The sequence below is a fragment of the Rhodopila globiformis genome, from assembly GCF_002937115.1.
In the GTDB taxonomy this organism is placed as follows: Bacteria; Pseudomonadota; Alphaproteobacteria; order Acetobacterales; family Acetobacteraceae; genus Rhodopila; species Rhodopila globiformis.
Window position 1 is genome coordinate 1 of record NZ_NHRY01000248.1, and the last position, 54,043, is coordinate 54,043.

The 54,043-nt window shown below is 66.7% G+C and carries 47 protein-coding genes, 1 tRNA gene and 1 pseudogene; 24 read left to right on the plus strand and 25 right to left on the minus strand.

The window, feature by feature from the left end:
* Positions 1-359: 359 nt before the first annotated feature.
* Together CCS01_RS25355 and CCS01_RS25360 are read left to right on the plus strand one after the other, a co-directional pair.
* Positions 360-2,855, plus strand: a complete 2,496-nt coding sequence (locus CCS01_RS25355; protein WP_104521554.1) for a DUF7467 domain-containing protein — start codon at positions 360-362, stop codon at positions 2,853-2,855.
* Between the two features lie 313 nt (positions 2,856-3,168).
* Positions 3,169-3,645 (plus strand): NUDIX hydrolase, encoded by a 477-nt coding sequence (locus CCS01_RS25360; RefSeq protein WP_104521555.1) that lies wholly within the window; start codon positions 3,169-3,171, stop codon positions 3,643-3,645.
* A 281-nt stretch (positions 3,646-3,926) separates the two neighbouring features.
* Here the strand turns inward: CCS01_RS25360 and CCS01_RS33950 are convergent, their stop codons facing one another.
* From CCS01_RS33950 to CCS01_RS25370, 3 genes are all read right to left on the minus strand, one after another.
* Entirely contained in the window at positions 3,927-4,094 is a 168-nt protein-coding gene (locus CCS01_RS33950; protein ID WP_158258592.1) for a hypothetical protein, read from the minus strand.
* Between the two features lie 284 nt (positions 4,095-4,378).
* Positions 4,379-4,454, minus strand: a tRNA-Glu gene (locus CCS01_RS25365).
* 56 nt (positions 4,455-4,510) lie between these two features.
* Complete coding sequence (locus CCS01_RS25370; protein WP_239992391.1) at positions 4,511-4,804, minus strand: DUF6476 family protein; 294 nt, start codon at positions 4,802-4,804, stop codon at positions 4,511-4,513.
* Positions 4,805-4,864: 60 nt separating this feature from the next.
* On the opposite strand from CCS01_RS25370, the gene CCS01_RS25375 reads away from it, so the two are divergent.
* A complete protein-coding gene (locus tag CCS01_RS25375) occupies positions 4,865-5,863 on the plus strand; it encodes an RluA family pseudouridine synthase (protein WP_104521557.1) in 999 nt (332 codons plus the stop codon).
* Between the two features lie 207 nt (positions 5,864-6,070).
* Entirely contained in the window at positions 6,071-7,006 is a 936-nt protein-coding gene (gene rpoH / locus CCS01_RS25380; protein WP_408887510.1) for an RNA polymerase sigma factor RpoH, read from the plus strand.
* A gap of 231 nt (positions 7,007-7,237) precedes the next feature.
* On the opposite strand, the gene CCS01_RS25385 is transcribed toward rpoH, so the two are convergent.
* The 4 genes from CCS01_RS25385 to CCS01_RS25400 form a co-directional block, all read right to left on the minus strand.
* Positions 7,238-8,119, minus strand: coding sequence for an N-formylglutamate amidohydrolase (locus CCS01_RS25385; RefSeq protein ID WP_104521558.1), 882 nt, complete (start codon positions 8,117-8,119; stop codon positions 7,238-7,240).
* 95 nt (positions 8,120-8,214) lie between these two features.
* Positions 8,215-8,685 carry a hypothetical protein gene (locus CCS01_RS25390; RefSeq protein ID WP_104521559.1) on the minus strand — a complete coding sequence of 157 codons (471 nt, stop codon included), beginning with the start codon at positions 8,683-8,685 and terminating at the stop codon, positions 8,215-8,217.
* Positions 8,682-10,652, minus strand: coding sequence for a hypothetical protein (locus CCS01_RS25395; RefSeq protein WP_104521560.1), 1,971 nt, complete (start codon positions 10,650-10,652; stop codon positions 8,682-8,684). Before CCS01_RS25395 ends, CCS01_RS25390 begins: the two co-directional genes overlap by 4 nt.
* Positions 10,653-10,755: 103 nt before the next feature.
* A complete protein-coding gene (locus CCS01_RS25400; RefSeq protein ID WP_104521561.1) occupies positions 10,756-11,013 on the minus strand; it encodes a GlsB/YeaQ/YmgE family stress response membrane protein in 258 nt (85 codons plus the stop codon).
* 155 nt (positions 11,014-11,168) lie between these two features.
* On the opposite strand from CCS01_RS25400, the gene CCS01_RS25405 reads away from it, so the two are divergent.
* Positions 11,169-11,627, plus strand: coding sequence for a YidB family protein (locus CCS01_RS25405; RefSeq protein WP_104521562.1), 459 nt, complete (start codon positions 11,169-11,171; stop codon positions 11,625-11,627).
* 301 nt (positions 11,628-11,928) lie between these two features.
* Positions 11,929-12,708, plus strand: coding sequence for a hypothetical protein (locus CCS01_RS25410; RefSeq protein WP_104521563.1), 780 nt, complete (start codon positions 11,929-11,931; stop codon positions 12,706-12,708).
* Positions 12,709-13,203: 495 nt separating this feature from the next.
* Here CCS01_RS25410 and CCS01_RS25415 read toward each other — a convergent pair whose 3' ends face one another.
* Positions 13,204-14,493, minus strand: a complete 1,290-nt coding sequence (locus CCS01_RS25415; RefSeq protein ID WP_104521564.1) for an adenylosuccinate synthase — start codon at positions 14,491-14,493, stop codon at positions 13,204-13,206.
* Positions 14,494-14,498: 5 nt separating this feature from the next.
* Positions 14,499-15,650 (minus strand): ATP phosphoribosyltransferase regulatory subunit, encoded by a 1,152-nt coding sequence (locus tag CCS01_RS25420; protein ID WP_104521565.1) that lies wholly within the window; start codon positions 15,648-15,650, stop codon positions 14,499-14,501.
* 309 nt (positions 15,651-15,959) lie between these two features.
* Here CCS01_RS25420 and parS point away from each other — a divergent pair, with 309 nt between their 5' ends.
* Both parS and CCS01_RS25430 read left to right on the plus strand, forming a co-directional pair.
* Positions 15,960-16,448 (plus strand): type II RES/Xre toxin-antitoxin system antitoxin, encoded by a 489-nt coding sequence (parS, locus tag CCS01_RS25425; RefSeq protein WP_104521566.1) that lies wholly within the window; start codon positions 15,960-15,962, stop codon positions 16,446-16,448.
* A complete protein-coding gene (locus CCS01_RS25430; protein WP_104521567.1) occupies positions 16,445-16,927 on the plus strand; it encodes an RES family NAD+ phosphorylase in 483 nt (160 codons plus the stop codon). Before parS ends, CCS01_RS25430 begins: the two co-directional genes overlap by 4 nt.
* A 305-nt stretch (positions 16,928-17,232) precedes the next feature.
* On the opposite strand, the pseudogene CCS01_RS35470 reads toward CCS01_RS25430, so the two are convergent.
* From CCS01_RS35470 to CCS01_RS25445, 3 genes and pseudogenes are all read right to left on the minus strand, one after another.
* Positions 17,233-17,445, minus strand: a pseudogene (locus CCS01_RS35470) (ATP phosphoribosyltransferase regulatory subunit); the annotation flags it as partial.
* 166 nt (positions 17,446-17,611) lie between these two features.
* Positions 17,612-19,078 carry a hypothetical protein gene (locus tag CCS01_RS25440; protein ID WP_104521569.1) on the minus strand — a complete coding sequence of 489 codons (1,467 nt, stop codon included), beginning with the start codon at positions 19,076-19,078 and terminating at the stop codon, positions 17,612-17,614.
* A complete protein-coding gene (locus CCS01_RS25445; protein ID WP_104521570.1) occupies positions 19,075-20,382 on the minus strand; it encodes a ParA family protein in 1,308 nt (435 codons plus the stop codon). The genes CCS01_RS25440 and CCS01_RS25445 overlap by 4 nt, the downstream gene beginning before the upstream one ends.
* A gap of 746 nt (positions 20,383-21,128) precedes the next feature.
* Here CCS01_RS25445 and CCS01_RS25455 point away from each other — a divergent pair.
* The 6 genes from CCS01_RS25455 to CCS01_RS25480 all read left to right on the plus strand — a co-directional run bounded on the left by CCS01_RS25455 (position 21,129) and on the right by CCS01_RS25480 (position 29,755).
* Positions 21,129-22,589: an MBOAT family O-acyltransferase gene (locus CCS01_RS25455; RefSeq protein ID WP_104521572.1), complete on the plus strand. Its 1,461-nt coding sequence runs from the start codon at positions 21,129-21,131 to the stop codon at positions 22,587-22,589.
* An 11-nt stretch (positions 22,590-22,600) separates the two neighbouring features.
* Positions 22,601-23,596 carry a hypothetical protein gene (locus CCS01_RS25460; protein ID WP_146101957.1) on the plus strand — a complete coding sequence of 332 codons (996 nt, stop codon included), beginning with the start codon at positions 22,601-22,603 and terminating at the stop codon, positions 23,594-23,596.
* A 46-nt stretch (positions 23,597-23,642) separates the two neighbouring features.
* Complete coding sequence (gene htpG / locus CCS01_RS25465; protein WP_104521598.1) at positions 23,643-25,463, plus strand: molecular chaperone HtpG; 1,821 nt, start codon at positions 23,643-23,645, stop codon at positions 25,461-25,463.
* 705 nt (positions 25,464-26,168) lie between these two features.
* Entirely contained in the window at positions 26,169-27,569 is a 1,401-nt protein-coding gene (locus CCS01_RS25470) for a leucyl aminopeptidase family protein (RefSeq protein WP_104521574.1), read from the plus strand.
* A 268-nt stretch (positions 27,570-27,837) separates the two neighbouring features.
* Positions 27,838-28,212: a MarR family transcriptional regulator gene (locus tag CCS01_RS25475; protein ID WP_104521575.1), complete on the plus strand. Its 375-nt coding sequence runs from the start codon at positions 27,838-27,840 to the stop codon at positions 28,210-28,212.
* 376 nt (positions 28,213-28,588) lie between these two features.
* Complete coding sequence (locus CCS01_RS25480) at positions 28,589-29,755, plus strand: M20 family metallopeptidase (protein WP_104521599.1); 1,167 nt, start codon at positions 28,589-28,591, stop codon at positions 29,753-29,755.
* Positions 29,756-29,768: 13 nt separating this feature from the next.
* Here CCS01_RS25480 and CCS01_RS25485 read toward each other — a convergent pair whose 3' ends face one another.
* Complete coding sequence (locus CCS01_RS25485) at positions 29,769-29,978, minus strand: hypothetical protein (protein ID WP_104521576.1); 210 nt, start codon at positions 29,976-29,978, stop codon at positions 29,769-29,771.
* Between the two features lie 183 nt (positions 29,979-30,161).
* On the opposite strand from CCS01_RS25485, the gene CCS01_RS25490 reads away from it, so the two are divergent.
* The 4 genes from CCS01_RS25490 to CCS01_RS25500 all read left to right on the plus strand — a co-directional run bounded on the left by CCS01_RS25490 (position 30,162) and on the right by CCS01_RS25500 (position 33,276).
* On the plus strand, positions 30,162-30,572 hold the full coding sequence (locus tag CCS01_RS25490; protein ID WP_104521577.1) for a hypothetical protein: 411 nt from the start codon (positions 30,162-30,164) through the stop codon (positions 30,570-30,572).
* Positions 30,573-30,865: 293 nt separating this feature from the next.
* On the plus strand, positions 30,866-31,156 hold the full coding sequence (locus CCS01_RS33190; RefSeq protein ID WP_146101958.1) for a hypothetical protein: 291 nt from the start codon (positions 30,866-30,868) through the stop codon (positions 31,154-31,156).
* A 633-nt stretch (positions 31,157-31,789) separates the two neighbouring features.
* Entirely contained in the window at positions 31,790-32,242 is a 453-nt protein-coding gene (gene aroQ / locus CCS01_RS25495; protein ID WP_104521578.1) for a type II 3-dehydroquinate dehydratase, read from the plus strand.
* Positions 32,239-33,276, plus strand: a complete 1,038-nt coding sequence (locus tag CCS01_RS25500; protein WP_104521579.1) for a Gfo/Idh/MocA family protein — start codon at positions 32,239-32,241, stop codon at positions 33,274-33,276. Before aroQ ends, CCS01_RS25500 begins: the two co-directional genes overlap by 4 nt.
* A 691-nt stretch (positions 33,277-33,967) precedes the next feature.
* Here the strand turns inward: CCS01_RS25500 and rpe are convergent.
* The 7 genes from rpe to CCS01_RS25535 form a co-directional block, all read right to left on the minus strand.
* Positions 33,968-34,612, minus strand: coding sequence for a ribulose-phosphate 3-epimerase (gene rpe / locus CCS01_RS25505; protein ID WP_104521580.1), 645 nt, complete (start codon positions 34,610-34,612; stop codon positions 33,968-33,970).
* Positions 34,609-35,514, minus strand: coding sequence for a CbbX protein (gene cbbX / locus CCS01_RS25510; RefSeq protein WP_104521600.1), 906 nt, complete (start codon positions 35,512-35,514; stop codon positions 34,609-34,611). The genes rpe and cbbX overlap by 4 nt, the downstream gene beginning before the upstream one ends.
* 363 nt (positions 35,515-35,877) lie before the next feature.
* Positions 35,878-36,303: a ribulose bisphosphate carboxylase small subunit gene (locus CCS01_RS25515; RefSeq protein WP_104521581.1), complete on the minus strand. Its 426-nt coding sequence runs from the start codon at positions 36,301-36,303 to the stop codon at positions 35,878-35,880.
* A gap of 18 nt (positions 36,304-36,321) precedes the next feature.
* Positions 36,322-37,770: a ribulose-bisphosphate carboxylase large subunit gene (locus tag CCS01_RS25520; protein ID WP_275112957.1), complete on the minus strand. Its 1,449-nt coding sequence runs from the start codon at positions 37,768-37,770 to the stop codon at positions 36,322-36,324.
* 29 nt (positions 37,771-37,799) lie between these two features.
* Positions 37,800-38,885 carry a class II fructose-bisphosphate aldolase gene (fba, locus tag CCS01_RS25525; protein ID WP_104521583.1) on the minus strand — a complete coding sequence of 362 codons (1,086 nt, stop codon included), beginning with the start codon at positions 38,883-38,885 and terminating at the stop codon, positions 37,800-37,802.
* Positions 38,886-38,919: 34 nt separating this feature from the next.
* The gene (locus CCS01_RS25530) at positions 38,920-39,795 is read right to left on the minus strand and encodes a phosphoribulokinase (RefSeq protein WP_104521584.1); all 876 of its coding nucleotides are present in this window, start codon (positions 39,793-39,795) and stop codon (positions 38,920-38,922) included.
* 18 nt (positions 39,796-39,813) lie between these two features.
* Entirely contained in the window at positions 39,814-40,842 is a 1,029-nt protein-coding gene (locus tag CCS01_RS25535; RefSeq protein WP_158258593.1) for a class 1 fructose-bisphosphatase, read from the minus strand.
* A 101-nt stretch (positions 40,843-40,943) separates the two neighbouring features.
* On the opposite strand from CCS01_RS25535, the gene CCS01_RS25540 reads away from it, so the two are divergent.
* From CCS01_RS25540 to CCS01_RS25560, 5 genes are all read left to right on the plus strand, one after another.
* Positions 40,944-41,909 carry a LysR family transcriptional regulator gene (locus CCS01_RS25540; protein WP_104521586.1) on the plus strand — a complete coding sequence of 322 codons (966 nt, stop codon included), beginning with the start codon at positions 40,944-40,946 and terminating at the stop codon, positions 41,907-41,909.
* 920 nt (positions 41,910-42,829) lie between these two features.
* Positions 42,830-43,423, plus strand: coding sequence for a J domain-containing protein (locus CCS01_RS25545; RefSeq protein ID WP_104521587.1), 594 nt, complete (start codon positions 42,830-42,832; stop codon positions 43,421-43,423).
* Between the two features lie 76 nt (positions 43,424-43,499).
* Entirely contained in the window at positions 43,500-44,516 is a 1,017-nt protein-coding gene (gene cobS / locus CCS01_RS25550) for a cobaltochelatase subunit CobS (protein WP_104521588.1), read from the plus strand.
* A gap of 213 nt (positions 44,517-44,729) precedes the next feature.
* A complete protein-coding gene (cobT, locus tag CCS01_RS25555; RefSeq protein WP_104521589.1) occupies positions 44,730-46,607 on the plus strand; it encodes a cobaltochelatase subunit CobT in 1,878 nt (625 codons plus the stop codon).
* A gap of 460 nt (positions 46,608-47,067) precedes the next feature.
* Positions 47,068-49,233, plus strand: coding sequence for an ATP-binding protein (locus tag CCS01_RS25560; protein ID WP_104521590.1), 2,166 nt, complete (start codon positions 47,068-47,070; stop codon positions 49,231-49,233).
* A gap of 18 nt (positions 49,234-49,251) precedes the next feature.
* Here the strand turns inward: CCS01_RS25560 and CCS01_RS25565 are convergent, their stop codons facing one another.
* The 5 genes from CCS01_RS25565 to CCS01_RS25585 form a co-directional block, all read right to left on the minus strand.
* On the minus strand, positions 49,252-49,677 hold the full coding sequence (locus CCS01_RS25565) for a VOC family protein (protein WP_104521591.1): 426 nt from the start codon (positions 49,675-49,677) through the stop codon (positions 49,252-49,254).
* Between the two features lie 321 nt (positions 49,678-49,998).
* Positions 49,999-50,376 carry a c-type cytochrome gene (locus tag CCS01_RS25570; RefSeq protein ID WP_104521592.1) on the minus strand — a complete coding sequence of 126 codons (378 nt, stop codon included), beginning with the start codon at positions 50,374-50,376 and terminating at the stop codon, positions 49,999-50,001.
* Between the two features lie 130 nt (positions 50,377-50,506).
* Positions 50,507-50,896: a c-type cytochrome gene (locus tag CCS01_RS25575; RefSeq protein ID WP_204848435.1), complete on the minus strand. Its 390-nt coding sequence runs from the start codon at positions 50,894-50,896 to the stop codon at positions 50,507-50,509.
* Positions 50,897-50,940: 44 nt separating this feature from the next.
* Entirely contained in the window at positions 50,941-51,447 is a 507-nt protein-coding gene (locus CCS01_RS25580; protein WP_104521594.1) for a hypothetical protein, read from the minus strand.
* Positions 51,448-51,642: 195 nt separating this feature from the next.
* On the minus strand, positions 51,643-53,145 hold the full coding sequence (locus CCS01_RS25585) for a cytochrome C (RefSeq protein WP_146101959.1): 1,503 nt from the start codon (positions 53,143-53,145) through the stop codon (positions 51,643-51,645).
* A gap of 554 nt (positions 53,146-53,699) precedes the next feature.
* On the opposite strand from CCS01_RS25585, the gene CCS01_RS25590 reads away from it, so the two are divergent.
* Positions 53,700-53,948 (plus strand): hypothetical protein, encoded by a 249-nt coding sequence (locus CCS01_RS25590; RefSeq protein WP_104521596.1) that lies wholly within the window; start codon positions 53,700-53,702, stop codon positions 53,946-53,948.
* Positions 53,949-54,043: the final 95 nt, after the last annotated feature.

Below are 54,043 nucleotides of genomic sequence, written 5' to 3' on the forward strand. Positions count from 1 at the left end.
AGCCATCGCTGCCTGAGATCCGCCGTGCCATCATCGCCAAGCTGTTCGCTCCGCCTGCGATTCCTTATCGTTGCCCCCACTGCCACAGGCGGATTCGGCAACACGCTTCCAAAGTGCCAAAGTAGTGCTAAGGATTCTTTGCGCCGAGTGGCAGGCGTTTGACCGTCTCCCTAGTAACGTACGATTTTGGACAGATCGTGCAGTGACCCCATGTTCACCGCCTCGGCCACCGAGGGCGTCTATCAGTCCGGCACGTTCACCACGCACGTCTATACCGACGCCTACGCCAACGGCACACAGGACGGCAGCGAAGCCGGCCCAACAAGGTCATCGTCAAGCTCGAGGACGCCAACGGCCAATTGCTGCAGACCACCACCACCACCAGCACCAGCAGCGCCACCAACCCCGGCACCATCACCTTCGCCGGCCTCGTCTTCGGCAGCCACCAGGTCGCCGTCGTCGCCCCGGCGGGCGGCGTGATGACCGAGCACACCAACACCAACACGGTGAACACCCTGCTCTCCGGCGGCACCGCCAGCGCCATCGAGGACGTTTACGCCTCGCCCGGCGACCTCACGGTCATCAAGCTGCCGAGCCAGGTCGAGGTCGGAACCTGTGGCCAGGTCACCTACACCTACGACGTCACCAACACCGGCACCACCGCGCTGGCCAACGTGCAGATCTCCGACAACATCGGCACGGCCGCCAGCCCGGACCTCATCACGCCGACCGCGGTCACCTCGTGCGGCTACAATGTCGGCGACACCAACCACAACGGCGTGCTCGACGCCGGCGAAACCTGGCAGTTCACCAACACGATCAACGAGGCCGGCTCGCTGACCGGCGGCAAGAGCGCGCAATGCAGGACGCTCAGCGGCGGCAACCTGGGCAGCGGCTGCACGGCCTGGCTGAACAGCAGCTTCACGCCGACATCGTGCGAGGATGGGACGAGCTACACGTTCCAGAACGTCACCTGCACGATCAGCGGTCCGGGTTGCTCCACCCAGACGATCCAGGTGCCCAACGCCGTCGTGACGTTCTCCAGCCGGTGCACGACGCCCACCACGACCTACGACTCGACGCAGAACTGCTGGGTGACGACGCTGCCGGCCGGCAGCAACCCCGGCAACGTGTTCCTGAGCGGGCTGCCGTTCGAAATTCCGTCCGGCTGCAACCTGTCGGGGGCCACGGTCACCTGGAACATCGGCCAGAGCTCCAACAACTGCGGCGCCGGCAGCGTGTCGTGGCAGACCGGCTGCTCGGGCTACAGCGGCTTCTCCTCGTCCTGCCTGTCCGACCTCAACCAGATTGCCGTCAAGGTCTGCGACGCCATCAACAGCTACGGCAACACCGGCTGCGGCAGCTGGAGCAGCGGCAACTGGACCTATGCCCTGGGCTTCGGTTGCGCCGGCACGCCGGGCACGCAGTATGATGGCTGGAACTGGTCGGGCGGCACGTGCGGCAACGGCAGCGGCAGCGGCTCGGCCTGCCAGGGCCAGCTGGCCGACAGCTCCGAGGCCGATACCGTGACGGTGACCGCCTCGGCGTTGGGCCAGGGCTTCTCGCTCGGCGACGCGGCCAACTACGGCATCATCGCGTTCGACCCGGGCAGCTTCCAGGCATCAGGCAACGACCCGATCACCGGCAATGTCGGCATCGGCAATACCGCCTCCTTCTGGTCATGGTGGTCGTGGTGGGGGTCAACGGTCTCGCTCGGCGGCGACAAGATCACCGGCCAGCTGGTGACCACCGGCAGCGCACCGTGCGCCACCGGCGGCAGCGTGACCGGCGGCGTCAGCGGCAACAGCAGCACGCTGTCCGCCGACATCGCGGCGCTGGCCAGACTGTCCAGCACCCTGGGCCAGGAGACAGGGGCGAAGATCGCGCTGACCTCCGGCATGACGATCAATGCCACGTCCGGCAAGCTCGACAGTTCCGGGAACTATGTCTTCACAGTAACGCAGTGGGCGAACAACATCACCATCGCCGGTGACGGCACCCACAACGTCGTGCTGAACGTTGCCTCCGGCGTGACGCCGGTGCTGGACAACGTGACGCTGACCGGGGGACTGACCGCCAACGAGGTGCTGTTTAACGACCAGAACTGCAGCACGATCAAGGGCGCCGCCGGCACGACGTTCAATGCGACGATGCTGGCGCCGAACGCGACGTTCGCCGTCAATGGCGTGACGGTGAACGGGCACCTGTACGGCGGAGCCGACGGGCAGACCTTTGCGCTGTCCTGCGGCGCCACGGTCAACACGCCGGCCAGCACCACGACCACGACGCCGGCGGCCGCCACGGTCAGCGTTACCGACTCGAAAGAGGTGCAGGTGCCGGGGTCGAACAGCTGCATCTCGGTCAATGGCTGCGCGCCGACGGGCAGCCTCTCCGCGCTGTATGGAACCGCGGAGAAGCTGGAGTCCACCTACAGCGCCGGCAACACGGTGTCGCTCAAGCAGATCCAGGCCGGGATGGCGAGCGTCAGCGGCAGCAACGGCAACCAGATGGCGTTCATCGAGATCAGCAACAGCGCCAACCCGTTCGCGTCGAACGCCAGCATCTACTTCGAGGGGGACGTCACCAGCGGCGAGAAGATCTTTGCCGACGCGACGCTCAACCAGCTGACCAACACACCGGTGGCGGCGCGCAACAATCACTTCAGCATGACGGCGGGCGCCGACATCTATGCCTACGTGTTCAACAGCCAGAGCGACTTCCTCGCCCACGCATCGCCACTGCAGACGATGGTCTATAACACCAGCGGCAGCCAAGCCATGCATCTGGGGGACCGGATCGGCAGCCTCACGCTGGCTGGGTATGTCGGCACCACGGGAGGATACCTCGTGTCGTAACCGCTGAAGCGATGCCGGGCTGGCCCGGACGCTGCGTTCATCACACTGAACGGGGCTCTGGGCCGGTCGCGGAACAGACCCGTTTTCCTGTGGAATCGCGGTATTGCGTTGGTCTTGCGCCGCCGCCCGCCAACCCGGTGGGCGGCCTGCGTTAACAGCATCCCGGATGACCCGGGCAGAGGTTTCGCCCGGTGGGGCAGCTGGCGGCCGGGGTGGCGGAGACGCTTTCATGACCCCGTTGAACCGGCGGCTGGTTACAGTCCGGACTGGACAGCATGTGACTATCAATGCATGAGTCGCTACATTGGCGGCCATGACGAAGAAGTTCCGCGACGCAAAGCAGTTTGCCGCCTTGCCCTGGTGCATCGGGGACGGCGGCCTTCGGCAGGTCATGCTGCTGACCTCTCGCGAGACCGGACGGTGGGTCATTCCAAAAGGCTGGCCAATGAAAGGCCGCAAGCCAGCCGAGGTTGCCAGCCAGGAAGCCTATGAAGAGGCGGGCCTGGTCGGGCACGTCATCGGCAAGCAGCCGATTGGCAGCTACCATTACGACAAGCAGCTCGCCAAGGCTTCGGTGCTGTGCGAGGTGCGGGTCTTCCTGTTCCGCGTTGAACGGCTGCTTGACGACTGGCCGGAGAAGGGCCAGCGCGAGCGGCAATGGTTCAATGCCGGCGAGGCAGCGAAACTTGTCCATGAAGGCGGCCTGGCGGAGATCATTCATCGCTTTGCCGGCGCCTCGGTGCGTTTTGTCAGGCTGTCGGGATCAAGGGCGAAGCCGCATCTGCCATGACCCGCCGCCCTGTGGCCAGGATGGCGCAAGCCCCGGCCCGTGGTGGTGAAGGCTTGCCGCCGCCGACCGCTGACCCTCCGCCACCGCCGGGCGCCTCGTACCGATCCTCCACAGACGGTCGCGAGCACTCCGGTGCAGATCCCGGGAGGGCACCGGCGGCCCGGCGGACAGCAGCGCCCCGATGTTCCGCCGCCCCCGGCATGCCCGGCCCGGTGAATGAACTGCCAACGGGCTCCGCACGCCGCAGCCCAGGGATCAGTGGAAACGCCCTGCTCGTGCGCCTATTGAGTTCTAGAGCTGCTGCCGCTGTCTGTACCCATCGCGCCCATGCCCCCCGCGCCGGTGCCGACGCCGGTCGGGTTCATGCCGGCGGCCGAGGTGCCGCCGTGCGAACCAACCGCCGCGCACGCGGAAAGCAGCAGCAACGCGACCAGGGCGAGTGCCTTCATGACCATATCCTTCGCTTTCGTGACGCCGCGAGAACGGCGGAGTCCGCGACGGGTTTCGCCCTCCGCCGGTGCGGCGGCATCACAGCACTGCCAGATTATTAAAGGGTAGGCACGATAAAGTCCGCGACGTTGCGTGACGGCCCACGCCGACACTGCCAGTACCGAGACGACGTGGCCGGATGGGCTCGGCTCACGACGGAATGAGAACCCGTCGGCGAGGGCGGCGGATCCTGCCGGCGCAGCAAGATGGCGATTCCGTTGCGGGGGGCGCTGTTATGGGCGTATGGCGTCCCGTAGGGGATTCGAACCCCTGTTGGTGCCGTGAGAGGGCACTGTCCTGGGCCTCTAGACGAACGGGACATCGGCCAAGGCGCGCCTTCTAACCCGGAACCGCGCGAACCTCAAGCACCTGAATGCTAATGCGCGAGAGAAATCCGTCCCCGCACCGCCCCCGTATTCGGATCGACCAGCAGCACCCGATCAGCCCCACCCCCCTGCACCTGCACCGCCAGCCGATCGGCCAGGGCGGCGATGCCGGCGATGCGCGAGCCCGGCGGCTCCGCCAGCACCGCGGTGACCACCGCCGGCACTGTGGCGCTGCCGGTGTGGCCCCCGCGCAGCGCCAGCAAGGTGACCAGCGCCGCCGTGCCGCCGACGATCAGCACGCCCATGACCACGACCGCGACTTTCAAAAAACCCAGACCCGGCACCCTGACCTCCACGCAACCCGCGTTCCCAAGCACGACGATCGGCGGTATCCCACGCGCCGCATGACAGCCAGCAGCCAACCGGCATCCGGGCCGTTCCGCGTCACCGCCACCGCGGCGCACGCCGGCCAGCGAGTCGACCGCTTCATCGCCGAGGCCATCGGCACGATGTCCCGCTCCCGCGTCAAGACGCTGATTGACGAATCGCGCCTGCGCAGCGACCAGGGCCTGGTGACCCAGCCGGCCGAGCCGGTGCGGGCGGGCGGCATCTATATCCTGGACATCCCGCCACCGCTGCCGGCAACGCCGCAACCGCAGGACATTCCGTTCACCGTCCTCTACGAAGACGACGACCTGATCGTGCTCGACAAGCCGGCCGGGCTGGTGGTGCACCCGGCGCCCGGCAACCAGGACGGCACGCTGGTCAACGCGCTGCTGGCGCATTGCGGCCCCGGCTTCATCGGCATCGGCGCCGAGCGGCGGCCCGGCATCGTGCACCGGCTCGACAAGGACACCTCCGGCGTCATGGTCGTCGCCAAGACCCAGCTGGCCAACGACGTGCTGACCAACGCCTTCGCGACCCGTGACCTCGAGCGGTCCTATGTCGCGCTGTGCTGGGGCTTGCCCATCCCACCCGGCGGCGAGATCGAGGGCGCGATTGGCCGGGACAAGCGGGACCGCAAGCGGATGGCGCTCGTCGCGCACGGCGGCAAGCCGGCACTGACCCGCTACCGCACGCTGCGCGCCTGGGGGACAAGCCTGGCGTTGCTGGAATGCCGGCTGGCGACCGGGCGGACGCACCAGATCCGCGTTCACCTTTCCGCGAGCGGCCATCCGGTCGTCGGCGACCCGCTCTATATCCGCCGGGTGCCGGCGGCGGCGAAGACCGTGCCGCAACCGCTCCGCGGGGAGCTTCTCGACTTTCCGCGACAGGCGTTGCATGCCGCAAGCCTGGGATTTGCGCACCCGCGGACAGGCGCGACGCTCAGCTTCCAGGCGGCGATTCCCGATGACATGGCAGCGTTGATCAACCACATCGATCGCGACCTAACCGCCTGTTAACCTGCGATTAATATTGACAGGACCATTTCAGTCCTGTATACGACGAACATCAGAGCGGGTGGATGCCCTGCCCTGCCGGGAACGTCCGGTCTCCTTGCTGCCGCCATGGGGCAGGTCTCCGGGACGTGAAAGTCCCTTCCTGCATCCGCCCTGTCACACAGACATTCATACCGTCATCCTTGCGCCGCCAGCGGGCAAGTCAAGCGGTTGACGAAAGGAACCTACAGCGTGGCCTCTGCCGTCCTCAATATCGCCCCCGAGGGCAACCTGTCGCGGTATCTCCAGGAGATCCGCAAATTCCCCATGCTGACACCCGAGGAGGAGCTGGCGCTCGCCCACAAGTGGCGCGACACCCAGGATATGGATGCGGCGCATAAGCTTGTCACCTCCCATCTGCGCCTGGTCGCGAAAATAGCCATGGGCTACCGCGGATACGGCCTGCCGGTGGGCGAGCTGATCAGCGAAGGCAATGTCGGCATGATGCAGGCGGTCAAGCGCTTCGACCCCGACCGCGGCTTCCGGCTGGCGACCTACGCCATGTGGTGGATCCGCGCGGCGATCCAGGAATACATCCTGCACTCCTGGTCGCTGGTAAAGATGGGCACCACCGCCGCCCAGAAGAAGCTGTTCTTCAACCTGCGCCGCCTGAAGGGCCAGATGCAGGCGATCGACGACGGCGACCTCCAGCCCGAGCAGGTGGCGAAGATCGCCCGCGTGCTCGACGTGCCGGAGCAGGACGTCGTCAGCATGAACCGCCGCCTCGCCGCGCCGGACCACAGCCTGAACGCGCCGGTCCGCCAGGACAGCGAAGGCGAATGGCAGGACTGGCTGGTCGACGAATCGGACAGCCAGGAAAGCGCGATCGCCGAGCGCGAGGAACTGACCGGCCGCAAGGCCCTGCTCAGCGGCGCGTTGAAGTCGCTGAACGAGCGCGAGCGGCACATCCTGATCGAGCGCCGGCTGAAGGACAACCCGACCACGCTCGAGGATCTCTCGCAACAGTACAACATCTCCCGCGAGCGGGTGCGGCAGATCGAGGTGCGGGCGTTCGAAAAGCTGCAGAAGGCGATGAAGGCCCAGATCGCCGAGCGCCGCCTCAACGCCGGCAAGACCCAGGGCGCGCTGGAACCCCAGAACGCCTGATCCGAACGCCGCGGTCCCTGCGACCCAGCGCCGTCCTCACCGGGACGGCGTTTCTGTTTGTGCCAGACCGAACGGCGCCGGGTCCGTTGCTTCTCCGTCATGGCCGGGCGTGTCCCCATACGCGTCAGGATGAAGCGACTGGTGGAGAGAGAAGACCTTGCTCCGCCCGTCGTCCTATTCTGATACGCATTGGGACACGTCCGGCCATGACGGAGAGAGAACGGCCGCCCCCTACCCGATCAGCCCGGGCGCCTGCTGCGTGATCGCGCCGATCAGCCCGGCAATCGCCTGTTCGATCCGGGCAAAATCGGCCGATCGCTCGATCAGCGTTTCATCCATGTACAGCCGCCGCGCCACCTCGACCTGCAGGGCGTGCACGCCATGCCCCGGACGGCCGTAATGCTTGGTGATATAGCCGCCGGCATAGGGGTCGTTGCGGCGCACCTGGAAGCCACGGGCTGACAGGAATGCCTCCACCGCCCGTGTCACCCGCGGGCTGCACGCCACGCCATGAAGGTCGCCCAGCACGAAATCCACCGCGCGCCCGCCAATCCGGCTGCCCGGCCCGCCCGACGGCATCGAGTGGCAGTCGATCAGCAGGCAGTAGCCGAAGCGCGCCTTGATGTCCGCGATGATCCGCCGCAGCGCGTCATGGAACGGCAGCCAGTAGGTCTGGATGCGGCGCTCCGCCTCGGCGAAGGACAGCTTGGCGCCATAGATGGGCTCGCCCGACGCCACGACCTTGGCGATGGTGCCAAGCCCGGCGGTCACCCGCGGGCTCGTGGTGTTGACCCATTCGGGCAGCGTATCGGCGAACATGCCGGGGTCGAGTTCCCACGGCTCGCGGTTGGCGTCGCAGAAGGCGCGCGGAAAATGCGCCGCCAGCAGCGTCGCGCCGTGCGCCGGCGCCGCGGCGAACAGTTCGTCGACGAAGCTGTCCTCGCTGCGGCGCAGGTTGGGCGAGCGCAGCCGCACGCCGGCCAGCAATTCAGCGGTATAACCGCGTCCCGAATGGGCCGAGGCAAACACGACGGGTGCGAACGGTGGTTCCGGCAGGGCGATGCGGAAAGGCCTGGGATCGAGAATTTCCGGCTGGGCTTCAAATCCGTCCATCCCGCCATCAAAGGCGGAGTGCCGACAAAAGTCACTACCTTTCACGGCCTTAGCGAACGCCGATACGATATTTAACGTTCACGTCGTGGCCGGTTTCATGATCGCCGCGGAGTCTCGTCCAGCCCCCACTCCGCGATCAGCCGATCCCGCCGCGCCTCCAGCGTGGCACGCCGCACGCGCACCCGATAGTCCGACAGGAGTTTCAGGCCAATCGGCAGGATCTGGGTCAGCAGCCACGCCAGCGCCGCCATGATCCAGACCAGCAGCACCTGCCGCGGCTGCGCCAGGGTGCCCATGCAGGCATGCAGCCCCTCGCAACGGAACCAGGCCTGGTCCAGCGGGCGCAGCGCCGCCGCCGCCTGGAACAGCAGCATGGCGCGCGCCAGGGCGTGGCCGGGGGTGGGGTCGAGCATGAAGGCGACCAGCCCCGGGGCCAGCAGGATTCCCGCCGGCACGGCGATATCCGGCGCCAGCGCGATCAGCCCGCCGCCGATGAGCCCGAGCAGCAGCACGACCAGCCCGCCGGCGAGGCGGCCAAGCCTTGTGCCGCCCCCGCCCGCGCTCATGGGAACAGCACGCCCAGCGCCGCCATGACCAGCGCCACCAGGCCGATTGCGGCGGTCACCGCCTGGCCAAGGTGTCCGGCCTCGGCCAGGCGCATGCCGTCGCTGACGACGATGGCGGCCAGCTCGGCATCGATCACCGCCCGTTCCGTCGCCGCCTGCTCGGCGCCCAGCCGATCGGCGGCGCGGCCGGCGGGATCATCCAGCAGCGCCAGCAGCCGCCCCAGATAGCCGTCCTCCGCCAGCGCCTCGAGCCGCGTCATCAGCGCGGCGCGCTGCGGCCGGTTGCGCCATTGCTCCACCGCCGGCCGCAGCCGTTCCACCGCCCATTTCGCCAGCCCCGGCATCGGCTGGGGGTAGTACCGGCTTTGCAGGTCCCTCAGCAATGCCAGCTCCCGGTCGCGGATCGCGGCGTCGTCGACCTTCGCCAGCAGCGCATTCACCTCCACCTCGGTCCGCCGATCGGCGCGGGCGGCGATGAAGGAGGCGAGCTCGACATCGACCAGCCGGCCCCGGGTGCTCTCCGCCGTGCGTTCCAGGAAGCGTATCAGATCGGCCATGGTGACGATCCAGGCGGCGGCCATGCCGGCGCCGCGGCACGGCAGCAGCGGATTCAGCGTGTAGAACACGCGCAGGAACCCGCCCGCTCCGTCGGATTGCAGGTATTGCTGCGCGGCCGCCACCTCGAAGGACATGGCAACCGTCTCGACGCGGCTGGCGCGGTGGGTGGCGAGCGTCCAGTCGTGGATGATGGCATCGACCAGCAGTTCCTCGGCCAGCGCCATCAGGGCGCCCCGGGTCGCGACCGCCTCCGCCACCAGGGTGGCCAGCGCGTCGGGCCACAGGGCGATCCCGCGCCAGCACAGCGGCATGCGCGGATTGATCGTGCCGATGGCCCGCATCAGCATGATCGCGTCAGCCTGCAGCGCCAGCGCGGGATCCGTCACCCGGTTGCGCACCACCTCCTCGACATCAGCCGCCAGGGTGGCGTCGCCCATGCCGCGGCGGAGCCAGTGCGTCACCGTGCCGGCGCGCAGCGCCTGGATCGCCTTCTTGTCGTCCCTGAGCAGCGCATAGCCCAGGGTGCGGGCGTCATAGACCGCGATGTCGCCCAGCATCAGCGGCCGCTGGCTGCGGCGGGCCGGCCGGGCGGCCACGCGCCGCGCCCGGGCATTGGCGGGGTCCAGCAGCAGGCTCGGCGGCGGCCGGTGATCGGGGTCTTCGGCCAGCATCCCGCGCACCAGGTCGGTGATGAACCCGGACATAGCGGTGTCACGCGCCAGGGCAGTGAAGCTGCCCAGGTCCAGCTTCCAGCGGATCAGCGCGGCATCATCCAGGTTGGCCAGCGGAATGCGCCCGCCGGCGAGGACCAGCAGCAGCACGCCGAGCGAATACACGTCCTCGGCGATCGAGCCGTCGCCGCGCCCGGCCGGCTGGCACATCGCCTGGTAGGGCGACTCGAACAACACCGGCTGGTGCAGCGCCGGCGGCGCCGCCCAGGCCGCGCCCAGCGTCACCGGCTGTCCCGGCGCGGCCTGGAACACGTTGTTCAGCCGGATCGCCCGGTGCGTCAGCCCGCGGCCCTGCAGCGTGTCCAGCACCCGCGCCACCGGCCGCAGCACGAGATCGAGCAGCGCGGCTTCCGGCCAGGCGGTCAGCGCGGCCGACAGCGGCGGCCCCGGCGGCGGGGTGCAGATGATGTAGTAGCCCTCGCCCTTCCCGCCCGGCGCGGACGCCACGCCGTGCGCCAGCGGCGTCATGAGGTTGTCAATCGGCTCGTCCAGCGCCAGCAGCGGCTTGACCCGCGGCGGCGCATCCCGCGACACCGCCAGCGCCACCCGCCTGAGCGCGACCGCCTGCCGATCGGCCGCGAGGAAGGCGGGCACGCCACCGCCGGCGTCCGGCAGGGGATGAGCGGCATCGACGGCGAACCGGCCGGCAATCAACGCACTTTCGGAGTCATCAGCCATCAGGGCGAACCGTTCGGTCGGATCGCGTCAGTCTACCGGCGGAAAAGTTGATCGAAGGTTAACGCCCCGGCGCCTCATCAGGCGCGGGTTGCAGGCATCCCCGTCAGTACGATCGGCGACGGGCCATCGCGTGGTAGAGCCAGAGCACGACCACCGAGCCGATGACGGCGACGATCAGGCTGTAGATGTTCAGGCCGGTGACTCCGGCGGCGCCGAAGAAGCTGAATATCACGCCGCCGACGATGGCGCCGACAATGCCCAGCACGATGTCCAGGACCATGCCCTGGCCGGTCTTGTTGACGATCTTGCTGCCGATGAATCCGGCGATCAGGCCGAGAATGATCCACCCCAGGACTGACATGGTTCTGGTCCTTATACGGAATGTACTCGCAGCGAACATAGCAGATTGAATTGCATTACAGTGTCAGTCGAATTCTCATATTCCGGTGATGCTATTTCTATTGCCGGGAGAACTCTCTAATCGAGTGGCGACTTTTCAGGAACAAGGAGGCATCGATGGGACTGTTTGACGACGCCGTTCCTGGCGGCAACATCACCAAGCCCCTGCTGGTTGCTCTCGGCGCGCTGCTGGTCGGCAAGATGATGAGCGGCGGAAGCAGCGCCGAGGCGCCGGCGCCTCAGCCCGGGCCGGCGCCCGGCGCGTCCCCGGGGGCGCCGCAGGGTGGCCTGTTCGGCGGACTCGGCGGCCTGCTGGACCGGTTGTCCAATGCCGGGCTCGGACCGACGGTCAATTCCTGGGTGGGTACCGGGCAGAACGCGCCGATCCAGCCGGACCAGCTGCAGACTGCGCTCGGCCAGACGACGATCTCCGACCTTGCGCGCAACGCCGGCATGACCGAGCAGGAATTGCTGGCCCAGTTGTCGCGCGCCCTTCCCGGGGTGGTCGACCGGCTGACGCCGGGCGGACGCATGCCGAGCCAGTCGGAAGTCCACTCGGTGTGGAACCAGGCGTAGCAGGACGCCGGCGGCGCGCCTTACCCGGATGATCCGCCGGTGGCGCTGCCGGTTGTCATGTGGGAGTTTCCCGATGCGGAACGCCATCAGGTTCCGGGCGTGGATTTTCGTATAACGCCGCAACGGATAACAGCGAGTTAATGTGACCCGGACCGCGCGGTGCGCAACCATGGCCGTGGTTGCGCACCTGACTTGTCGTCGAGTCGAAACCGCAGAAACCGGCTGATACCAACTTTCACCGAACCCCATGACGCGGTTCGGTCCAATCGGCGACCCGGACCCAACACATGAGGTTCGAGCGATGCTGTCCGCATTCGATGCCGACTTGGCCGGCAAGATCAAGGACGTACTGAAGCTGGAACATCCGTCGATCCGCTCGCAGCACAGCGACGAGGCGATCGCGGCAGGACTTGGATTCCGGACCTATAACGGCCTGCGGGCGGCTCTCGACACCGCCGCCGTGGCCTGCGATCCCGTTCCCAACATCCCCGGAACGGTTTGTCGTCGTATTGATGACGATGCGTTCAGGCGCCGCGTCCAGACGCTGGCGGGCATCGACCTCCCGCCGGGCGCTTTCCTCGAGGCCGTACTTCGTGCCTGCCCTGCCGTGGCCTGCGGAGAGGATGCCCACGAGCGCATGCTTGTCGCCATCGCCCATGGTGTGTCCGCGAACTACATTCGCAGAATCCTGGGCGGCCGTTATCATCCGGTCATCGGCGTGATCGAGTTCATCCGCTTTCATCATGACGCCGATTGCCCCGTGAGCTGGAACAACGGCGTCGCCGCGAACCTTGTCTTCCACAATACCGACAACAAGCTCTTCAGCCCGATATCAGGTTCTTCCGAGAAACATGTCAACCAGATGCGGATTGACGACAAGGACCTGCTGCTTCCGCTGTATCGTCGCGAGCTTGCCGCCATGTCCCGCCTGGCTCGTGAAGCCGCGCATGCGATTGCAGGCGATCTGTCGCGGCTGCCTGAGTGCGGGCGACTGCTCGAGACGTCATGGGGCACACGGTATGCCGTTGAGGTCGCGATGCCGTGCTGTGACGTCAAGCGACGGGCGTATGGCGCCAGATAGCGAGGCGTAGACATGACGTTTCTGTGCCGTCATGGCGGGCGCGTGTCCATACGCATCAGGATACGCATCTGGATAAGACGGACCTGAAGCAGGACCTGCCGCCGCGGCCTTTCTCTCACCGTCATGGCCGGGCGTCTCCCTACGGGATGCACACATCCCGGAAACGAGTCGGAAATGACCGTAAAATCAAGTGCTTGCCTCACGGCCGAGAGCGTTCCCCCATCGTCATGGCCCGGCTTGTCCGGGCCACCTATTCCAGCACGTGTGCCGCGACAGGTGGCCCGGACAAGCCGGGCCATGACGATGGGGGAACGCAGCGGCGGACCGTTTCCGAGATGTGTGCATTGCGTAGGGCGTCTCCCGGCCATCTGCGCTGCGACGGCGGGGGGTGGATGGCCGGGACACGCCCGGCCATGACGGTGGGCGACGCCCCCGCTCCGCCAGCCCCTCGTCCTGGCAGCTTGGGGGCGTGTCCGGACGAGACCGGGCGCCAGATTATCCCTCGAACGGGTCCTTCACCATGATGGTGTCGTCGCGTTCCGGGCTGGTGGACAGCAGCGTCACCGGCGCCTCCACCAATTCCTCGATCCGCCGCACATACTTCACCGCCTGCGCCGGCAGATCGGCCCAGGAGCGGGCGCCGCGGGACGAGCCGGACCAGCCTTCCATCACCTCGTATTCCGGCACCGCCGCCGCCTGCGCGCCCGGCGCGGCCGGCAGATGCCGGAACAACTGGCCGTTGATACGATAGCCGGTGCAGATCTTCAGCTCGGGCAGCCCGTCCAGCACGTCCAGCTTGGTCAGCGCCAGGCCCTGCACGCCGCCCACCTTGATCGCCTGCCGCACCAGCGCGGCGTCGAACCAGCCGCAGCGGCGCGGCCGCCCGGTGACGGTGCCGAACTCGAACCCGCGCTCGCCCAGCGCGCGGCCGGTGGCGTCATGCAGTTCGGTCGGGAACGGACCGGAGCCGACGCGGGTGGTGTAGGCCTTGGCGATGCCCAGCACGAATCCCACCGCCCCGGGCCCGACGCCGGAGCCGGACGCCGCGGTGGCGGCGACGGTATTCGACGACGTAACGAACGGATAGGTACCGTGATCGACGTCCAGCATCACCGCCTGCGCGCCCTCGAACAGGATGCGCGAGCCACCGCGGCGCAGTTCGTCCAGCCGCTCCCACACCGGTTCGGCGTACGGCAGGATCTGCGGCGCCAGCTTCAGCAGGCCGTCGAACAGTTCTTCCTTGTTGAAGGTGGCGACGCCGAAGCCTTGCAGCAGCGTGTTGTGGTGCAGCAGCAGCTCGTCCAGCTTGGCCGACAGCGTGGCCGGCTCGGCGAGGTCGCCGACGCGGATGGCGCGGCGGGCGACCTTGTCCTCATAGGCCGGGCCGATGCCGCGGCCGGTGGTGCCGATCTTCGTGGCGCCGCGGGCTTCCTCGCGGGCTTTGTCCAGCGCGGGGTGCAGCGGCAGGATCAGCACCGCGTTCTCGGCGATGCGCAGCGTCTCCGGCGTGACGGTCAGGCCCTGCGCCCGCACGCGGCCGATCTCGGCCAGCAGGGCGTTGGGATCGACCACCACACCGTTGCCGATGATTCCCAGCTTGCCGCGCACCAGCCCGGACGGCAGCAGCGACAGCTTGTAGGTCTGGCCGCCGACGACCAGGGTGTGGCCGGCGTTGTGCCCCCCCTGGAACCGCACGACCACGTCGGCCCGGCTGGCCAGCCAGTCAACGACTTTCCCTTTGCCTTCGTCGCCCCATTGGGCGCCGATAACGGCGACATTGGCCATGATGTTCAGCCCTCGGTGAGAAGCGCCGCTTGTCCGGCGCGCAGGATATGGGTGCAGTCAAGCCGCCTGGCTTCGGCGGCATCGTCGGGAACCGGCGCCAGGGCGGCGACGGTGGCATAGCCGGCGACGCGCATCCCGGCCGCCACGCCGCGATCGGTGCCGAACGGCACGAACAGGCGCGGCCTTGCCTGGCGCGGCGGCGCCGCCCGCAGGATCGCGTCCGGGTACAGGGTCAGGCCGGTGGCGGGCTCGCTGTCGCCGCAGATATAGCGGCCGCCGCGGCCTAGTTCCTCGTGCCGGCCGGGCGCATAGACGGTGACCGAGACGCCGGTTTCGTAGCGGAAGCCGCGGAATTCCACCGGATCGATGGTCAGGCGCAGCGCCGGGGCGGCGGCGCGGATGGCGGCGACGGTGTCGGACACGCGCCGGGCCAGCACGCCGGCATGGTTGGGCAGCTTGGCCGCCGCCAGCGCCTCCAGCGCGCGGTCCGCCGCGCCGGCGGCCAGCAGCAGGTCGGTCAGCACCGGCGCCAGCGCGCCGCCATGCCGGGCGACCGCGGCGGCATCCTTGCGATCCAGCGCCCGGGCCAGCGCCGCCCGATCGGCCGCGCCGAGGCCCGACTCGTCCAGCAGCGAGGGCACCAGCGTCGGCAGCGTCAGGTCGAAACTGGCGCGGGTCAGGCCGACGGCATCCAGCGCCTCGGCGGCAACCAGGATGGTTTCGGCGTCGGCTCCCGGGCTGTCGTAGCCGATGAGCTCCACCCCCGCCTGCGCCACCTGGCGATGCGGCGCGAGCTGGGTGCCGCGCACGCGCAGGCACTGGCCGGCATAGGACAGGCGCAGCGGGCGCGGCGCGGCGCCGAGCCGCGTGGTGGCGATGCGCGCCACCTGCGGCGTGGTGTCGGCGCGCAGCCCCATCATGCGGTGGCTGTCCGGGTCCATGATGCGGAAGGTCTGATCCGCCACCGCGGCGCCGGACTTGGCGAGCAAGCTGTCCTCGAACTCCAGCAGCGGCGGCTTGACGCGCTGATAGCCGTGCGCGGCGAACACGGTCATCAGGGCTTCGACGGCGGAGGCTTCCGTCTCCGCGTCGGGGGGCAGCAGGTCGCGCAGGCCGGCGGGCAGCAGCGCCGGGTTGGGCGGAAGGTCATCGGTCATGGCGGGCGTCAGCTACCAGCAAATGGGCGGAGGGGAAACACCTGTTCGATTGCAGGTGGGGTTGATGCCGACGGCATGAACCGAACCGGGGCCCGGCGGTTCCAGGCCAGCGCCGGGACGGAGCCGATTGGCGTCGATGAAGCCCGGAAGCAGCGGCCAATTGCGCCCCGGGGCGTGAACCGATCCGCATCGGCGGGGTCCGAGTGCGGGCAGCGGAAGTCGGGCAATGGCGACAGCCGGTTTCATGCTCCACTGCCTCTTGTCATTTTGCTCCTTTGCGCATATAAATTGCTCAAAGGAGCAATTACAATGACTCACCCGCGATTATCGGCGCGAGAGGTATCCCATGCGGCCAAACGCCAGCCTGCCGAACTCTCCTATCTTGGGGTGTACCGCGCGTCGCCCCTCGAGCGCATCGCCATGATCAAGCACGGCGTCCCTGCTGCCGAGGCGAAGCGGATCATCGCCGATCTGGCGATCGGACAGGGTGCCGCGCTCAAGGCGCTGAACCTTTCCACGGCCACTGTCAACAAGAAGGCCAAGCAGGCGCACACCCTTTCCCCCGCCGAAAGCGAGCGCGTCATCGGCATCGCCCGGCTGGTGGGGCAACTGGAAGCGATGATCGGGGAGTCCGGCAATCCGGAAGGCTTCGACGCGGCATCCTGGATGTCGCGCTGGCTGCAGGAACCTCTGCCGTCGCTCGGCGGCACGCGGCCCATCGACCTGATGGACACCATGGAGGGGCAGGCGCTTGTGTCCACCGCGCTCGCGCAGATGCAGGGTGGAGCCTACGCTTGAGCCATACCGTCTGGCGCATCGCCACCGATACGCCGGATTTCGAGGCGGATGACCTCTCGGGGGAAGGCGCGAAGCGGACGGGGGGACGCTGGAACAGGAAGGGCGTCCCGGTGGTCTATGCATCGGAAACCCGCGCCATGGCCTGCCTGGAGACAGTCGTTCACCTGAACGCGGGAGGCCTTCCGCTCAATCGCTATCTCGTGGCCGTGACGATCCCGGACGATGTCTGGGGCGACGCGCAACGCGAAAGCGCCGCCAGCCTGCCCGTTGGATGGGACGCGGAACCCCCGGGACGGGCCAGCATCGGGTTCGGCACGGATTGGATCCGGTCCGGGCGGTCGGCGGTTCTTGTCATTCCTTCGGTGATTGTCCTGGAAGAATTCAATGTCCTTGTCAATCCTCAGCATCCTGCCAGTTCGGCCATCACGGCTGCGAAGGTTCGCAGGTGGCTGTACGATCCGCGGCTGAAGGCTGTGTGAAGGCCGGAGGCAGGGTCACGAATGTCGATCCACGATAGGGTCAGTCAGCCTGCCGATCCGGAACGGAACAGGGCAGCCGCTTCCGGCGGCTTGCACTATTGGTTTGCGATCAGTAACGGCAGAGCACCGTGTGTCTCCTTCGACGGCTGCGCCGCAGGAGTGCCGTGTTCTTCCGTCGCGGCGTCCACGACAATCGGACGAGTCCCGGCGATGGTGGGCATGCGGCTGGCCGCATCCTTGTGATCAAGTGCCGCCCGATCGACCGGGGTGGCCCGGTTCGTCCAGTAGCGAGGGCACCAGCGTCGGCGGAAGGTCTGGTCCGCCACCGCGGCGCCGGACCTGGCCAGCAGGCTGTCCTCGAACGCCAGCAGCGGCGGCTTGACGCGCTGGTAGCCATGCGCGGCGAACACAGTCATCAGGGCTTCGACGGCGGAGGCTTCCGTCTCCGCGTCGAGGGGCAGCAGGTCGCGCAGGCCGGCGGGCAGCAGCGCCGGGTTGGGCGGACGGTCATCGGTCATGGCTGGCGTCAGCTACCAGCAAATGGGCCGGGGGGGGAAACACCTGTTCGATTGCAGGGCATCGCAGACGAACGATCGCGGCAGGGTGTTGAGAGGAGGTAGCCATACCTATCGAAACCCTCAGCCGGTTGATGCCCTTGCTGCTCCTGGCGGTGTCAAAGTTCGATCATGAAGCGGTGTCTCTGGCCATCGGCTTTACGCCGCCCCTGCGCCCCAAACCGAACCCTACACGATAAAGGTCAGGCATATTAATACGGCCATCCTTCATCGTCTCAAAAATGCCGAGGGTGATTAGGTCGCGCCGTACTCCTTCCCATCCATCACCAACGTGCTCGGGCGGGAGCTTTCCATACTCATAGAGCTTCGGGCTCTCGCCGAACCTTGAATGCCATCGTTCGTCTATGAAATCAGCTTCACATGGCACATTCAGGCCGCTTAAAGGATCTAGCAGTCCCTTTACCCAGGGGTAGTCCTCGGCCATCTCACTAACTCGGATGGCTGAGGCGGCCTGAACACCTCGCTTGATGCTTTCGTAATGCAATGGGTACAGGTGATCGGGATAGCGATCCAGTGAGTCCACAGCTGCGGCTCGAATAGCGGCAATGAAAGACCGTGGTGAAGTCCGCCGCCTAGCGTCAGCCAAATGGCCCACTACCCACGTATAAGTAACGCCGCGACGGCGATCTTTACCCATAAATGCGCCGGCCAGGGCCGCAAAAAGGCCTTCCTGCAACGCACCTTCACGCTTCGCCTTCTCCGGCAGTTGCCATATTCCATCAACTGGGGGAGCAAGAGATGAATAAGCGGTGTTCTGGTACAGTTTCCGTAACAAATCACCGTGTTGGATTTCGGCATTCAATAGGTACTGCCAGAGCAACCCATGCAGATCGTGAGGTGCCCACGTCAGCTCGACACGGCTGCTTTGAAGTTTCGATGAATCTGGGAAGTTCGTTACCAGACGGTTGTAGAACTGATCCTCGCGCAGAAAGACTTTGGCATGCAAGCGCGAGAAAGGCTTCAGCGCCAGCGCTACACGCAAAAGATCTCGCACAATAGTATCCATCGTCGTCCAGTCGCTGCTGGTTCGATCGAGAGCATCAAAAATGATCAAACCGTGCCTTCCGCTTTCGAGCAGCGTATGGTTGGCTCGTTCCAGCAGACGGGCAAACGATTCGGGATCTGCTGTCACACGGGTTACAATTTGCTTCCAGGTTTCTGCGGCACTGTGATAATCTGCACCGACAATCGTCGAAGCCCACCGCCAAACCACAGCCCTCCAAACGTGAAACGGTTCAAATCGTTCTGCAATTAAGTTAGAAAAAATCTCTGCGTCGGGATACAACGCAACTTCTGGCTGCTCTCCAAACCCGCTTTGCACTTTAATTTCCGGAAGATCCGGAACCGACTCACCCAGCATTCTTCTGATAGCAGCCTCGCGCAAAGCTGCGCCCCAAAAAGTCTTTCCAACTCCACGACCACCTATAACCAAGTCATTTTCGAGCCGCAGCGCCTTGATATGCGAAGGGGGCACATATACGTGGCGCGGTTCGGGAGCCCGATCCTGCAAGGACGTATCTGCCGGAAGTGCGGCTATGATTGCGCGGCGAACATCCTGCGTTGATACGCTGTTCATAGGGGACTCGGTTCGATCACTGCTAGATTTGCCATTCCGCTAACCAGGGGACCAAACACCACGGTTAGTTCGGAGGGATCGACGGCCTGGAGCCCTCCGTATAGGCTCGTCAAAGCAGCTAGGCCGCGATGCCAGCGAACTGGCCAGGGCGCGTGAGGTGCCGTTTCGTCTGAGCGGTCAAAACTCCAGGCTTCATCCAGCCCAGGTTCGGCGCCGGCAGGGATTTCATCATAAAGTTCAGCCGAAAATACGTTCCAGGCGCTTTCTCTGAGCTCATCGAGGTATTCGGCGCCCCTGATTTCCGGAATCATCGAACCCACGACTTGCAAGCGGGTCCGCACGTACGGAGCGACACCGATCTTCCGCCAATGTTGGAAGATGATCCGATAACCAGACCAAGTTTGATCCCCATCGAGCGCGAAAAGCAGTATCAAGGAAGCGCCAAGGGTGGTTAGGCAGGCAGACGCTACTTCGTCGATGCCAGACCGTGAGTCAACTAATACTATGTCAGGCTTCAACTGCGCCTCCAACATGTCAAGGAGACGACTGAGGCGCTGAGGCCAGGATTCACGTTCCCCAGTTGGACTGACCTTCGGCATCCAAACCCTGCCCAGCTTGGCCAAATATTCACCCGGATCTCGGCCATGCGCGGGGACAACATTGATATCGCCATCGCGAGACAGATCGCTGCTCGCAATCATCCCATCAAGTATGGCTTCACCATTGTTGACCAGATCCTCAACAAGCCAATCCGCTATGCCGTAACTCGGTCGCCGATCATCAGGAAGCAGCGACGAGGACAAGCCAGGAGATTCGAGGTCAAGATCAAGCACTAAGACGCGTCTTCCTTGCTCGGCCAGTTTCCATGCAGTAGCAGCCAATGCGGTCGATCGTCCAACTCCGCCCTTTATAGAGAAGAATACAATCCGAGGGGGCCCCAGCGACATTGGAGCAATTGTCGACCAATTACCCTCCACTGCCAAACGATCGATAACGCGAACGTGAGGGCAACCTTCGATTTCGAAACTCGACTGGTTGCCAAAGAGAGACTTAGTGTCAGCTTCCCACAGCAACGCCTGTTCCGGAGGATAGGCGTGCGCCCCAAGTCGAGCATGCATCTCGCGAGCAATATCATGCAACGCGGCCCCTACGGACGGCATACTCTGAATCGCATCGTCTACGATTAGCCGAACGCGAGCGTTTAGGTCCCGATTAATATATATAGTTGGACCGGAACTGAACGCTGCGGCATGGGAGGAGAAAATTTCCCCAAGGACCGGCAGAATGTCATCGAAAACGGTCATACAAGCAATCCATCGGCTTGGGCCTGGGCAATCAAAGTGCGAACAGCAAGAGCACCACGTCGATGGGCCTCAACGCGAGGGGCATCGAACAGTAGCTGATTTGCATACCGCTGGCTGGCGTTCCAGTCATTAAACGGGTTAGCATCAGGAAGAGGATATGACGCTCCATTGTGGTACCCACTCCTGTATGCGTCGTAGCGACTCCAGATTTGATCGGCATGAGTTCGATCCGCCGCTATAGCCGGGCTTCCATCGGCACGAAGTGCCATACCAAACTCGCACATGAGCTGCTTCAGGCCGCATTCGACAGCCAACCCGTATAGGTGATCGGCATTAGCCCATCGGCTATCGGTATATAGTTTCTCTGCGTCATGCCAATGCCGATTGTGGGCATCGTGAAAGTCCGCTTGCATCAAGATTAACGTCCATCCGCTACACGCTTGATATAACCTCGTGCGCACGATTCCGTGAAGCTTGAAGGATTATTTCGCTGCTCAACGGGATGAGACGATACCTATCAGCCAAGTGGATAAATTAGCGATGTTCTGGGCAGGTATTACGGTGACGATTTTATGAGACAAATTTATATTACTTGCTATAATTCCCGAATAGTGCGCCGATGGTTTCGAAGTTAATTATTTTTGCGTCAACGCTAATAAATTGATACGGCCAGCCCGTTTCCCAGGAATTCTGGGAAACGTTAACCATTCCTTACCGATTTCCCCCTACCGTGGCGCCACCACGCCATGATGTTCCACTCACCCCTGTTCATCCTGGGCTTCCTCCCGCTGTGCCTGACGGGCTTCTTCACCGTCGGCGCCGTCGCCGGAGGCCGCCTTGCGCTCGGCTGGCTGATCGCCGCCAGCCTGGTGTTCTACGGCTGGTGGAACCCGGTCTACGTGCCTCTGCTCATCGGCTCGGTCCTGACGAACCACGCGATTGTCCAGATGATCCGCCGCAGCCCCCGCCCCCGCGCCTGGATGATCGTCGGCGTGACGCTGAACCTGGCGGTGCTGGGCTGGTTCAAGTACGCCGACTTCCTGCTGCACAGCATCGCCCCGTCCGCCCCGCCCCTCCACATCACCCTGCCGCTGGCGATCAGCTTCTTCACCTTCCAGCAGATCATGATGGTGGTGGACACCGCGCGCGGCGGCGAGGCCGCCCGCGCCGAGGCCGCCGGCTTCCTCCCCTATGCCGCCTTCGTCACCTTCTTCCCGCACCTGATCGCCGGCCCCATCGTCCGGCCGGCCGAGATCATCCCGCAGCTCACGGTCCGCGACCTGGCCAGGCCACGCATGCAGAACCTGAGCGACGGGCTGCTGATTTTCCTGCTCGGGCTGGCCAAGAAGTGCGTGCTGGCGGACACATTCGGCAGCTTCGCCGACACCGGCTTCGGCGCCGTTGCGCACGGCGCGACGCTGACGTTCTTCGAGGCGTGGTACGCCACGCTGTCCTACGCCCTGCAAATCTATTTCGACTTCTCCGGCTACTCCGACATGGCCATCGGCCTGGCGCGGATGCTGAACGTGCGGTTCCCGCTGAACTTCGACAGTCCTTACCAGGCGCCCGACATCGCCGCGTTCTGGCGGCGCTGGCACATCACGCTGGGCGCGTTCCTGCGCGCCTACGTCTACATCCCGCTGGGCGGCAACCGAGCCAGGCCACGCCGGCAGGCGGCCAACCTGATGGTGACGATGCTGCTGGCCGGGCTGTGGCACGGCGCGGGCTGGAACTTCGTCGCCTGGGGCGGGCTGCACGGGCTGTACCTGGTGATCCACGCCCAGTACCGGCGATGGTTCCCGCCGATGCCGGCGCTGCTCGGCCAGGCGCTGACGCTGGCGGCGGTCGTCCTGGCCTGGGTGCCGTTCCGCGCCGCCTCGTTCGCCGACACGCTGGCCATGTTCCGCGGCCTGGCCGGGCTGAACGGCATCGCCCTGCCGCGGATGATCGTCTCCGCCCTGCCCCCACTTGCGGCTGTCGCCACGCCGGTGCCGCTGCTGCCGTCGCTGGCCGAGGCCCGGACCCTGAGCTTCCCGGAGGTCTCGGCCTGCCTGCTGCTGGGCTGGATGATCGTGCTGGCGCTGCCGAACGTGCACCGCATGTCGGAGCGCGCCCGCACCGCCACGCTGACCGCGGGTTTCGCGTTCTCGGTGCAGGCGGTGTTCTTCGCGCCGCACATCGCGCCGTTCCTGTACTTCCAGTTCTGATGCGCCGGATCATGGCCGCCTGCGCCGCCTCGCTTCTACTATATAACGTACTGTTCGCCTGTGTTTTGGACCGCCCGCTGACGCTCGGCGCCCTGCGCGCCCGCATCGAAGCGAACCTGGCCTACGGCGCCGCCATCGCCGGACCGAAGCTGGTCATCCTCGCCGGCTCGAACGGCCCCTATTCGCATCGCTGCCAGATCATCGCGCCGCTCATCGGCCGCCCCTGCGTCAATGCCGGCGTCGCCGTCGGCGTCGGGCTGGACTACCTGTTCGCCCGCTGGCAACCGCTGCTGCATCCCGGCGACATCGTCTACCTGCCGCTGGAGGAGGCACAGTACGCCCGCCCATGGGCCACGGCGGCGCTCGGGCCCGACGCCGCAATCATGCTGCGGCACGATCGCGCCACGCTGGCCACCATGCCCCTGCACCGGCAGGTCGCCGCGCTGTTCGTCTTCGACCTGCGCGGCGCGATCATGAGCCTGATCGAAACGGCGCTGGCCGACACCCACTTCCACGACCCACGGCAGGCCGTGACCGGATCGACCAACGCCATGGGCGACCATGTCGGGCACACCGCGGCGCTGGGCGCGGCAAACCGGGCGGTACTGGCCGCTGCGGTACCGTATCATCCCACCGCGGACGAGGTCCGTGCCGGCTACGGCACGCGCGTCGTGCGGGATTTCCTGCGCTGGGCCGGCAGCCACGGCGTGCGGGTCATCGGCGGCCTGCCGACGGGCTTCATTGATTCGCCGATTGATCCGGGCGCCCTCACGGCGATCCGCGCGCTGTACCGCTACGAGGGCGCCGGGTTCCTGGACCTGCCGAACCATAGCCGCTATCCGCGCAGCGCCTTCTTCGATACCCCGGACCACCTGAACGAAGCGGCGCAGATCCGCCACTCGGTGGCGGTGGCGCGGGCGCTCGTGCGCCTGACGGAACGGCCCGCCATGGCGGACTGCCGCCAATGTGCCCACGACGGCGGCGTTTCAGATGCGCGGGCGCATTGAAATCGCCGCCGTCCGACCGCATATGGCGCGGCGCAAGGAGGTGGACATGAACGACACCGTTTTGGAACAACATGCCTTTGGCGCCGAGGTCGGCCGCCTGCTCGACCTGGTCGTGCACTCGCTCTATTCCGAGCGCGAGATCTTCCTGCGCGAACTGGTCGCCAACGCCGCTGACGCGGTCGATCGCCGGCGCTTCGAATCGCTGACCGACTCCAACCTCGCGCCGCCGGCCGAGGCGAAGATCCGCATCGTGCCGGACAAGCAGGCCAGCACCCTGCTGATCGCCGACGACGGCATCGGCATGACCCGGCAGGAGATGATCGACAACCTGGGCACCATCGCCCGCTCCGGCACCCGCGCCTTCGCCCAGAGCCTGGCCGACAGCAAGCCCGAGGACCGTCCCAGCCTGATCGGCCAGTTTGGCGTCGGCTTCTACTCGGCCTTCATGGTCGCGGACCGGGTGGAGGTGACGTCGCGCAAGGCCGGATCGGAGGAAGCCTTCACCTGGGCCTCCGACGGCGCCGGCGAATTCACCCTGGCGCACGCCACGCGTGAGAGCCCCGGCACCGACGTGGTGCTGCACATCAAGTCCGACGCCACGGAATACCTGGAGCCGATGCGGCTGGAGACGGTGATCCGCAAGTGGGCCGACCACATCACCCTGCCGATCACTGTGGCGCAGGACGGCAAGGACCAGCCGGCGAACGAAGGCACGGCGCTGTGGCGCAAGTCGAAGTCCGACGTGACCGAGCAGTCGTACAAGGAGTTCTACCGCCACCTCGGCCATTTCTTCGACGATCCCTGGGCGACGCTGCACTGGCGGGCGGAAGGCACGCTGGAATATTTCTGCCTGCTGTTCATCCCGGGCATGAAGCCGTTCGACGTGCTGGACAACGACCGCGACTCCCACGTCCGCCTGCACGTCCGGCGCATGTTCATCACCGACAAGGCCGATCTGCTGCCGCACTGGCTGCGCTTCGTCAGCGGCGTGGTCGATACCGAGGACCTGCCGCTGAACGTCTCGCGCGAGATGCTGCAGACCACGCCCGTGCTCGCCCGCATCCGCAAGGCGCTGATCGGCCGCGTGCTGTCGGAACTGAAGAACCGCGCCGGTGACGCCGCCGACTACGACAAGTTCTGGGAGAACTTCGGCGCCATCCTGAAGGAAGGGATCTGGGAGGATTCCGAGCACCGCGCCGAGATCGCGCCGCTGCTGCGCTTCCGGTCCTCGTCGCAGGACGGCTGGACCTCGCTGCCGGACTACGTCTCGCGCATGCAGCCTGGGCAGGAGGCGATCTACTACCTGACCGGCGATTCGCCTGAGGCGCTGAAGACCTCGCCGCAGCTCGAAGGCTTCCGCGCCAAGGGCATCGAGGTGCTGCTGATGTCCGACTCGATCGACTCGTTCTGGCCGGAACGGCTGGACAGTTTCGAGGACAAGAAGCTGCGCAGCGTCACCCAGGCGGCGGAAGACCTGGGCAAGGGCGAGGACCTGCCGGACATCTCGCCGCTGCTGGCAGCGTTGAAGACGGCGCTGGGCGACAGCGTCGCCGACGTGCGGGCGACGGCGCGGCTGACCGACAGCGCGGTGGTGCTGGCCTCCGGCGCGCACGGCCCCGACCTGACGATGCAGCGCCTGCTGCGCCGCGCCGGGCGGGCGACGATGCCGGCGAAACCGGTGCTGGAAGTCAACCCGCGCCACAAGCTGATCGAGACGCTGTCGGCGAAGCTGGCGGACACCGGCCTGATCACCGAGGCCGCGGCGACGCTACTGGACCTGGCGCAGGTGCAGGAAGGCGACCTGCCGGCGGACGCGACCGCCTTCGCGCGGCGTGTAACGACCCTGCTGGCCGGCAGCCTGGGGTAGTATCGGCGCCAACCTGGCAGTAACGGCGGCCGGGACGCCGGCGGGTGGAAGCGCCCGCCGGCGTTGTTGTTGTTGTTGTTGTTTGCCGACCTCGTTGTTTGTATGTCACGGTCCGGCACGCCGGCACGCTTCGACGGCAGAATAACAAGCACGTAATACCATCCAGCGTTGAGAGTGGCCGTTGCCACCTCGTCATGGCGGGCGCAGGCCCGGCATCCACGCCTTATGCTGGTATCAGCCCTGCAAGGCGTGGATGGCGGCCCTGCGCCCGCCATGACGGCAGAGCAGCCGCACCGCCTGTGCCCCTGTTTTAACGCCAATGAGACCTTCGCCCACCATAACGCGGAAGGGCCGGTGCGCCGGCTCCGGCGGATCGGTTACTTTTCCCAAGGCCCAAAAGTATCGTTTCACCGTATCGAGCCGATGCGGGGGCACCGGCCATGAAATGAGGCTGTGCTGCCGCAATGGGCGGCGCAATCCGCGCGGCGGCCCTGCGGGGGACGGCGGAACAGCCGGGCAACAGTGGAGATTTCGCATAGACACCCGCGGCCTGTTCCATGATCTTCTTCATCGGATCACGCCCGGCCGGTGCGCGACTCTCGCCGGATTCGGTCATCCGGTCTAGCCTGACACTTTGTTGGGACGCCACCGGATGACAAATCCGGTCGCGCCCCTATCTCTTCTGTCTGACGAGGACATGCGTGCATGCTCGAACAGCGATTTGATTGCATAACCGGTTCGGCGACGGACACGCGCCCGGTCCATGCGGTGCGGCCGGGCGGACTGGCCGCGTTCCTGCAAACGCTGGCGCCCGCCGCGGCGGCCTTCCTGCGGGACGCGGATTTCTCAGCCAAGGCCGGCGAGCTGGCGCTGCTGCCGGGTCCCGACGGCGTTGCCGCCGCAGTGCTGGGCCTGGGGACCGATTCGGCGCCGTTCGCATTCGGCGTGTTGCCGGCGCGCCTGCCGCAGGCCGGGGCATGGCGGCTGGAGCCGGGTGACTACGATCCGGCCGCCGCGACGCTCGGCTACCTGCTGGGCGCCTACCGCTATGACCGGTTTCGTTCCTCGGCCGCACGGTCCGTCGCCACCCTGCTGGTTCCCTCCGGTCACGAGGCCAGCCTGTCGCAGGCTGCCGCAACCTGGATGGTGCGCGACCTGATCAATACCCCGGCGAACTGTCTCGGCCCCGTCGAACTGGCGGACTTCGCCGTCTCGCTGGCGCAGCGGCACGGTGCCCGGCACGCGGTTTCGGCCGGCGAGGCGCTCGAGGAAGCCTACCCGACCGTCGCCGCCGTCGGCCGCGGCGCGGCCCGTCCGCCGCGGGTGGTGGTGTTCCATTGGCAGGGCCGCGAAGCAACGGACGAGTCGCCGCTGGTATCGCTGTGCGGCAAGGGCGTCTGTTTCGATACCGGCGGCTACGACCTGAAGCCCTCGGCCGCCATGCTGCGGATGAAGAAGGACATGGGCGGCGCCGCAACCGTTCTTGGACTGGCGCGACTTGTCATGGAGGCCGATCTGCCTATCCGCCTGGCGGTGCGGGTGGGATGCGTGGAAAACGCCGTGTCCGGCACTGCCATGCGGCCATCCGACATCCTGCACACCCGGTCCGGCCTGACGGTCGAGGTCGGCAACACCGACGCCGAGGGGCGGCTGGTGCTGTGCGACCTGCTGGACGAAGCCTGCGAGGAGGAACCGGCGCTGCTGGTCGATTGCGCCACGCTGACGGGCGCCGCGCGGGTGGCGCTCGGCCCGGACCTGCCGGCACTGTTCTGCAACGATGACAGCCTGGCGGAGGCAGCCTTACGGTTAGGTAATGTTGTCCATGACCCGCTTTGGCGGTTGCCGCTGTGGTCAGGCTACAATGACTGGTTGAAGAGCACAGTTGCCGACGTCAACAACGTCGCTTCGAAGCCAATGGCCGGCGCGATCGTCGCCGGGCTGTACCTGCAACGGTTCGTCAGGCCGGGCACGCCGTGGATGCACGTCGATCTCTACGCCTGGAACGACCAGTCGCAGCCCGGACGGCCGGAAGGCGGCGAGGCCATGGCCATGCGCGCGCTGTTCGCGCTGATCCAGGAGCGGTTCCCGCAACGGGTGGCAAAATAATCACAGAATTGAAGCGTGAGGTGCGCTGGCTTTGTAACACACAAAGACGTGATCAACGGCCGGAAACCCACCAAAGGGTTGGGACGTCTGAAAAAGCAGCCGAGTGTGCTGCTGGCGGGGTCGCGCCGCGGTTATACGGCTGGGTGGGGGAGCGGAAAGTGCTCACGCTGGCGTGAAAGTAATAAGGTTGACCCCGATCTGTATTTTGTTTAGACAACGAAACCGTGGACGTTGCGAATCGGTGCGACGCCAAAGAAAGGAATCAGACATGGCAGCTCCTCCCAATCCGGTCTCCGACGCCCAGGTCGGCCTGCTGCGCGACACCGTGGTCGCGTTGGTTCGCCGTGACGGCGCAGATCTCTCGGCCCGTCAGCTTGGGGTCTTCCTGACCTGCTACCTGAACGAAGGCGGCCATACCGTCCGCGGCCTCGCCGCCGAGCTGAACGTTTCGAAGCCCGCCATCACCCGCGCCCTGGACCGCCTGGGCGAACTCGACCTGGCGCGCCGCAAGGTGGATCCGATGGACCGCCGCAGCGTGCTGGTGCAGCGCACCGCAAAGGGCTCTGCCTTCCTGCGCGACCTCCGCGCCATCATGACCGAGGCCTCCGGCGACGGAAAGCGGACGACGCGAAAGGCCGCCTGAGGTTTTTCATCCGGACTGGCTGAAAACGCGCGTCCATGGACCTTGCGTCGTGACCCTCGCCTGGCTTGCCGGGCGAGGGTCACGCCGTTCTGGGAGGAGGCAGCAACCGTTCTCTCACCGTTATGGCCGGGCGTGTCCCGGCTATCCACCCCCCGCCGTCGAAGCGCAGATGGCCGGGACACGCTTGGCCATAACGGTGAGAGAACGGCCGGCGTCCTGTCCTGGTGAGCACAGGGACAGCCGACCACCCCGGCCGTTGCGGATGAAATAGCCAGCCGGGACGGAACGGTTGCCGGCTGGCGCCCGGCCTCTTGTGCGGACCGATGGCTTCATGGACGCTCGGGCGGCGGGGCGAACCCCGCGGGAGACGGTGATCATGTCGGAAGCCGAAATAGGCGCCTGGCTGGCAACCCAGCGTGACGCGATGGTCGATCTGCTGCGGGAGATCGTAAACATCGACAGCGGCAGCGCCAACAAGCCGGGCATCGACGCAGTGGGCGCGGCGATCAGCCGTTTCCTGCAAGGGCACGGCCTGGCGATCGAGACGCTGCCGCAGCCCCGCCACGGCGACTGCCTGCGCGCCACCATCCCGGGCCAGGCCCGGGGCAACGCCGGCGGCGCCATCGTGCTGATGGGCCACCGCGACACCGTGTTCCCCGACGGCGAGGCGGCGCGCCGCCCGTTCAGCATCCGCGACGGCCTTGCCCACGGCCCGGGCGTGGCCGACATGAAGGCGGGCCTGGTGATGAACTGCTTCATCCTCGCCGCCTTCGCCCGCTGCGGCGGCGCTCCCGGACCGCTGGTCGGCCTGTTCACCGGCGACGAGGAAATCGGCTCCCCCGAAGGCCGCGCGGTGATCGAGGCGGAGGCGCGGGGCGCCCGCGTGGTGTTCAATGCCGAGCCGGGGCGGGTGTCCGGCAACGTGGTGACCGGGCGCAAGGGCGGCGTGTTCCTGTCGTTCCGCATCACCGGCAAGGCGGCGCATGCCGGCGGCAATTTCACCGCCGGCGTCAGCGCCATCGAGGAACTGGCGCGCAAGGTGCAGGCGTTGCACGCGCTGACCGACCTCGGCCGTGGCATCACCCTGAACGTCGGGCTGGTCAGCGGCGGGCAGAGCGTCAACACCGTCGCGCCCTGGGCGGCGGGGGAGATCGACTGCCGCTATGCCGATCCGGCGGACAAGGACGACCTCGTGGCGCGCATTGCCGCGATCGTCGGCCGCAGCTACGTCCCCGGCACCAGCGCCGAGCTGTCGGTCCGGGGCGCGTTCCTGCCGCTGACCCAGACCCCGGCGGCGCGGCGCCTGTTCGAGCTGTATGCCGATGCCGCCGCGGCCAGCGGCTTCCACGCCGGCGGCGAGTTCACCGGCGGCTGTGCCGATTCAGGCTTCACCGCCGCGATCGGCGTTCCGACGCTGTGCGGCGTCGGCCCGGTGGGCGGGCATGCGCACACGCCTGAAGAGTTCCTGCGCCTCGACAGCCTGGTGCCGCGCGCCCAGGCTTGCGCCCGGGCGATCCTGCGGCTGGAGGCGGCGGGGCTGTAGCGCCGTGGCGGCGTCACCAGCCACGATGCCAGCCGCCGCCCCAGCCGCCGCCACGGTACCAACCGCCGCCGACGCCGACATAGGAGCCGCCGTAGTAGGGTCCGGGATAGCCGTAGTAGCCATATCCCGGATAGGCCGGGTACATGACACACCCGCCCAGCGTTGCCGCCAGGGCCAGGGCGGCCAGCGTCAGGATGAATCGGCTGCCAAACGGATGGGCCATCGGTCTGTTCCTTCCATCGCACGGTTGATCCATGGCCGGTCTTCAAGGCGTTTTCGCGGCCAGGATACGTCAATCCCGTGCCGTCTCGTCGGGTCCGCGTGTCCGCGCGCCACGCGGCCGGCGGATTTAGTTGGCGATCCGCTTCAATCGCGCCCTGATCAGCCATGGTGCGTGCCGATTGGCATGATGCATCGCAATCCGCAACTTTTCCGCCTCGCCGCCATGGTCGCCCTGGCCGCCCTGCTGGATGGCATGACGCTGCCGGTGGTCGCGGCCCCCGCCCCCGCCGGCCCGTTGGCACCGGCCACGCCTCAGGTCGAGCATGCGGCCAGGCCGCAGCCGCCGGTGGTGCGTCCGGTGCCGCCGATCGGCGGCATCCGGCACCCGTTGGCGCCCCGGGCGCCGCACGTCGTCCCGGCTCCGGGGATGCGCCCGCCCGTGGCGCAGCCGCCGACCCGCGCGCCCGTGGCGCCGCCCGCGGCGATGCGCGCCGCGGCGCCACCGGTTGCGCATGTGGTGCCGCCGGGCGCGCAGGCCGCCGTCCACCCGGTGCTGGCGGCAACACAGCATGGACACAAGCCCGGCGAGCGGTAAGCCGCCATTGCCGCATGGCGAGCGTGTCTGCGACTGAGCGTGGGTCCCGGGCGCAGCCTGATGCGGGCGTGACGCCGGGGTTTTGCCATGGAAGCCAGCCCGCCTCACAGGGTGAGTTGCAGACGCGCAAAGGCGGTCGCGATCATATTACTGTGGAAATACAATCTTAACTGTCACGTCTGTCGCCTTCGGGATTTCCGGTTTATTTCACCTTGATGATAACCAGCAGTGGTTGCTGAGTTTCATCAGATACAAGCCTTTTGGGGTCCTCTTTCATGTTGAGCGCCTGGCGGATGTTGCCGCTGCTCGCCGGCGAAGCGGCGCGGGCGAATCCAATCGGTATTCAAACGGAACCTTACCGGCTGCCGGGCCCGTCGCAGCGGATCAGCACCCTGGCGATCCCGCAGGGCGATGTCGGGCAAACCCAATTCATGCTGAATGGCGGCTCGTCAAACCCGGTTGCGGTCAGCATCCAGACCAGTACGAACGAGGGCGTGGTCGCCGGCTCGCAAGCAGGATTATACGCCGCGCCACCGACTGGACGGCACCCTGTCTTTCCACCGGGATCGGCACGATCACCCTGACGTTCTCGGAGGCGCAACGCCATTTCGGACTGCTCTGGGGTCGGTTGACCGCAAATCCACCGCCAACACCGTCGACGGCACGACGGTAACGCCGATCGCGGCCATCAGCGGAGACGACATCCTGGTCGCCACCGGCCAAGAAGGCCCGAGCGGCGCGCAAGGCCATGGCGGCATCGTTCCGGCGTGAGCCGGTCGGATCGTTTGCAACCGGACTTTTTCCGGCAGCGGCTCGCCGGCAGGCTGGGGCGATTTGTTTCACCCTGTGACAAACGGGACCGCTGCAGCGCGCGGGGTAGGAGACCGGGCGCCGCCCTTGCCATGCGATGGACAATTCCACATATATAATAAGTACGGAGACACCAGCATGAGCCACCCGGCGCGTCCGGGGCGTAACGGCATGCCGGCAGGCGGCACGCCGCCGCCGGCAGAACCAGGGCAACGGGCAGCCGGCGCGCATCCGCCGGCAACCGATGGGGCTTGCGCCACCGGTATGCCCACCGGCCGGGACAGGGACTTGCCAATATCGCGGTCTCTTCCAACCTCTCCCTGGCCAAAGCCGGGGACGGAGACAGGCCGCAGGCAGGCTCGCGTGGCGCCGGGGCAACGGCCCGCTGAACCGGAAAGGAACAATCGATGAGCCACCTTGTCTATGTACTGAACGGCCCGAACCTCAACCTGCTGGGCAAGCGGCAGCCGCACATCTACGGCCATGAGACCCTGGCCGACGTCGAGCGCGACTGCCGCGCCCTGGCGACGGAACTCGGGCTGGACCTGCGCTTCCACCAGAGCAACCGGGAATACGAGCTCATCGACTGGATCCACGAGGCGCGCGAGACGGCCGGCGGCATCGTCATCAACCCGGCCGCCTTCACCCACACCTCGGTCGCCATCCTGGATGCGCTGAACGCATTCGATGCGCCGGTGATCGAGGTGCACATCTCCAACGTGCACAAGCGCGAGGAATTCCGCCATCACTCCTTCGTCTCCCGCCGGGCGGACGGCGTGATCGCCGGCTTCGGCACCCAGGGCTACCTGCTGGCGCTGCGCCGGGTCGCCAGGCTGATCGCGGAGAAGAACACCGAATGACCGAGCACCCTGTCCGGCTGGCGGTCATCGGCGCCGGGGCCATCGGCAGGCGCCACATCGCGCACGTGCTGGCCGAGGACTGCGCTGAGCTGATCGCCATCGTCGATCCGGCGCCCGAGGCGCAGGCGCTGGCGGCCGGCATGTCCGTGGCGTGGTATCCGGACTTCGCGGCCATGATGACGCATGAGCCGCCGGACGGCGTCATCATCGCCACCCCCAACCGGACGCACGTCGCCCTCGGGCTGGAAGCGGTGCAGGCCGGGCTGCCGGCGCTGATCGAGAAGCCGATCGGCGACGACGTCGCGCCGGCGGCCCGCCTGGTGGAAGCCGCGGAGAAAGCCGGCGTCGACCTGCTGGTCGGCCATCACCGCCGGCACAATCCGCTGGTCCGGGCGGCGAAGGGCACCATCGAGGCCGGACGGCTCGGGCGGCTCGTGGCGGCGCATGCGACGTACTGGGTGCACAAGCCGGACGCATATTTCACCGTCGCCTGGCGGCGGGAGGCGGGCGCCGGGCCGGTGCTGCTTAATCTGATCCACGACGTGGACCTGCTGCGCTACCTGTGCGGCGAGGTGGTCTCGGTGCAGGCGATGGAAAGCAACGCGCGGCGTGGCCATCCGGTTGAGGACACGGCGGTGATCCTGCTGCGGTTCGCCAGCGGCGTGCTCGGCACGATGACGGTGTCCGACACGATTGTCTCGCCCTGGGGCTGGGATGTGACCGCCGGCGAGAATGCCGCGTTTCCCCGCACGGCGGAGAGCTGCCATTTCATTGGCGGGACGCAGGGATCGCTGACCATCCCACACCTGGACGTGTGGCACAGCAAGACCCGGCCGGACTGGCTGGAGCCGGTGGAGGCGGAATGCCTGGCCGTCGTGGCGGCGGATCCGCTGGCGCTGCAGGTGCGCAACCTGTGCGACGTGGTGCGCGGGGCGGCCCAGCCGGTGGTGTCCGGGCGGGAGGGCCTGGCCACGCTGAAGGTCGTCGCCGGGATCAAGCAGGCCGCCGCGACGGGACAGGTCGTGACTGTCTGACTTCGGGAGGGGGCGTGGCGGCCGGTGCCTGCTGCACGGGCCGATTTTCAACACGGAGAAGACGGAGGGCCACGAAGGTTTCCGGGGGCCAGCGGCCTGGTCGCCCCAACGGCCCCTACGCCATTTCATGCGCTTCGCGCGAAGCACATTATACCAGTGGCCCGGACCGATGATTGATCTTGCATGGCGCCGTCACGGTCATTTTCTGCCGGCCGGCATGGGTGATCGGACAGAGCCACAGAACAAGAACATCTGCGTTCATCTGCGTTTCCTCTTATTCCGTAGAATGCACAAACACGCTGCATCCCGGCCTGGGCACCGCCGATCGGTCCGTGCGGTGCTGAGAGTGCCCGGTTGGGGAACCGCAGATGAACGCAGATAAACACAGATGATGGCGGTGCGGACAAGCGGATGTCTGTGCCATCCGGCCCGCTTCCACCCAGCAAGGCATTGATTGCGGATGTCACCCCGGCGCGATTCCTTGGTGCGTATTCGCCGGCAGGAACCGGTCATTGGACCAGGCCGCTGGTATGACTGCTCTTCTCCGTGGCGCTCCCCGTGGGTCTTCGTCATCTCCGTGTTGAAAATGCGAAGCCGAAGCCGCCCCGGCCCCATCCTGCATGGCACCCTGCCCGGCCCTGGCGATGCGGGAAACCGCCAGATCCGGGCCGTACGTCAACCGATGCAGACCCTACCCCCGCAGCGCCGCAATGGCCCGGTCATACGGTGGGCGGCCGAACACCGCGGAACCGGCGACCAGCGCCGTCGCGCCGGCCTCGATCACCACCGGCGCGGTCTCCGGCGTCACCCCGCCATCGACCTCGATCTGGATCGGCCGGTCGCCGATCATCCGGCGCAGGCGGCGAATTTTGTCCACGGCGGCGGCGATGAACTTCTGCCCGCCGAAGCCCGGGTTCACCGTCATCACCAGCACCAGGTCGATGCGATCGAGCACATACTCGACCACGCTCTCCGGCGTCGCCGGGTTCAGCGCCACGCCGGCCTTCTTGCCCAGCGCGCCGATGGCCTGCAGGGTGCGGTCGAGGTGCGTGGTCGCCTCGGCGTGCACGATGATGCGGTCGGCGCCGGCGGCGGCGAAGGCTTCCAGGTAGGAATCCACCGGGCTGATCATCAGGTGGGTGTCGAAGCACTTGTCGGTGTAGCGGCGGATCGCCTTCACCACGTCCGGCCCGAAAGTAATGTTGGGAACGTAATGGCCGTCCATGACGTCCAGGTGGATCCAGTCGGCGCCGGCCTCATCAACCGCACGCACTTCATCGCCCAGGCGGGAGAAATCAGCGGACAGAATCGACGGGGCGATGAGGACCTTGTTCATTGTGCCTGCTCCTGTGCAGCGGCGAAGACGCGACTGGCGAGAATTTCGTCCGGTTCGATGGTCATGAGGTCATCGACGGTGATGGCATGTCCCTGGGTTTCGAACAACCGCACCGCCTGGCGCAGGCGCGCACGATCCAGCGCGTTGCGCACCGAACGCGCGTTGGAAAAGTGCGGCTGCGTCATGCGCGCGGTGATATAGCGCGCGAACGCCTCCTGCGCGGCCGGGCTAAAACGGTAGTTCTGCTGCGTCAGCATCATCTCGGCGATCGCCATCAGTTCCTCGGCTGTGTAGTCCGGGAAGTCGATGTGGTGGGCGATGCGCGAGCGGAAACCGGGGTTGGAGGTGAAGAACCGGTCCATCCGGTCAGCGTAGCCGGCCATGATCACCACCAGGTCGTTGCGGCGGCTTTCCATCACCTGCAACAGGATCTCGATGGCTTCCTGGCCGTAGTCGCGCTCGTTCTCCGGGCGGTACAGGTAGTACGCCTCGTCGATGAACAGCACGCCGCCCATCGCCTTCTTGAGGATTTCCTTGGTCTTCGGCGCGGTGTGGCCGATGTACTGGCCGACAAGGTCGTCGCGGGTGACCGAGACCAGGTGATTGGAGCGGATGTAGCCAAGCCGGTGCAGGATGTCGGCCATGCGGGCGGCAACGGTCGTCTTGCCGGTGCCGGGGTTGCCGGTAAACGACATGTGCAGCGTCGGCGGCTGCGCCGTCAGGCCGGCCTCGCTGCGGATTTTGTCCACCAGCAGCAGCGCGGCGATCTCGCGGATGCGCCGCTTCACCGGGCGCAGGCCGACGAGTTCATTGTCAAGCTGGTCCAGGACCGCCCCGACACCGGAGGATTCGAAGGCAGCGGCGAGGTCGATCGCTGGCGGGGAGGCGACGTCGTCGGGCATTTCGTGGGTCTCCTGCAGATTGTCGTCGTGGGCGGCAGCGCCCCCATTGGCGTTAAAATGGCGTGGCGGCGGCACGATGCTTGCCATTCCGTCATGGCCCGGCTTGTCCGGGCCACCTATTCCAGCACTGTGCCGCGACAGGTGGCCCGGACAAGCCGGGCCATGACGAGGAGGCAACTGCCAGCCCTATTTTAACGCCAATGCGGCAGCGCCCCACCGTCATGGTCGGCAACGCCCCATCGTCATGGCCGGGCGTGTCCCTGCCATCTGCACACAGGCGGCGGGGATAGATGGCCGGGACACGCCCGGCCATGACGATAGAAGACAGGGGCGGCGGCCGGAACCGCCGCCCCTGTCGCCGCATCACACCGCGTAGCGCGAACCCATCGGCTTTTCGGCCGCGTATGACCGCGTCGTATAACGCTGGTTCCGCCCCTCGCCTTCCTCGCGCACCAGCATGAACCCGGGCTCTTCCTCCGGACGGTCGGTGATGAAGGACAGCCGCACGCTCTCCCACCCCGCCGTCGCGTCGAACGCCGAGAGGCGGATATAGGCCCGGCCCTTGTGCACCTTGCGGCACTCGGACAGCTCATACATCACGCCGGCCGGGTCCTTGAGGTCGAACATCGGCTGGCCCCACATCTCCCAGTAGGTGTTGCGGGGATGCGGGTCGTCGGTGAACTCGATGTTCACCGCCCAGTTGTTGCGCAGGCAGTAGGCTACCTGCTTGCTGATCTGCTCGTCCGTCAGGTCCGGCAGGAAGCTGAAAGCACCTTGAGTGATACGCATGTCTGGACAGTCTCCTGCTTAGGCCGGGGTCATTGTGGGAACGAAGTCGGGCGTGTCGGTCGAGGCGTAGTCGAAGGTGACGTCCTTCCAGACCTCCAGCGCCTGCCGCAGCGGCGCGCAGCTCTTGGCCGCGGCGGCCAGGATCTCCGGGCCCTCGTTCAGGTAGTCGCGGCCTTCGTTACGGGCCAGGACCATCGCCTCCAGCGCCACGCGGTTGGCCGTCGCGCCCGCCGCGATACCCTGCGGGTGGCCGATGGTGCCACCGCCGAACTGCAGCACGCAGTCCTCGCCCAGCAGGTGCAGAAGCTGGTGCATCTGGCCGGCATGGATGCCGCCCGAGGCCACCGGCATCAGCTTGCGCATCCCGCCCCAGTCCTGGTCGAAGAACAGGCCATTCTGGAGCGCCATCGGATTAAACTGCTCGCGGCAGATGTCGTAGTAGCCCTTGGTCGTCGCCGGGTCGCCTTCCAGCTTGCCGACGACCGTGCCGGCATGGATGTGGTCCACGCCCGCCAGCCGCATCCACTTGGCAATCACGCGGAAGCTGACGCCGTGCGTCTTCTGCCGTGTGTAGGTCGAGTGGCCCGCGCGGTGCAGGTGCAGGATCATGTCGTTGCGCCGCGCCCACTTGGCGATCGACTGGATGGCGCTGTAGCCGATGACCAGATCGATCATGATGATGGTCGAGCCAAGCTGCTTGGCGAACTCGGCGCGCTCGTAGATCTGCTCCATGTCGCCGGCGGAGACGTTCAGGTAGGTGCCCTTCACCTCGCCCGTCATCGCCTGCGCGCGGTTCACCGCCTCCATGCAGTACAGGAACCGGTCGCGCCAGTGCATGAAGTTCTGGCTGTTGATGTTCTCGTCGTCCTTGGTGAAGTCCAGGCCGCCCTTCAGCGCCTCGTACACCACGCGGCCGTAGTTGCGGCCCGAAAGGCCCAGCTTCGGCTTCACCGTCGCGCCCAGCAGCGGGCGGCCGAACTTGTCGAGGCGCTCGCGCTCCACCACGATGCCGGTCGCCGGCCCGTGGAACGTCTTCACGTAGCTGATCGGCAGCCGCATGTCTTCCAGGCGCAGCGCCTTCAGCGGCTTGAAGCCGAACACGTTGCCGATGATCGAGGCCGAGAGGTTGACGATCGAGTCGGGCTCGAACAGCTCGATGTCATACGCGATGTAGGCGAACCACTGGCCCGGGGTGCCCGGCACCGGATCGACGCGGTAGGCCTTGGCGCGATAGTTCTCGCAGGCGGTCAGGCGGTCGGTCCAGACCACCGTCCAGGTCGCGGTGGAGCTTTCGCCCGCCACAGCCGCCGCGGCTTCTTCCGCGTCCACGCCGTCCTGCGGCGTGATGCGGAACACCGCCAGGACGTCAGTGTCCTTCGGCTGGTAGTCGAGGTCGAAGTACCCCATCTCCTTGTACTTCATCACGCCGGCATCGTACCGGCCTTTGCGCTGAGTCGCTGGTGTCACGACGTTCATCCTGTTATCTCCTTGACTACTCAGGCGGCTTTGGTTTGGGTGGACGCGCCAACGGGATCGAGATCGCCCTTGGCGTAGCGGGTGGCCATGGTCTTCAGCGGCAGCGCGGCCAGCTTCGGCGCCTGGCCGGCGGTGCCGAATTCCTCGAACCGTTGCGCGCACAGCGCGGTCAGCGACGCCATCGCCGGCTTCATGAAGGCGCGCGGGTCGAACTCCGCCTTCTTTTCCGTGGCGATCTTGCGGAACTGGCCGACCATGGCGATGCGGCAGTCGGTGTCGATGTTGATCTTGCGGACGCCGTACTTGATGCCGAGCTGGATCTCGCGCACCGGCACGCCCCAGGTCTGCGGCATGGCGCCGCCATAGCTGTTGAAGATCTCCTGCAGGTCCTGCGGCACCGAGGACGAGCCGTGCATCACCAGGTGGGTGTTCGGCAGCCGCTCGTGGATCGCCTTGACCACGTCCATCGCCAGGATGTCCCCGGTCGGCTCGCGGTTGAACTTGTAGGCGCCGTGGCTGGTGCCGATGGCGACGGCCAGCGCATCGACGTGGGTGCGCAGCACGAAGTCCTTCGCCTGGTCCGGGTCGGTCAGCAGCTGGTCACGCGACAGCACGCCTTCCGCGCCGTGGCCGTCTTCCTTCTCGCCATGGCCGGTTTCCAGCGAGCCGAGGCAGCCAAGCTCGCCTTCCACCGACACGCCGATGGCATGCGCCATTTCCACGACCTTGGAGGTGACGGCGACGTTGTAGTCGTAGCTGGCCGGCGTCTTGCCGTCGGCCTCCAGCGATCCGTCCATCATGACGCTGGTGAAGCCGGACTGGATCGCCGAGAGGCAGGTGGCGGGCTTGTCGCCGTGGTCGAGATGCATGCAGACCGGGATCGACGGCCAGGTTTCCACCGCCGCCTCGACCATCTTGCGCAGCATGATCTCGCCGGCATAGGCGCGGGCGCCGCGGCTGGCCTGGATGATCACCGGCGAGGCGGTCTTCTCCGCCGCCGCCATGATCGCGACCAGCTGTTCCATGTTGTTGATGTTGAACGCCGGCACGCCGTACTCATGCTCGGCGGCATGGTCCAGCATCTGGCGCAGGCTGATGAAAGCCATAAGTGCGTCCTCTTCTGCGTTATTCTTGTCGGAGTCAGCTTGCGCGGCGCGAGCGCTCGTAAAGCTGCATGATCATCGGCGTCAGGATCAGCTGCATGGCGAGGTCGAGCTTGCCGCCGGGGATGACGATCGAGTTGGCGCGCGACATGAAGCTGCCCTGCAGCATCGAGGTCAGGTAGGCGAAGTCGATGCCGCGTGGACTCTTGAAGCGGATCACCACCAGTGATTCATCGGCGGTGGGGATCCACCGGGCGATGAACGGATTGGAGGTATCGACCGTCGGCACGCGCTGGAAGTTCACGTCGGTCTCGGTGAACTGCGGGCAGATGTAGCGGACATAGTCCGGCATCCGGCGCAGGATGGTGTCGGTGACCGCTTCTGTAGAGTAACCACGCGACGCCTTGTCGCGGTGGATCTTCTGGATCCATTCCAGGTTGATCACCGGCACCACGCCGATTTTCAGGTCCGCGTGCTTCGCGACATTGGCCTCCTCGGTCGCGACTGCGCCGTGCAGGCCCTCGTAGAACAGCATGTTGGTGCCGTCGGGGAATTGCTCCCACGCCGTGAACGTGCCGGCCGGCGCGCCGTACAGATCGGCTTCCTTCTGGTCGTGCACATAGTGCCGGGTCTGGCCGGTGCCGCTGCGGCCATATTCCTTGAACACGGCCTCCAGTTCCGGCAGCAGGTTGGCTTCCGGACCGAAATGGCTGAAGTGGTGGTTGCCCGACGCTTCGGCCTCGGCCATGGCGCGGCGCATTTCCATCCGGTCATACCGGTGGAACGCGTCGCCCTCGATCCAGGCCGCGGTGATCTTTTCGCGCGCGAAAATGCGCTCGAACGTGGCCTTGACCGTGGTGGTGCCGGCACCGGACGAGCCGGTGACGGAGATGATGGGATGCTTGACCGACATTGGTAGTGACTTTCCCCGTCAGGACTTGAACAGGCCGCGGACGGCAAACAGCGGCCGTTGTCCTGCCTGCGGCACGCTTTCGGCATAAAGCTCCATGACCCGCGTGACCTTGTCCGTCGATCCGAAGATCAGCGGCGCATGCTCGTGCAGATCCCTAGGCTTGAGGTCGAGAATCCGGCTGTATCCATCGGTCGCGGTGCCGCCGGCCTGCTCGATCAGCAGGGCGATCGGGTTGGCCTCATACAGCAGGCGCAGCCGCCCGCGGTGGTAGCCGGGCCGCTTGTCGCCGGGATACAGGTAGATGCCGCCGTTCAGCAGCACGCGGAACGTTTCGGATACGACGGCGCCGAGCCAGCGGGTGTTGTAGTCCACCCCGCGCGGGCCGTCGCTGCCGGCAATGCATTCCTCGACGAAGGCGCGGACCGCCAGCGGCCAGTGCCGGGCGTTCGATCCGTTGATGGCATAGATCCGCTGCGCCGGGATGATCTGGATCCGGCTGCGGGTCAGGACGAAGATGCCCTTCGCCGGGTCGAGCGTGAAAATGTCCACGCCGTCCTTCAGCGTCAGCACCAGGGCGGTGTGCGGCCCATACAGGACGAAGCCGGCGGCAAGCTGGTTGCTGCCCTGGGTCAGGAAACTGGCCTTCGCATCGCCGGCGACCGCCGGCAGCAGCGAGAACACCGTCCCCATCGGCGCGTTGAAGTCGATGTTGTTGGAGCCGTCCAGCGGATCCATCGCCACGACGACGGCGCCGGCGGGGTCGAGCGCGATGATGTCGTTGGATTCCTCAGAAACGACCGCGGCGACCGGGGCGACGCGCAAATGATCGGTGAACAGCGTGTTGGCATAGACATCCAGCGCCTTCTGCCCGTCGCCATCGTTACTGGCGCCGAGGACGCGGCCCAGGTCGCCGGCCAGCGGTCCCTGCGCGATCACGGTGGCAAGCTGGGCGGCCGCGGTGGCGATGGCGGCGATCGTATCGGCGACAGGCTGTCGCTCCGAGGCCGTGGCGGCCCAGGTGGCAAGATGCTCATGCAGCGTCGTCACGGGATAACCTCCCCTTCTGGCAGGTTTTTGACCGGTTCCTGCCGCGGATCGGTGCTTAGACGGGATTGCCGGCAAAAGAAATTCCTTTATTGTTGCTGTCAATGAAAGAAAATCTTGTAAATTTTCCCCGCCGGACGTCGCTGCGGCAGTTGCGCGCGCTGGGGGCCATTACCAGCGCGAAAAGCCTCTCGGCCGCGGCGCAATCGCTGTCGGTGACGCCGCCGGCGGTGACGCAGCAGCTTCACCTGCTGGAGGACGCGCTGGGCGGCGTGCCGCTGTACGAGCGCACCGCCGACGGTGCGAGGCCGACGGAAGCGGGGCGGGAAGTGCTGGCGGCGCTGGAACGGATCGAGGCGGCCCTGTCGGACTGCGCCACGGCGATCCAGGCGCTGCGCGGCATGGACGGCGGGCGGGTGGCCGTCGGCGTCATCAGCACGGCGAAATATTTCGCCCCCTTCGCCCTGGCGGCGTTCCAGCGGGCGCATCCGAATGTCGACATGCGGATCATGGTGGGCAACCGCTCGGAGATCATCGCCGGGCTGGAGCGGTTCGAGTTCGACATTGCGATCATGGGCTATCCGCCGGACCAGTTCCCGATCGAAAAGGCCGTCATCGGCGACCATCCGCACGTCATCATCGCGGCGGCGGATCACTGGATGGTGCCGCGCAGGCGGATTCCGCTGGTCGAGGTGGCGCGGGAGACGTTCCTGCTGCGGGAGCCGGGATCGGGCACGCGGTCATTGATGCTTGGGCTGTTCGGCGCGGCCGGCCTGCCGGAGGGCCGGCGGATGGAAATCGGCAGCAACGAGACGATCAAGCAGGCGGTGATGGCGGGGATGGGGATCGCGCTGCTGTCGGCCCATACCATCGCCGCCGAGGTTGACGACGGGCGGCTGGCGGTGCTGGACGTCGAGGGACTGCCGGTGGTGCGGCAATGGTTCGTGGTGCGGCGCAGCGAGCGGCGCCTGCTGCCGGCGGCGCAGGCGCTGTGGAACCACCTGCTGTGGTCGGGGCCGGAGTTCCTGCCGAAGCCGCACCCGGCCGATCGGCTGCGGGCTGCGCGGTGAGGGGGCGCTGCTGATTGCGGCAGAAGACGTGGATGGCGGGCCTGCGCTCGATGCGTATCGGGATCAGGCGATTGGCGGAGCGAGGTCGTCTCTCTATCGCCATGGCCGGGCGTGTCTCCATGCGTATCAGGATACGGCGGCGGTTGGAGAAGGATTTGGCGCCAGGCCCGTTCTCTCACCGCCATGGCCGGGCGTGTCACTACGGGATGCACAGATTTCGGAAACGGTCCGCTGCAACCGTGGCTCACCCTGTCACGGCCTGCGCCGGTTTCACCGACGGCAATCAAGCGAACACGGAGTTCCACGGTGTTTGCACGGAGTTTCACAGAGTCGTCCGGGGTGCCCCCCAAGATGGTCGCCCCTGTGGCGGCGTTCGATGATTTCAGGTGCTTCGCGCGAAGCGCAATATCCACGTCCTCCGTGAAACGCCGTGTCCGCTTGATTGCGGTGGCAAACCCACCCCCGCCCCATCCCGATGGGCAGGATGCCCCACACCGGATGTGCGAGCGACGCACGCCATAGCGCCGCGTCCCTGCGTACCCTCGGCCGGCCGCTTGCCAGCCAAACGCGCCGCTGCGACAGAGCGGCAACGGTCCCAGGCACCGGGCGAGCGCCTGGTTTTGCAGTCGTTTCCACGATGCGTGCATGCGGTAGGGCGTGTCCCGGCCATCCACCCCCCGCCGTTGCAGTGCAGATGGCCGGGACGCGCCCGGCCATGCCGGTGAGGGAGAAGACCATGCTCCGCCAGCCAGCCTATCCTGTACGCATGGGGACACGCCCGGCCATGACGGTGAGGCAATGGACCGGGCGCCAGCGGCGGATGAAAACCGGTGGCTGGCTCAACGATGAATGGACACGAGCGCCAATCAGCGGCGAACCACCATTGCCAACAGCCGGTCGCGGCGCCCATATAGCTCATCATGATGCGACGCCCTCCGCGCCCCCGGGCCTACGCACCCGACCCGGCCGCACCGGGCCGGGCGTGCGACTCGCCGGACTGCCCAGCAGCCGGGGAATACCGCGCGCCGAAATCCCGGACCCACCTGAACGACTACTACTGGTTCTGCCTCGCGCATGTCCGCGCCTACAACGCCGGCTGGGACTACTATAAAGGCATGTCGCCCTCCGAGGTGGAGGCGGAACTGCGGGCCGACACCTCCTGGCAGCGCCCCACCTGGCCGCTCGGCCACGGCGGCGGCACCACTGCCTGGGACGACGACATGCTGCGCGACCCGCTGCACGTCCTGGCAGCCGGCCGGGCCAACCAGGCCGGGCGACGGGACCCGCAGAAGCCGCCGTCGGAACTGCGCGAGCCGCTGGCCACGCTCGGCCTGTCCTGGCCTGTCACGCTCGACGTGGTGAAAAGCCGCTACAAGGAACTGGCGAAGCGCCACCACCCCGACGCCAACGGCGGCAGCCGCGACGCCGAGGAGCGGCTCAAGACCATCAACCTTGCCTATGCCGCATTGCGCTCGCGCCTTGGCAATACCGCCCGGATGGCGGCAACCGGCTAGGCTCTCGCCCGTTGCCCTTGCACGGCACGCCACCAAGGTTAGACTTTACAGGAATGGCAACAGGAAACGCTGGACTATGAACACGGCCGTCGATATTGCCCCGCCCCGCCCCACCTCGGAGATCAATCTGCCCGACACCAAGCTGTCGGCGCGCGAGGTTTTCGCTCTCGACATTGATATGGAGGTGCCGGCATTTTCGGTGCGAACCGAGCATGTGCCGGACCTGGATACCTCTTATAAATTCGACCGCGAAACCACGCAGGCGATCCTGGCGGGATTCGCCTACAACCGGCGGGTGATGATCCAGGGCTATCACGGCACCGGAAAATCCACCCATATCGAGCAGGTGGCCGCCCGCCTGAACTGGCCCTGCATCCGCGTCAATCTCGACAGCCATATCAGCCGCATCGACCTCATCGGCAAGGACGCCATCGTCCTGAAGGACGGCAAGCAGGTCACCGAGTTCCGCGAGGGCATCCTGCCCTGGGCGCTGCAGCACGCCTGCGCCCTGGTGTTCGACGAATACGACGCCGGCCGGCCGGACGTGATGTTCGTCATCCAGCGCGTGCTGGAGGTCGAGGGCAAGCTGACGCTGCTCGACCAGAACCGGGTGATCCGGCCGCATCCGTCGTTCCGCCTGTTCGCCACGTCGAACACAGTCGGCCTGGGCGACACCACCGGGCTGTACCACGGCACGCAGCAGATCAACCAGGGCCAGATGGACCGCTGGAACATCGTTGCGACCCTGAACTACCTGCCGCACGGCACCGAGACGGCGATCGTGCTGGCGAAGATGGGCCTCGACGGCACCAAGGACCCCGCCACCAAGAAGCGCGTCGAGAGCATGGTGGCGCTGGCCGACCTGACCCGCGCCGGCTTCATCAACGGCGACATCTCCACCGTGATGTCGCCGCGCACCGTGATCACCTGGGCGGAAAACGCCCGTATCTTCGGCGACGTCGGCTTCGCCTTCCGGGTGACGTTCATGAACAAGTGCGACGAGGCGGAACGTTCCACTGTCGCTGAATATTACCAGCGCTGCTTCAATGAGGACATTCCCACCGGCGGGTTCACCACGCGGAAGTTCGCGTAGGGTGTCGCTTCGTCGCTCATTCACCGTCATGGCCCGGCTTGTCCGGGCCACCTATGCAAGCACGTGTGCCGCGACAGGTGACCCGGACAAGCCGGGCCATGACGACGAAGGGGCCAGGACGTTTGCGGGTCATGACGTTCAAGGGGCGGCGCGCACGCGGAGCAGGCCCAAACGGAGCAGGCCCAAACGGAGCAGGCCCAAACGGAGCAGGCCATGAGCGGCAGCAACAAGGACAACGCACGCACCGAGGACTTCAAGCGCGCCACCGCCGGCGTGCTGCGCGCGATCGCCGAGCAGTCCGACGTGCAGGTGGCGTTCCAGCCCGGCCCCGCTGGCGTTACCGGCAAGCGCGCCCGCCTGCCGCTGCCCACACGGGCCCTGCCGGCGGCGGAAATGGCCAGGTTGCGCGGCCAGTCCGACGCCATCGCGCTGCGCCTGCGCTACCACGACGACGCCGTGCATGCTCAGCGCATGCCGTCCCGGCGCGAGGCCAAGGACGCCTATGACGCGCTGGAGCAGGTGCGCGTCGAGGTCGTCGGCGCCCGCTACATGAACGGCGTCAACGCCAACCTGCGCGCCAAGCTGGCCGAGGAATGCGAGTCCGACGGCTACGACCGCATGACCCGCAAGGACCAGTTGCCGATTGACAAGGCGCTGGCGCTGCTGGCGCGGGAGAAACTGTCGGGCGAGGCAGCGCCGGACGCAGCGCAGCGGGTGCTCAGCCTGTGGCGCAGCACCCTTGGCGAGTCGGCCGACGCCGCGCTGGCGGAAATGACGCAGGCGCAGGACGACCAGCGCTCGTTCGCCCGCGCCGCGCGCAAGCTGCTGGCGGCCATGGACCTCGCGGAAGCCGAGGCCGACGCCGAACCGGACACCGAGTCCGAGGACCAGGAAGACGGCGGTGAGCAGTCCGGCGCGCAGGACAATTCGCAGGACGGCGAAGGCCAGTCGGAGTCCGACCAGGACACCATGCTCGGCGCCCAGCCCGAGGAAATGGAAGGCGAGGCCGCCGACGACGAAGGCTCCGACTCCGACGAGGAAGCCGCGGTGGCGGAAGGCGACGACCGTCCCGGCGGGCCCCAGCCGCGGCGCGAGCGGCCGGTGGTCGACAGCGACGCGGTCTATCGCGCCTATACCCGCGCCTTCGACGAGGAAATCGAAGCCGAGGAATTGTGCGATCCGGACGAGCTGACCCGCCTGCGGCAGCAGCTCGACCAGCAGCTGCAACATCTGCAAGGCGTCATCTCGAAGCTCGCCAACCGGCTGCAGCGCCGCCTGCTGGCGCAGCAGACGCGGTCGTGGGAGTTCGACCTGGACGAAGGCATGCTCGACGCCGGGCGGCTGGCGCGGGTGGTGGTCAATCCGATGCAGGCCCTGTCGTATAAGCGGGAGCTCGACACCGAATTCCGCGACACGATCGTGACGCTGCTGATCGACAATTCCGGCTCGATGCGCGGCCGGCCGATCACCGTGGCGGCGATGTGCGGCGATATTCTGGCGCGCACGCTGGAGCGCTGCGCGGTGAAGGTGGAAGTGCTGGGCTTCACCACCTGCGCCTGGAAGGGCGGGAAAAGCCGCGAGAAATGGGTGCAGGAGGGCAAGCCGCGCAATCCCGGGCGGCTGAACGACCTGCGGCACATCGTCTACAAGGCGGCGGATGCGCCGTGGCGGCGGGCGCGCAAGAACCTCGGGCTGATGCTGCGCGAGGGCCTGCTGAAGGAGAACATCGACGGTGAGGCGCTGCTGTGGGCGTACCGCCGGCTGCTGGTGCGGCCTGAGCACCGGCGGATCCTGATGGTGATCTCGGACGGCGCGCCGGTGGACGATTCGACGCTGTCGGTCAATCCGGGCAACTACCTGGAGAAGCACCTGCGTGAGGTGATCCGCGACATCGAGGCGCACGACCAGGTCGAGCTGATCGCCATCGGCATCGGCCATGATGTCACGCGATACTATCGTCGGGCGGTGACGATCGTCGATGCCGAGGAACTGGGCGGCACGATGATGAAGAAGCTGACGGAACTGTTCGACGAGGACATGGAAGCCGCCTGGGTACGGGCGGCGGGCGAGCGCGCGGCGCTGGTGGTCTAGCCGGCGGCGCCCCGGTGGCTGTCGTTACGTTTGTGTGACCACGCGGATCGGGGCCGTCTCCCTATCGTCATCGCCGGGCGTGTACCCATGGCGATCGGCATAAGGTGACGGTTGACGAAGAATTTGGTGTCCGGTCCGTTGCCCTTCCGTCATGGCCGGGCGTGTCCCGGCCATCCGCGCTTCGACGATTGGGGGTGGATGGCCGGGACACGCCTGGCCATGACGGACCCGCAGGAGCCCCGCACGCCTTCCCACGGCCGACCACCCACGGCGAGACGGCGCCGCGGACAACGCAAGCGTGCCGGCGCGAAAATCTTGCGCCAGCGTCAGAAAACCCGACCGCCGGTTGATCGTTTCCCCAGTCTCGGCCCACCGCAGGTAATGGGTGCACCGGAGTGGTGACAGTGGAACCGGCACGGCGGTGATCGTCGTACCGGCAAGCGTAAGGATCTGACGGATCATGACGGCGGCGAGCATCGACCAGGAACTCCGCCTCCGCCTCCGTCAGCAGGAGATCCTGGCTGAACTCGGCACCCTCGCCCTGCGCGGCGTTCCGCGGGACACCCTGTTCCAGGAGGCGTGCCGCCTGGTTGCAGGTGGCCTGGAGACCCAGTTCTGCAAGGTGATGCGGTATCTCCCCGCGGACGATGAACTGCTCGTGATAGCCGGCGTCGGCTGGCACGAAGGCGTCGTTGGCCATGCCCGCCTCGGCGCCGACATCGCCTCCCCGGCCGGCTACGCGCTGAAGATCGGCAGCCCGGTGATTTCCAATTCGCTGCCGGCGGAAGGCCGGTTCCACACCCCGCAACTGCTGCTCGATCACGGCATCCATCGCGCCGTCAACGTCATCATCCGCTGCAACGAGGAGCATTTCGGCGTCCTGGAAGCCGACAGCCGGCACGACGGGGCGTTCGAGCCACAGGACCTGGCCTTCATGCAGGCCGCCGCCAACCTGCTCGGCCTGGCGCTGGAGCGGGAAAACAGCGATCAGGCGCTGGCCGCCTCGCACGCCCAGACCAACGACATCCTGGAAAGCATCAGCGACGCCTTCTACGCCGTCGACCATGACTGGCGGGTGACCTACTTCAACCGCAAGGCCGAGGAATTGTGGGGCCGCACCCGGGTGGCGCTGCTCGGCAAGGTCTTCTGGCAGGAATTCCCCGAGGCCGCCGGCAGCGCGATCCACCAGGCCCATCTGCAGGCGGCGCGGGAACAACGCACGATCACCGTCGAGGCGCTGTCGCCGGTGCTCAGCCGCTGGGTCGACGTCACCATCTGTCCCGCCGAGAACGGGCTGTCGGTCTACCTGCGCGACATCACCGCGCGCAAGCAAAGCGAGGACACGCTGAAGCGCCTGACCGAGACCCTGGAGCAGCGGGTCCACGACCGCACGCTGGAACTGGCCGAGAGCAACCGGCGCCTGACCCGCGAAATCGACGAGCGCAAGGAGGCCGAGGCGGCGCTGATGCAGGCGCAGCGGCTGGAAGCAGTCGGCCAGCTGACCGGCGGCATCGCCCATGACTTCAACAACCTGCTGACCGCGGTCATCGGCAACCTGGAGCTGCTGCGTGCCGGCCTGACGGCGGAACGGGCGACCCGCCAGGCCGATGCCGCGCTGGCCGCTGCCCGCCGCGGCGGCGACCTGACGCGGCAGTTGCTGGCCTATGCGCGCAAGCAGTACGTCGAGCCGCGGCCGGTCGACGCCAACGCGGTGGTGATGCGCATGCGCGACCTGCTGGGCCGCAGCCTGGGCGGGCTGGTCTCCATCGAAACCGACCTGGCCACGGCCCTGTGGCCGGCGCTGGCGGACCCGGCGCAGCTCGAATCGATCGTGCTGAACCTGGCGATCAATGCGCGCGACGCGATGCCCGACGGCGGCAGGGTGCGGATCGCCACCCGCAACGTCGATGCCACGACGGACACCTTGCCCACGGAGCTGCAGCGCCGCGACTACGTGCTGGTGATGGTCGAGGACGCCGGCGTCGGCATGACGCCCGAGGTGCTGGCCAAGGCGTTCGAGCCGTTCTTCACCACCAAGGAGATCGGCAAGGGCAGCGGGCTGGGGCTGGCGCAGGTGCATGGGGTGGTGCAGCAACTCGGCGGCACGGCCCGGCTGCACAGCGTCGTCGGCGCCGGCACCCGGGTCGAGGTCTTCCTGCCGCGCGCCGGGCAACCGGCCGACGACGCCGAGAAGGCCGGTGCCCGGCCGGAGAACGCGCCGCCGCCGGGCGGCATCACCGTGCTGGTCATCGACGACCAGCCGGACGTGCGCGACGTCGCGGTGGCGTTCCTGGAGAACGCCGGCTATGCCGTGCGCAACGCCGGCAGCGGCGCCGAGGGCCTGGCGGCGCTGGACAGCGGACCGGTCTCGTTGGCGCTGGTCGACCACGGCATGGCCGGCATGTCGGGCACCGAGTTCGTGCGCCAGGCACGGCAGCGCCAGCCCCGCCTGCCGGTGATCTACCTGACCGGCCATGCCGAGCCGCTGTTGCCCGAGGGGATCGATCCGAAGGATCGCGTGCTGACCAAGCCCTATGCGCCCGACGCCCTGCTGGAGGCGGTGCGGCGCGCGCTGGACGACGCCGCGGCGCCGTCAGCGGCCGACGGCAAACCGCAGGCCGATTGAAACAGGCCGGCGGCGCGGCTACCGGTTCGGCCACAGCCCGGGGGTGGCGACCTCCAGCGAATGCCCGTCCGGGTCGCGGAAATACAGGCTGGTGCCGCCATGCGGCCAGCTCAGCCGGCTTTCCAGCGCGACGCCCTGCTCGGCCAGGTGCGCCTGCCAGGCGGCAAGCTCACCGTATGGAATGGCAAAGGCCAGGTGCAGCGCGCCACGCCCGTGGTGCGGCGGGATGAAGCCGCCGGACACGGGGGCGGGCGCGTCGGTCATGCCGTGGCGGAACAGCAACAGCACCTGCTCGCCGGGCACTTCCATGGCGCACATGCGCTCGTCCTGCATGAAGGCGGTGAAGCCGAACAGGCGTTCATAGAAGCGCCGCGACCGGTCCAGGTCTTCGACGTAGAGCGAGGTTTCGAGGATCTGGCTGACCCGGGGCGTGGCGCGCGACATCGCTGCTGCTCTCCTTGTTGCGGACAGCAGATGGGTCGGCGCCGCGGGGTTTGCAGGCGATGGGCAGCGGATGCGGGATCACAGCGCTGCGCGTGGTGCCGGGTTTGGCTGCCGGCCCTGGGCCAAACCGCTCGGGCAAACCGCTCGGGCAAACCGCTCGGGCAAACCGCTCGGGCAAACCCCTGGGGCAAACCGTTCGGGCAAACCCCCGGGGCAAACCCCCGGGGCAAACCCCCGGGGCAAACCCCCGGGGCAAACCCCCGGGGCAAACCTCGGAGGCAGCCCTCTGGGGCAGACCCGCCGGCGCGCGGGCCGCGGATGCTAGGGGTGCTGCGTCGCGAGGAAGGCGATCAGGTTGACGCGCTGCCGCGCATCCTTCAGGCCCGGGTAAGCCATGAAGGTCTTCGGCATGACCGCCCGCGGATTGGCGAGGTAGCGATCCAGCGTCGCCGCGTTCCAGGTGATGCTGGCGTCCCGGTTCGCCGGCGAATACCTGAAGCCGGGAATTCGCCCGGCCTTGCGCCCAACGATGCCGTACAGGCTGGGTCCGGCGAGGTTCCTGCCTTCCGCCACCGAATGGCAGCGTGCGCATTGGATCTTGAACACGATCTGGCCCGCCGCGGCGTCCTGCGCCCGGGCGGGGCCGATGACGGCCCATACAATGGTCGTTACGATCGCCGCCAGCAAATGATGCCGCATGTGCTTCCCAGGTCCCCTTGCCGCCGGCATGCCATTCCGCCGGCGGCACGGGCCTTAGGAGGCCGGAAGGCCATTGTCAATTCTTGACAACGCGTTCCGGCTGTCCCGGGAGCGTCTGCCCTGCCGGCGCCTACTTCAGCGTTTCAAGATAAGCGATGATGTCGGCGCGCTTCTGCGGGTCCGGCTGCCCGGGATAGCCCATCTTGGTGCCGGGCACGATCTTCTGCGGATGCTCGATGTACTTGAAGAGGACATCCGGCGTCCAGACGATGCCGGACTTGATGTTGGCCTCTGAATAGTTGTAGCCCGGCTCAATACCGGAATGGCGGCCGACGACGCCGTACAGCGACGGGCCGACCTTGTTCCTTCCTTTGATATCGGTGTGGCACAGGATGCAGATGGTGTGGAACAGGTGCTTGCCTTCCACGGGGTCCCCCGGAGGGGCACTGCCGGCCCGGGCGGGGCTGCCCAGGGCAGCGGTGGCGGCAACGGCAACGGCAGCGGCAACAAAGCGCTTCATGGTCGAATCCTTGGTCATTGATTGATGGGACGGGCTGCCGGGACTTACTTCGCCGGCAGCTTCGCCCGCAGGATCTCACCGATGACAATGACTGTCGGCTCGGTGACTTCCACGTCGGCCAGGTCGTCGGCGGCGAGATCCTTGGAGAATCCCAGCGTTATCTCGTCGTGTTCTTCCTGGGCGGCCTGCATGAGGGCGAGGTTCGCGGCGGTGATAGCGGCGTGGCTCTGCTGCAGCTTCTCCTTGTTCGCCTTCACGCGGTCGCTCATGGCAATGGCCCAGCGCATGTCGGGCGTCACCGTGCCGTCGGCAATGGCGGGCAGCAAGCTCAGCGGCGGCAGGATGAATTCATCCTCGAGCGCCATGTGCGCCTTCATCACCTCGGCCAGGTGTTTCGCGGCGGCGCCGGTCGGGGTGGTGCGCTGCGAGATTTTCCCGAGGTAGGCCAACACGCTGTCGTGCTCCATGGCGTCTGAGGGCGGAATGTTGTGCGCCGGCTGGGCACTGGCGGCGAGCGGGACGGCCGCGGTCAACAGGCCGCCGAGCAGCATGGCAGCAAGAAGGCGTGGATTCTTGGACATAGTGTTTCCTTTCCAGTTCTATCCGGGACGGACACCATTCCGCCCTATTCAGAACAAATCGTCAAGCGCATCAGGAATGCGTACGGAATGCGGCGCCCAGGCACGTGGCCAGCCGTCGGCCGGCAGGCCCGTCCCGGCGGCGCCGCACCGGGACGGGCCGTTTCGCTAAAAAATCATCCAGGCATACAGCACCAGGGTATTGTTGTTGGCGGCGGTGCGGCCATTGCCGTAGTAATTCCTGCCGGCACCGTTGAACTCGGTATAGATCGTGTACTGGGCCCCGAGCTTGAGGTTCATCAGCGGCCGCCACAGCGAGTCGTCCTTGCCGAACGGCACCCAGTCGGCCTCGACAATGAAGGCGTTGCTGTTCGGGCTGGCGTTGGCGCTGCCTTCTATGGGATCGTTCGGGTTCGGCCCATAGAGCACCGGGTTCACCGGGCCCCAGATCTTGTGCCAGCCCAGGGTCACGCCATAGGTGTTCTTGTACCAGTAGGAGGCATTGACCTGGAAGTCGTTCAGGTCGTAGTTCGCCCCTAGTCCGCCGCCCGCCAGCGCGGCCGATCCGCCCAGATATTGGGTTTCACGCGTATAGATGCCCTGCACGACCCCAATGTTGTCGCCGGTGCCGAGGTACTGAAAGCCGCCGTCGAAGGCATAGTCGTTGTAGATGTTGCTGCCACCGTAGCCGCTGGTTACCTGGTTACTGTCCGCGAGGGGAGAGAGCGGATTGACGTTGGCGTGCATGAACACGAAGCCGAGCCACGATGACGTGTTGTCCGTGTTCCATTCATACGCCGCCCGCACGTACGGCGCGGGACTGTTGGTGCTGCCGACGCCGTAGCTGGTGCCCAGCCGCGCGAGCGTCCAGGAACTGAGCGTGCTGTAGGCGCCAGCTTCGAGATACAGTGAACTGTCATACCAGCCATAGGCCGTGTAGCCGATGACGTTATGGTTGAAGCCGGACTGCAGCATCGTCTGCGCCGCCGGGGTCGGTGCTATACCAGAACTGATATAGGGGAAGCTCCACGCCGGCGTGGTGTTGTAGGGATCCTGTACCGTGGGGTTGTTGTTCAGCGTGAAGCCGATGCGCAGGTCGTGCGCGCCAAGGTCGAGGTCGGTGGTGTAGGGCACGAAGTCGATGTTATCCATCCCAAGCGTGTTGTCGACGCCGGAATAGGTCATCAGCTGCGCCAGGGCGCCGCTGTGTTCACCAAGGTTGCCAGCGACGAACAGGCTGACCTGGTCAAGCGAGAAGTTGTTATTCGGCGCATAATGGTGCGGCACGGAATCGGCCGGGAAGCTCGCCTGCAGGGAGGTGAAGGTGGGCTGGATCATGACCGCCACCGGAATATGCGACACCCAGCCGGTGCCGCCGGTCAGCGTGTAGCCGCCGATCTTGAAGGACCGTCCGAATGGCGTCAGCTGCGGACCGAAGCCGCCGATATGGCATTGCACGCACGCCATGCCGGTCTGCGCGGCAAAGGCTGGAACGGCCTCGGCCGGCTTGATGGCCGGCAGCAACAACGCCAACGATAACGGTAGAATACCGAGCTTAATTCCAACCAATTTAGTCGGATTTGGCACGTCTGATGCCACAGGAATCCCCCCTTTTGTAAGCATGCGGAATGATCGACTGGATGCCGCCGCGGGACCATTGATCCAGATCAAATGTTTCGATCAAAGCGAAAAAATTTCGTGGTCCGTTATTTCCGAACATACGAAGCTATTGCGGGAACACTCCGCGATGGGCCGCACGGCGCGAGGCCGCCTCCGGGCCTGCCGCCATGGCCGCCGGGACAGGGGAATCGACGCCGGGCGGCCTGGCGGCTGGACCCGTTGCCTCACCGTCATGGCTGGCACCGCGCCCTGCGGGATGCACGCATCCTTGGGAACAATAAAAGAACAAATGCAAGATCAGATGCTTGCCCAATGTCCGGGGCCATTCCTTGATCGTCACGTCCCGGACAGGCCGGGCCATGATGGGGCGGGAACGGCTGCGGCGAATCGTTTTTTGAGATCTGTCCATGCGGCACGGACACGCCCCGCCATGACGGTGAAGGAAAGGACCTTGCTCAGCCGCTCCGCCGGTCCCGATCGCCCCGGGGCAGGTCGCCCCATTCCGGCCCGTCCGCAGGTGGGCGCGCGTGGCTTTCCGTTGTCGATCTGGATCAGGCCGCCCGTCCGGTCTATTGACCGCGGTCTTCTGGTCAGGAACAGGCAGGATGGCGCGCGAGACGTTCTATGTGGTGCAGGCATTCAGGGCCGGCAAAGGCAAGCGCCTGACGGCGGACCCGGCGATCCCGTGCTCGTCGGCCGAAGGGGCGCGCCGGCGGGCCGAGATCCTGGCCGCCACCAAGGCGGGAGTCGTCGCCTTCGCGACCTCGGGCGACGCCGAGCTTGGCGAATATGACGACGAGCCGACGATCCTGTTCCGGGCCGGCCGCCTGCCCGGGCCGTTCGAGGCAAGCTGAAGCCGGCCGCGCCGGCCGGGCGGGCCTTGTCCGCGCCGGCGGCTCCCGGACGAGCTCTCTCGCCGTCCCGCCCTCGCCGTCCCGCCCTCGCTGTC

What these genes read in the sequence shown, in the direction of transcription:
- CCS01_RS25360 (WP_104521555.1), top strand. Translation starts at nt 3,169, where the DNA reads ATGACGAAGAAGTTCCGCGACGCAAAGCAGTTTGCCGCCTTGCCCTGG.
- CCS01_RS33950 (WP_158258592.1), bottom strand. Translation starts at nt 4,094, where the DNA reads ATGAAGGCACTCGCCCTGGTCGCGTTGCTGCTGCTTTCCGCGTGCGCG.
- CCS01_RS25375 (WP_104521557.1), top strand. Translation starts at nt 4,865, where the DNA reads ATGACAGCCAGCAGCCAACCGGCATCCGGGCCGTTCCGCGTCACCGCC.
- CCS01_RS25385 (WP_104521558.1), bottom strand. Translation starts at nt 8,119, where the DNA reads ATGGACGGATTTGAAGCCCAGCCGGAAATTCTCGATCCCAGGCCTTTC.
- CCS01_RS25390 (WP_104521559.1), bottom strand. Translation starts at nt 8,685, where the DNA reads ATGAGCGCGGGCGGGGGCGGCACAAGGCTTGGCCGCCTCGCCGGCGGG.
- CCS01_RS25395 (WP_104521560.1), bottom strand. Translation starts at nt 10,652, where the DNA reads ATGGCTGATGACTCCGAAAGTGCGTTGATTGCCGGCCGGTTCGCCGTC.
- CCS01_RS25400 (WP_104521561.1), bottom strand. Translation starts at nt 11,013, where the DNA reads ATGTCAGTCCTGGGGTGGATCATTCTCGGCCTGATCGCCGGATTCATC.
- CCS01_RS25405 (WP_104521562.1), top strand. Translation starts at nt 11,169, where the DNA reads ATGGGACTGTTTGACGACGCCGTTCCTGGCGGCAACATCACCAAGCCC.
- CCS01_RS25410 (WP_104521563.1), top strand. Translation starts at nt 11,929, where the DNA reads ATGCTGTCCGCATTCGATGCCGACTTGGCCGGCAAGATCAAGGACGTA.
- CCS01_RS25415 (WP_104521564.1), bottom strand. Translation starts at nt 14,493, where the DNA reads ATGGCCAATGTCGCCGTTATCGGCGCCCAATGGGGCGACGAAGGCAAA.
- CCS01_RS25420 (WP_104521565.1), bottom strand. Translation starts at nt 15,650, where the DNA reads ATGACCGATGACCTTCCGCCCAACCCGGCGCTGCTGCCCGCCGGCCTG.
- parS (WP_104521566.1), top strand. Translation starts at nt 15,960, where the DNA reads ATGACTCACCCGCGATTATCGGCGCGAGAGGTATCCCATGCGGCCAAA.
- CCS01_RS25440 (WP_104521569.1), bottom strand. Translation starts at nt 19,078, where the DNA reads ATGAACAGCGTATCAACGCAGGATGTTCGCCGCGCAATCATAGCCGCA.
- CCS01_RS25445 (WP_104521570.1), bottom strand. Translation starts at nt 20,382, where the DNA reads ATGACCGTTTTCGATGACATTCTGCCGGTCCTTGGGGAAATTTTCTCC.
- CCS01_RS25455 (WP_104521572.1), top strand. Translation starts at nt 21,129, where the DNA reads ATGATGTTCCACTCACCCCTGTTCATCCTGGGCTTCCTCCCGCTGTGC.
- CCS01_RS25460 (WP_146101957.1), top strand. Translation starts at nt 22,601, where the DNA reads ATGGCCGCCTGCGCCGCCTCGCTTCTACTATATAACGTACTGTTCGCC.
- htpG (WP_104521598.1), top strand. Translation starts at nt 23,643, where the DNA reads ATGAACGACACCGTTTTGGAACAACATGCCTTTGGCGCCGAGGTCGGC.
- CCS01_RS25470 (WP_104521574.1), top strand. Translation starts at nt 26,169, where the DNA reads ATGCTCGAACAGCGATTTGATTGCATAACCGGTTCGGCGACGGACACG.
- CCS01_RS25475 (WP_104521575.1), top strand. Translation starts at nt 27,838, where the DNA reads ATGGCAGCTCCTCCCAATCCGGTCTCCGACGCCCAGGTCGGCCTGCTG.
- CCS01_RS25480 (WP_104521599.1), top strand. Translation starts at nt 28,589, where the DNA reads ATGTCGGAAGCCGAAATAGGCGCCTGGCTGGCAACCCAGCGTGACGCG.
- CCS01_RS25485 (WP_104521576.1), bottom strand. Translation starts at nt 29,978, where the DNA reads ATGGCCCATCCGTTTGGCAGCCGATTCATCCTGACGCTGGCCGCCCTG.
- CCS01_RS25490 (WP_104521577.1), top strand. Translation starts at nt 30,162, where the DNA reads ATGATGCATCGCAATCCGCAACTTTTCCGCCTCGCCGCCATGGTCGCC.
- CCS01_RS33190 (WP_146101958.1), top strand. Translation starts at nt 30,866, where the DNA reads ATGTTGCCGCTGCTCGCCGGCGAAGCGGCGCGGGCGAATCCAATCGGT.
- aroQ (WP_104521578.1), top strand. Translation starts at nt 31,790, where the DNA reads ATGAGCCACCTTGTCTATGTACTGAACGGCCCGAACCTCAACCTGCTG.
- CCS01_RS25500 (WP_104521579.1), top strand. Translation starts at nt 32,239, where the DNA reads ATGACCGAGCACCCTGTCCGGCTGGCGGTCATCGGCGCCGGGGCCATC.
- rpe (WP_104521580.1), bottom strand. Translation starts at nt 34,612, where the DNA reads ATGAACAAGGTCCTCATCGCCCCGTCGATTCTGTCCGCTGATTTCTCC.
- cbbX (WP_104521600.1), bottom strand. Translation starts at nt 35,514, where the DNA reads ATGCCCGACGACGTCGCCTCCCCGCCAGCGATCGACCTCGCCGCTGCC.
- CCS01_RS25515 (WP_104521581.1), bottom strand. Translation starts at nt 36,303, where the DNA reads ATGCGTATCACTCAAGGTGCTTTCAGCTTCCTGCCGGACCTGACGGAC.
- fba (WP_104521583.1), bottom strand. Translation starts at nt 38,885, where the DNA reads ATGGCTTTCATCAGCCTGCGCCAGATGCTGGACCATGCCGCCGAGCAT.
- CCS01_RS25530 (WP_104521584.1), bottom strand. Translation starts at nt 39,795, where the DNA reads ATGTCGGTCAAGCATCCCATCATCTCCGTCACCGGCTCGTCCGGTGCC.
- CCS01_RS25540 (WP_104521586.1), top strand. Translation starts at nt 40,944, where the DNA reads ATGAAAGAAAATCTTGTAAATTTTCCCCGCCGGACGTCGCTGCGGCAG.
- CCS01_RS25545 (WP_104521587.1), top strand. Translation starts at nt 42,830, where the DNA reads ATGATGCGACGCCCTCCGCGCCCCCGGGCCTACGCACCCGACCCGGCC.
- cobS (WP_104521588.1), top strand. Translation starts at nt 43,500, where the DNA reads ATGAACACGGCCGTCGATATTGCCCCGCCCCGCCCCACCTCGGAGATC.
- cobT (WP_104521589.1), top strand. Translation starts at nt 44,730, where the DNA reads ATGAGCGGCAGCAACAAGGACAACGCACGCACCGAGGACTTCAAGCGC.
- CCS01_RS25560 (WP_104521590.1), top strand. Translation starts at nt 47,068, where the DNA reads ATGACGGCGGCGAGCATCGACCAGGAACTCCGCCTCCGCCTCCGTCAG.
- CCS01_RS25565 (WP_104521591.1), bottom strand. Translation starts at nt 49,677, where the DNA reads ATGTCGCGCGCCACGCCCCGGGTCAGCCAGATCCTCGAAACCTCGCTC.
- CCS01_RS25570 (WP_104521592.1), bottom strand. Translation starts at nt 50,376, where the DNA reads ATGCGGCATCATTTGCTGGCGGCGATCGTAACGACCATTGTATGGGCC.
- CCS01_RS25575 (WP_204848435.1), bottom strand. Translation starts at nt 50,896, where the DNA reads ATGAAGCGCTTTGTTGCCGCTGCCGTTGCCGTTGCCGCCACCGCTGCC.
- CCS01_RS25580 (WP_104521594.1), bottom strand. Translation starts at nt 51,447, where the DNA reads ATGCTGCTCGGCGGCCTGTTGACCGCGGCCGTCCCGCTCGCCGCCAGT.
- CCS01_RS25590 (WP_104521596.1), top strand. Translation starts at nt 53,700, where the DNA reads ATGGCGCGCGAGACGTTCTATGTGGTGCAGGCATTCAGGGCCGGCAAA.